Here is a 57671-nt window from a genome sequence, read left to right as displayed (position 1 = left end):
CTGATAAACACCTACAAAGTTGGCAAGAACGTTTCGAAATGGCTGAGGCTATGCAGCCTTTACTTGGGAAATTATACCGTAATCAAGGCGTTGAAGTCTTAATTTTTGGTAAACCACTTTTAAACGCATCAACAATAGAAATTATTAAAGCGCATCGCTTAGTTCGTCGTCACATTGGCGATAAGTTACGTTTACGCGAAAGTTTCCCATTTGTAGAAGCGTTAAGTAAGTTGTCAGTTAAGCATTGTAAAGTCGATATTGGCAAGCTTGCCATTAATTACTGGCGTGAACACTCTGATGCATCACAAATTCAATCTTATATGACTCACGCTTTAGAAGCGGGCATAAATTTTGGTGATGATGTTGCCGCTAAAGATGTCGTGCTATACGGTTTTGGTCGAATAGGGCGGTTATTAGCACGCCTGATGATCGAAAAAACCGGTCAAAGCAACAAATTATGTCTTCGTGCTATTGTACTTCGTGGTGGCAAGAAAGGCGATTTGGAAAAACGCGCCAGCTTATTACGTCGTGATTCGGTGCATGGTTCTTTCAATGGCTCAGTTGAAGTTGATGAAGAGAACAACGCATTAATCGCCAATGGTACTTACATTCAAATAATCTATGCTAATTCACCTGATGAAGTCGATTATACCCAATACGGTATAAATGATGCATTGGTTGTTGATAATACCGGTATTTGGAAAGATGAAGCAGGCCTTGGTTTGCACCTTAAGAGTAAAGGTGCCAGTAAGGTTCTGTTAACGGCACCAGCTAAAGGCGCCATTAAAAATGTTGTTTATGGTGTCAATGAAAATGACATTTTACCAGAAGACATCATTGTTTCTGCTGCTAGTTGTACTACTAATGCTATTACACCGGTTCTAAAAGCGGTTAATGATAAGTACGGTATTGAAAATGGCCATGTAGAAACTATTCACTCTTATACGAACGATCAAAACTTGATTGATAACTATCACAGTGCTGATCGCCGTGGCCGTAGTGCGCCATTAAACATGGTTATTACTGAAACTGGTGCTGCTAAAGCCGTATCTAAAGCGTTACCTGTGCTAGAAGGTAAGCTTACAGGCAATGCGATACGTGTACCTACACCTAATGTGTCAATGGCTATCATTAGTGTTAATTTAAACGGTGAAACAAACCGTGACGAATTAAATGAATACCTCAAAGATGTGGCATTAACTTCAGATCTGCGTAATCAAATTGATTTTACTGAATCTACTGAGATTGTTTCTAGTGATTTAGTGGGCTCGCGTTATGCAGGCGTTGTTGACTCTCAAGCAACAATTGCAGAAGGTAAACGTGCAATTTTGTATGTTTGGTATGACAATGAATTTGGTTATAGCTGTCAGGTAGTGGGCGTTATGCAAAAAATGCTGGGTATTACGACTTTGTCTTTACCGAGCGCATAAACAGAACCTAATTAATGCCTAAGCGCAATTCACCTATTAAAAGCACTTCTTTGAAGTGCTTTTTTATTAGCAAACCATTATCACATTGCAGTTTTTGAATATTCTCAGCTGAAATAGCCCAGTCTTTTCAAATTAAGATTTTTCATACTGAATAGCTTTTAACCAAGTTCAGTTAATATTTATTCGATGCGTTTATTTATGCGACAAACGCACTAAAAACAACGAAAAAACTATAAAACTTCATTGACAGAATTGCTTAAAACAGTAAAAATGCATTCCGAAGTCAACGACAACACCTTGTTATTGATTCTGTAAAGCGACATTAGCTCAGTTGGTAGAGCGATACCTTGCCAAGGTATAGGTCATCGGTTCGAACCCGATATGTCGCTCCAATTCATTAAATGAATTGCGGCGCGATGGCAGAATGGCTATGCTGCGGATTGCAAATCCGTCGACCTCGGTTCGACTCCGGGTCGCGCCTCCACAATTTTGTTTAGTTGTTAAATTAACAATTAAATGACACTTTTGCCCGAGTGGTGGAATCGGTAGACACAAGGGATTTAAAATCCCTCGCTTAATAGGCGTGCCAGTTCAAGTCTGGCCTCGGGTACCATTATTCTTAGTCTTTGCTTAGCAATGATGAGAACTTACATACGTAAGTATGGTGCAAAAAAGCCTCAACATTAGTTGGGGCTTTTTTGTATCTGAAATTTGTTTAAATAAAACTTATTACTCATAATCCCTCGTCGTTTTTAAATAGGCGTGCCAGTTCAAGTCTGGCCTCGGGTACCATTATTCTTAGTCTTTGCTTAGCAATGATGAGAACTTACATACGTAAGTATGGTGCAAAAAAGCCTCAATATTAGTTGGGGCTTTTTTGTATCCAAAATTTATTTTAATAAAACATATTACTCATAATCCCTCGTCGTTTTTAAATAGACAACATCAGTTAAACTTTAGCTGGTCTTTCTTTATTCGATGTACTCAATTAAGACTATCTGAAATAAAAAACACACAATACTGAACCATGAACTAAGTTAGAGTTCTTTTTATCAAGAATATTTGGTTTTATGGGAATATTTTTAATGAATCTTCAAACTGTGATCTAATTATTACCAGAATGTCTTTTGTGACTACTTCCTAAAGTCATACAATGGTATAAATAGAAAAAAGTTGTTCACTTCAATAGTAGGAAAGATGTAATGATATTTTCTCAAATCCCTCAAGCGCCAGCAGATCCTATCTTAGGTTTAACCGATGCCTTTAAAAAAGATACTCGTACAGACAAAGTTAACTTAGGTGTTGGGATCTACAAAGACGAAGCAGGTCAAACTCCTGTACTGACATCGGTAAAAAAAGCTGAAGCCATTTTATTAGAGACTGAGAAAACAAAGAACTATCTTGGAATTGAAGGTGTGGAGCGTTATAACCAAGTGGTTCAAAGCTTATTATTTGGTAAAGACAGTGCCATCATTCGTGACAAAAGAGCATTTACCGCCCAAGCACCTGGCGGAACAGGTTCTTTACGAGTTGCAGCTGAGTTTTTAGTAAACAACACTGACTCAAATATCTTATGGGTGAGTAACCCGACATGGGCAAACCATCAAAATATTTTTCAAACTGCTGGTTTAGAGATAAAAGAATACGGTTATTACAAAGCTGAAACACATGACATGGATTTCGATGCTATGGTCACCGATCTAAATACTGCGCAAGCTGGTGACATGGTGCTTTTACATGGCTGCTGTCATAACCCTACAGGCATTGATTTGACTATTGAGCAGTGGCAAATCATCGGTCAACTATGTAGCGACAAGCAATTGGTTCCTTTATTTGATTTTGCTTATCAAGGCTTCGGCGCCGGCATTGAAGAAGATGCACAAGGGTTACGTGCTGTAGCTGCCAAAGTGCCTGAATTATTAGTCGCTAACTCATTCTCAAAAAACTTCGGTCTTTATAATGAGCGTATCGGTGCAGTAACCGTTGTTGCTGAAACAGAAGTTGTAGCACAAAAAAGTTTTAGCCAAATCAAAAAGACTATCCGTGCGAGTTACTCAAACCCTCCAGCTCATGGTGGCTTAATTGTGAGTACCATTTTATCTGATGATGGCTTACGTAAAGAATGGGAATCAGAGCTTAGTGCTATGCGTCAACGTATCGCAGAAATGAGAACCTTATTTGTAGATACCTTAAAGCAAGAAGGCGTATCACAAGACTTTAGCTTTATATCACGTCAAAACGGTATGTTTAGTTTTTCTGGTTTAAATAAGCAACAAGTAACTCGTTTAAAAGAAGAGTTTGGTGTTTATATTGTAGGCTCAGGTCGTATTAGCGTTGCAGGAATGACAAAACAAAATATCCCTGTGATTTGTAAAGCGATTGCACAGGTGCTTTAACGATAATGGGCCTTAAAGGCCCATTATTTTTACTTAATCAGTTATCTAAACTTGATATAAAAGCGCTTAAGGTAGTCCATTTTTAATCTCTATTATTGAAATATTTCAGTCTGTTAAAATAGCGATTAATCGCTTTAAGTCATACCTTCTATTACGTGCAAATCTCGGTATAATCACTAAAAAAATTACATAAAGGCTTTTAATTGAAAACAGGTAGAATTGGAAAGTTTACCCTTGCTTTAGCGGGGGTCATCATTGTTATGTTTTTTATCAGAGCTTGGCTAGTACCAACGATTGAACAAATCTTGATAACCACTCCTGATATAAAAGAAAACCCACAGCTTTCAAATCAAGTGCCAGATTTTTCGAGCATTTCAGATATCCCAACTAAGAAACAAACGTTTTTTGATTACATGACGCCTGCAGTCAAACATCAAAATGCAATTATTAGTGCAGAAAGAAAATTTTTAATTGTTATTCTCAATAACCTTCGTAATGGGCAACCGCTTACTGATGCTGATATTTTTAAATTGCAAAAGCTAACTCAAAAATATCGATATCAAGTAAAAAAGTTTGATTTAATCACTCTGACACCGTTACTTGAACGCGTCGATACCTTGCCAGTTAAAATGGTACTAATTCAAGCCGCCAATGAAACTGGTTGGGGCAGCTCTCGTTTCGCTACAGAAGGTAATAATTATTTTGGGCAATGGTGCTTTTCTAAAGGCTGTGGTTTAGTGCCGCAATCAAGAACCCCAGGGCTTAATCATGAAGTTGCATCGTTTGATACCCCAGAGGACTCAATAGCTGCATACCTGCTTAATTTGAATACTAATTCGGCTTACCATTTATTACGTTCAATCAGGGCGGATCTAAGAGCCCAAGATATTGAGCCCACTGCAGAAGAATTGGTCTTTGGCCTGTTACATTACTCAGAACGTAAACATGAATATATCGACGAATTACTTCAAATGATGCGTCATAATAAAAATTATTTAGCTGGATTATAGTTAATGAAAATAACAACAAGATTAGCAATGGCTACAGTGGCTTTCTCGGTAAGCTTTTTTTCAATTGCCGATACGGTATCTATTCCTTATGCCGGTTTTTACGAAAGATTAAAGCAGGTCAACAAAGCCAACTATCAGTTAGTTGAAATTGTGTTTAGTGTGCCTAAAACTCAAGCTTGCACTATTTTAAGCGGGGATATCAGTACTGAGAAAAACCAATATCCATTAACTTTTAATGAGCAGCAGCGGCTTTTTTTACCTTATGATGCTCAGTTAAAATCTGATCGCGGTTTAATTAACTTAACCATGAAGGGTGATCCCACAGGATGTGGCATAGCAATGCAGGTGAGGGCGAAGCAACAGCTTAAATCATATAATCAGCAGCAAATACTTGCGGTAAAAGATGATATGGATGCGTTATTGGATGGCCAGCAAGGTTTTCCAATGAAGTATTTTAGAAAGCCAATATCTGGTGTTACATTCAGTTTTAACGATACTGACTATCCGGTAACTGTTAGCATTGATAATAAACAGCAGCTTATTAGTGAGCCGCTACAATTGGCTAACTTTACACTCAATGAATTAAATGAGATTTCTTTTTCTGTTACTCCTGCAGTCATTAGCCCGTTTGTCGAGTAAAACTTTTTAGATAGATTGAAAAAGCCCTCAATAGAGGGCTTTTGTATATCTACAGCACTTATTAAAGTGCTGTATAATCGAACGTTATGTGATTACGGCTTGTAGGTACTCACAACATCAATTCTTGCTGCAGCATCAAGATTAATATGGCCGTTGTTACTCATATCAAGAAAATCAAATGCAGGTAGCTCTGATTCAGCCACAGCGCCAGACATAGGTGCGGCAGCATTTCTTTCAAGTGATAAGAAATCAAATTGGTTACGATCAACACCTTGTGACGGCGAGGTATTTTGCATCGCCGTGAAGATGGATTCGATTCTACCAGGGAAATCCACATCCCACTGTTTTAGCATGTCTTTAACTGCACCACGTTTTAAATTTTCTTGTGATCCGCAAAGGTTACATGGAATAATCGGGAACTGTTTCAATTCTGCGTATTCAGCGATGTCTTTTTCTTTACAGTAAGCTAATGGACGGATCACCATGTTAGCCCCATCATCCGAAAGTAATTTTGGTGGCATTGCTTTCATCTTGCCACCAAAGAACATATTTAAGAATAATGTTTCAATGATGTCATCACGGTGGTGACCTAAGGCAATTTTAGTGGCTCCGATCCGCTGTGCGAAACCATATAGGGTTCCTCTACGAAGGCGAGAACATAAAGAGCAAGTGGTTTTACCTTCAGGGATCTTATCTTTGACTATCGAGTAGGTGTCTTTTTCTAAGATATGGTAGGCCACTTTTAAACTATCTAAATAGGTAGGTAGAATATCTTCTGGAAACCCAGGTTGCTTTTGATCTAAATTTACCGCGACAACTTCAAAAGAAATCGGGGCACGTTTTTGTAAATTTAATAAAATATCAAGCATGGCATAACTGTCTTTGCCGCCTGAAAGGCAACACATAACAATGTCACCTTCTTCAATCATTTGATAATCGCCGATAGCACGACCAACTTCATGGCGGAGCTTTTTTTCGAGCTTATTTTGACGATCCAATTGTAGTTTGTTTTGTTGTTGCATTTGCGACATAAAAAAGCGCCCAGTAACCATTTGTTTCAGGGCGCGTATTATTCCAGCATTCTGCCTTAGGGTAAAGGATTTACTCTTCTAGAGGTGACTTATACCCATCTGGCTTGATAGCGAGTAGATCACAGTTAATGCTATCAATAACATGTTCTGCTGTATTACCAATTAGTGCGGCAGAAAAACCTGTACGACCCACTGTACCTAAAATAACTAACTCAGCGTCTAACTTTGTGGCTAATTCAGGAATAATATCTTCAGGCAGACCTTCTTCAACATGGCAATTTTCTAATGGAATATCAAAGCTATGGGCGATAGATTGGATCCGTTGTTCATGCTGCATTCGGACCGTGTCGTTATAACTTGCGGCATCAAACTCTGGCAATTCTATGGCTAAATTGACAGGGGTACCTGGATAGCCATTAACTAAATGCACTTTAGCTGAAAACTTATCGGCTAAATTTAAGGCGTTTTTAATAACTTTGGTATTAAGAGTCTGATGATCTTCATCTTCAGACGCTACATTTATTGCGCAAACAATATTACCTGCTACTGGCCAATCGTGTTCTTTAACCATAAGAACAGGAATAGGCGCTTTACGTAATAAATGCCAATCAGTAGGGGTGAAAATAATTGATTTGAGTTTATCGTGCTCGTGGGTGCTTTTGACCAACAAATCAAATTGTTCATCGATAGCGTATTTAATAACACTTTCAAATGGGCGATTGTGCCAAACTACTTTCGCATCAATAGACATTCCAGTCTTAGTATAACTTTCGATGGCTTCATTTAACCAAGTTTCACGTTGAGCTATAACGCCTTGACGCATAGCTTCACGCTCATTACTGGATAAAATTGATGTCATCTCGTAGGAGAAGTCAAAAATAGTGAGAAATGCAGTGATAGTTGCGTTGGACTTACTCGCTAGCTCAACAGCTCTAGCTAACGCAGGTTGATGATCTGTCATAGGGTTTATGACAACGAGTATCTTATTATAATCCTTCATAAAACCTCCAAGCTAAAATGTTAAACTCTGTTAATTAACTATCACTGTTATTGCCATAAAATACTTTGAGAGAGATCAAACTTTGAAAAGTTGTTAGGCCTAGGTTGCAATCCGCGAATTACCCGCTAACTGACTCAGTGCTTTATGATCAACAATAGTGATGTATTTGCCTTTAACTTCAATAAAGCCTGACTTTTGAAAACGGCCAAGTAAGCGGCTAATTGTTTCAACTGTTAGCCCAAGGTAATTACCAATATCACCACGGGTCATGGTTAATCTAAATTCATGAGGTGAGAAACCGCGGCTACCAAAACGGTTAGCCAGATTGCTGATAAATGCGGCTAGGCGTTCTTCGGCATTCTTTTTAGATAACAACAAAATCATTTCTTGATCGCTCATGATCTCATTACTCATGAGACGCATTATCTGTTGTCTAAGTTTTGGCATACTGCCCGCTAAGGTATCTAAAGTATCAAACGGTATTTCACATACCATTGCAGTTTCTAATGCTTGGGCAAAACTCTGATGAATTTGAGAATGAATACCATCAAAGCCGATAACGTCACCAGCTAAATGAAAGCCAGTGATTTGTTCATCGCCTTGCTCTGTGATGGTGTAGCTTTTAATTGTGCCAGATCGAATAGCAAATAAAGACTTGAGAGGATCACCAGACTTAAATATTTGGTCACCTTTTTGCACTGGCTTTTTACGCTCAATAATCTCATCGAGTCTATCTAACTCGTTGTTATTAAGCGAGAAGGGGATACATAATGATTCCATACTGCAATCATGACAATGTATCGCACAACCTCCGGTTGATGCTCGAAGTTGTTTAGTTGGGTCTATAGGCATATGTACTCTCAATTAATTACTACTTAGCCATGTTAAACTAATAACAAAGTTACAGCTAGTTTAGCTGCATGATGGCGATATATATAGTTTGTAGCCCAAATACTACAATCAAGATCCCACTTATCATTCGGACCTGCTTTTTTTGTACCCATTGAGCTAACGTTTTCGCCGCTACACCGGCACTGAGTAACGCGGGCAATGTACCTAAACCAAAAGCTAACATGATTAAGGCGCCATCAAGGGCATTACCAGCCGCAACAGCCCAAGTTAAGGTGCTATAGACTAAACCGCATGGTAACCAACCCCATATTATACCAGCCATGACGGCTTGATGTTTATGTTTAATGGGTAACAATTTGTTAGCCAATGGCTTTAAAAAACGCCATAACATTTTGCCCACTTTTTCGATTTGCACGATACCAAACCAAAGCTGGGCGATGTAAAGCCCTGTGGCTATCATCATAATGCCAGCAAAAATACGCAGGCCGATAAGATAGTTATCAAGGTCAAACATATAACCTAAGGCTGCGGTACTGGCTCCAGCTAATGCACCAGCTAGGGTATAACTGAGTATCCTGCCTAGATTGTAGCTTAATAAAAAACTTAACTGATTGGCGAGCTGATTTGATGCTGTATTGGGTAAGTTAGATGCAAATGCGCCAACTAAACCACCACACATGCCAAAGCAATGTGCCGCACCCATTAATCCAACTAAAAAAGCACCCCATACATTGTATTCAATCAATTCTTTTTCTCTGATTCTGTTTCACTTGGTTTATCTTCATCAAATAAAATAGAAACACTTTGACGGTCTAAATCGTCGAATTGTTCACTTTTGACTGCCCAAAAGAAGATGGCAACAGCAATTGCAACAAATAGCATTGCGATAGGAATTAGTACGTAGATGATACTCATATTTTTATCCTGAGTAAGCGTAAGCTGTTAGATACGACAATAATCGAACTAACTGACATTCCAATCGCTGCAATATACGGTACTACATGACCGGTAACCGCTAGCGGTAGAATAATGACATTGTAAGCAAACGCCCAAATTAAGTTTTGTTTTATTATTTTATTTGTTAACTTTGAAACTGTAATTGCTTGATTAAACTTAGATAGTTGATCACCAAGTAAAATCAAATCAGCACTATTTTTAGCGATAGCGCTGCCACTTCCCATCGCGACGGATAAATTGGCTCCGGCTAAAACGGGAGCATCATTAATGCCATCTCCAAACATTGCCACATCTTGTGTTTGTTGTAATTTGTTTATCAAATCTAGTTTATCTTTAGGGTTAAGTCCTGCATAACTATTTTTAACATTAAGCTGCTGCGCGATAGCGTTCACATGGCTGGCACAGTCACCACTAGCAATACTAACATCGATATTTTGATGTTGAAGTTGTTTTATGGTTTCTAGACTATCTACCCTGAGAGCATCCTTTAGGGAAAAACAGGCTGTAATAATGCCATTCACAGACAACCACAACAGTTTGCCGTTGCACTGATTGGCATCGACTCCCACAAATTCAGCATTACCAATTTTAACGACATCAGTATTAATGTTACCTGATATGCCTAAGCCAACGTGATGCTGTATGTCGGTGGCACAAATATCACTGTGAGCATGGGCTTTAAATGCACTGGCAATTGGGTGAAGTGAGCCAGTTTCTAATGCGGCGGCATAGGCTAAAACGGTTTGTTCATTTTGGCTATCGGTTAATACAATACTTTCAAGTGAAATAGTGCCGCAAGTTAAGGTACCGGTTTTATCGAATACGACATGGTTGATACGAGGCAGTTTTTCAAATACCCCAGCTTTTCGGGTGATTATACCCAGTTTGGTAAAAATAGCCGTCGCGCAAGTAATCGCAGTTGGCGTAGCAAGGGCGAGGGCACAAGGACAGGTTGCCACTAATACCGATAATGTCACCCAAAATGCATCTTCTGGTGAAATTTGTAACCACACCACATAGGTTAACGACGCAATTGCTAAAATCGTACCTGAAAAATAACGCGCTAACCTATCAGCCAGTTTCGCAATAGCAGGTTTGGTGTTTGAAGCCACTTCTTGCAAGCGAATAATTTCAGCGACGAGTTGATCTTGTCCTAAAGCGGTGACTTTTACCGTCAGGGCTTGATCAATATTAATTGTGCCAGCAAATACACTGTCATTAATGGTTTTAATGAGAGGCATTTGCTCACCTGTGAGCATTGATTCATTAAGACCCGATTTCCCTTCAATAATATCCCCATCAGCGGCAACGATATCGCCCGGTCTAACAAGGATGATATCGCCTAATTTTAATCGCTTGGCAGGTATTTCTGAAATATCACCATCAAGTTTTAAATGAGCTGTTAATGGCACCAGTTTATGAAGATTACTTGAATTGACGGATGCAGTTTGTTTGGCTTTTTGTTCAAAATAGCGGCCAAGTAATAGGAAGAAAGTAAACATGGAGACAGATTCAAAATACACTTCTCCATTGCCATTAATCGTTGCAAAACAACTGGCAATATAAGCTCCGGCGATTGCAATTGATACCGATAAGTCCATATTGAGTTTACCGCTAAGTAAACTTCTTATGGCGCTGAAATAAAAAGGCTGAGCAGAATAAAATACCACTGGCGCGGCCAAGGTCATACTGACCCAGCGAAAGTAATCGCGCATTTGAGTATCTTGGAGGGTGAAGTAATCAGAGTACAAGGCCAATGCAAACATCATCACTTGCATGGTAGCAAAACCAGCTAAGCCTAAGCGTAATAAAAACTTTCGGCCTTCTGTTTTACTTTGCTTTTCTTGCTCATCCACTTGATAAGGCGCAGCCTGGTAGCCAATACGGCTTATCGCCGCAAGAATTTCACTGAGTTTCAGTGACTCTTCATGCCAACTAACTAAAGCGCGCTGCGTGGTAGAATTTACGCTTATGTTAGTAATACCCGCTAATTGTTTTAGCTTATGTTCAATTAACCATGCGCATGCCGCACAGGTTATACCGTCAATCGAAACTGAAATGGTATTGATACCATCAACTTTGTGGGTAAGGTCTTGTTGAACTTCAGGGATATCATAAGCTGAGTATTGCGCTAATTCAGCTGGGACCAGGGCAGTTTGTTTGCTACCCGGTTCACTTCGATATTGGTAATAACTCGCCAGACCTGAATCAATAATAGCTTGTGAAACCGCCTGACAACCAGGACAGCACATAAGCTGATCTTGGTTGTCGATAAAAGTGGTGAATTCATTGCCAGTTAAAACAGGTTCATTACAGTGATAGCAGTTTTGCATTATATATATTAATTCAACCAGTATTCGACATCATCATGAATTTCAATACGTTGCTGGATTCTCCAGCTTGCATCAAAGCCTTCAAGTCGGACATTCCATGGCCCAGAAATCGCTTCTGATAAACCAATTCGATATGTGCCGTTGCCATCAGCAGTGGCATTAATGTTGAAATCTTTTTCTTCAAGGGTTGGGTGAATAAAACTGACTTTCAATACGGCTTGGTATGCAGGACCGCCATGTTGAGATATTTTAAGTTCGTGATCGTCAACTTCAATTAAGTATTGCATGCCTAAGTTTTTAGCTTGCTTAATTTTACGCAAATCCATATTGATGGCTTTGCCTTCTTTGTAATAATCATCTGAAACCAAGGAGTCAGCATTATCAATGGCGATACTCATCGCAACCATGCTTTTAAGGACAACAACAAAAAGAAGAACAACGATAAACCAAGGCCAAAAGTGCTTATACCAGGGAAGAGGAGCAGACATAAAACGGTCCTAATTATTAACTTTTATTATTAATCTATTTTAACCTGAAAACCATTAATAATCACTTAAAAAAAAGGCCTCGTTTAAACGAGGCCTTTTTTGTTATCAAGCTGTAACTATTTGTTTGATAAGCTATAAACGTATGCAGATACTACATGAACTTTTTCTTCACCTAGGATATCTTTCCACGCTGGCATAACACCTGAACGACCATTTGCAATTGATTGCATAACTTGTAAACGGCTTCCGCCATATAACCAAGCATCATCAGTTAAATTAGGTGCGCCCATAAACTTATTACCAGTGCCATCCATACCATGACAAGCAAAACAGCCTTTCATGAATGAACCTTGACCTTGAGCTGCTAACGTAGCGTCATGATCACGTCCTGATAGTTTAAACACGTATTCAGCTAAGCCACGAATTTCACTATCTTCGATGGGTAATCCGCCTTTAGGAGGCATCATGCCGTTACGACCATTCATCAGCGTTGTCTTAATAGTTGCAGGATCGCCACCATATAACCAATTACCATCGGTTAAATCTGGGAAGCCAACACTACCGCGAGCATCCGAACCATGACATTGAGCACAGTTTTGTAGGAATAAACGCCCACCAACTTTAAGTGCCTCTTCGTCTTTAACTAGCTCTTCAATTGGCGTAGCTAAATAAGCAGCAAAGATAGGGCCGTATTGCTTGTCAGCACTTGCGACTTCACGATCGTACTGAGAAAGGCGTTGCTCTGCAGTAGCTAACTCAACCGCTGCTTTAGACTCTTCGATTGAACGAACACTTTGGTTCGAACTTGTCCAACCAAATAGCCCTTGATAGCTGCCAAGACCGGGGTAAAGTGCTAGATAAATCAAACCAAACACGATACTGATGTAGAACATATAAGACCACCACTTTGGTAGTGGGTTATTGAGTTCTTCAATGCCGTCAAAGCTATGACCCATTGATTCCCCTTCATCAATTCCTGTGTTGTTCTTAGAGCAAGCTCTAAGCAGGAAAAAACAACCGGCGATAACTAATAATGTTGGAAAAATAATCCAAACGTTCCAAAAGATACTCATTACTTATTATCTCCTGAATTATTAGCGCGTGTCGCGATTTCTTCTTCAGAAAAAATCAGATTAGCAGCTTCATCAAATTTGGCTTTGCTTTTTGAGCTATAAGCCCAATAGAAAATACCGGCAAATACCACCATAACAATAATGGTTAGAATGCCTTGTAATGTTCCATAATCCATAACTGCCTCCTTATTTCAGTGCATGACCTAAAGACTGAAGATAAGCAATTAACGCTTCAAGTTCAGTTTTGCCTTTAACAGCAGCTTCAGCACCTGCAATTTCTTCCGCGGTATACAAATTATGATCCGGGTGGAAATTACTTAAGATTTGCATTTTATTGCCCGTTAGTTTTCCATCTAATTTGGTATCTGCTAACCAAGGGTAAGCAGGCATATTAGATTGAGGCACTACACTACGTGGGTCGATTAAATGCACTTCATGCCATTTATCACTGTAACGACCGCCAACACGGGCTAAGTCAGGACCAGTACGTTTAGACCCCCACTGAAATGGGTGGTCCCAAACTGATTCGCCAGCAACAGAGTAGTGACCGTAACGTTCAGTTTCGGCACGTAAAGGACGGATCATTTGGCTGTGACAGTTGTAACAACCTTCACGGACATAAATATCACGACCTTCAATCTGCAAAGCATTGTACGGCTTTAAACCTTCAACTGGTTCAGTAGTATCTTTTTGGAAAAGCAAAGGGGTGATCTGTACTAGACCACCGAAACTAATTGCGATTACAGTAAAAATACCAAGCAGGCCGATGTTTTTTTCGATTATTTCATGATTAAATTTCATCGTTCTGCTCCTTATGCTTTGGCTTCAGCTAATGCTGGAAGGGTGTCTTTAGGGGCATTAACGGTACGCAACACGTTATACGCCATGATAAACATACCCGTTAAGAAGAACACACCACCAATAAAGCGAACAAAGTAGAACGGATAAGATGCTTCTAAGCTTTCAACAAAGCTATAAGTCAAAGTACCGTCAGAGTTAACTGCGCGCCACATTAGACCTTGCATCACACCAGAGATCCACATTGATACTATGTATAAAACTGTACCAATTGTCGCTAACCAGAAATGGACGTTAACTAGGCTAGTACTGTACATACGGCCATGACCAAATAGCACAGGAATTAAATGGTATAAAGAACCAATTGAAACCATCGCAACCCAACCAAGCGCACCAGAGTGAACGTGACCAACAGTCCAGTCAGTGTAATGAGACAGTGCGTTTACGGTTTTAATTGCCATCATTGGTCCTTCGAAGGTAGACATACCATAGAAAGATAATGAAACAACTAAGAAACGTAATACTGGATCTGTACGCAGTTTATGCCAAGCACCAGACAGTGTCATAATACCGTTAATCATACCGCCCCAAGAAGGTGCGAATAAAATTAGCGACATCACCATACCCAATGTTTGTGTCCAATCAGGTAAAGCAGTGTAATGAAGATGATGCGGACCTGCCCAGATATATAACGCAATCAATGCCCAAAAGTGAACAATTGATAAACGGTAAGAATATACCGGACGACCAGCTTGCTTAGGTACAAAGTAGTACATCATACCTAAGAAACCTGCTGTTAATAAGAAACCAACAGCGTTATGGCCATACCACCACTGCACCATGGCATCTACTGCGCCAGAATACATTGAATAGGATTTGAATAAGCTTACTGGTACCGCCATTGAGTTAACAATGTGCAATACTGCAACCGTAATGATGAAAGCACCGAAGAACCAGTTTGCAACGTAAATATGCGATGTTGTTCGTTTGATAATGGTACCAAAGAACACAATTGCATAACTCACCCAGACAATGGTAATGGCGATATCAATTGGCCACTCAAGTTCTGCATATTCTTTACCAGAGGTGAAACCCATTGGTAATGTAATTGCAGCAGAGAGGATAATGGCTTGCCATCCCCAAAACGTGAAAGCAGCTAATTTAGGTGCAAACAGTTTGGTTTGACAAGTGCGTTGTACGATATAGTAGGATGTTGCGAAAAGGGCTGAAGTACCAAACGCGAAAATCACGGCATTCGTATGTAAAGGTCGTAAACGACTATACGTTAACCATGGAGTTTCAAAGTTTAGTTGTGGCCAGATTAACTGGGCCGCAATCAATACACCAACTGCCATACCAACGATTCCCCACAATACTGTGGTTAATGCAAATTGGCGAACAACGGTGTAATTGTAATCAGCGCCTGTAGGCTGGGAATGGTTCATCATAATGCTTCCACGGCTTATTACTTTTACTTTAAAATTAGTAAAGAAAGATCTTTACCTGTTTAGGGTGACAGGTGGTTAAAAAAGTATCTGTTTTAGAGTTGCTTTTTTAATTATTGTCAAGGTGTTACCTCATGTTTTTTATAACTATCACGAGGCAATGCAATGATACTTGAGCTAAGTCAAAAAAGATATATGTGAGCTAAGTGTAAACTTGATCTAGATCAATTTCCTAAAGATAATGTTATCAATATGAATCGAGAGGTTAAAAGTTGTGCAGTTTTTAACAAAATGGATTGTTGGCTCTTTTTTTATAGTGTTTTTAGGTGGATGTAATCCTCAATCAAACACTAAAACAGTAACATCTGATGTAATAGACAGCAGTTTGTGCCAATTTCAACAAGGGGTATGTAAGTTAAATGTTAACAGTGTCGACATTATGCTGATGATTAACCCCGTTTTCACACCAAGTGAAAAACCTTTGAGTATTGATTTACACTTTTCCGTCCCTGTCACTGATGTAAAAATGCGAATCGAAGGAAGAGACATGTTTATGGGGGTAATACCGGTAAATCTTACTGCAGAAAAAAACAGTAATCCTAACCACTATAAAGGTAGTGCTATTTACGGTTCCTGTAGTAGTAATTATATGGTTTGGCGCGCGCTAGTTAACTATTCAATTGACGGAAAGCCGCAATCAACATGGTTTGATTTTTTAGCTGACAATAAATAGTCAAAGATAAAGGCTGAATCTTATTGATAATCATTCTCAATTAGTTATAATAACCAAAAAATCAATTGAGAAAATAGTATGTCCCAATTAAACATTTCAATATCCATCGATAAACTTGCTAAGTTAATTCAATCAGGCCAATTGTGCGTTGCTGACTTTAGAAGTTTAGACACTCAAACAAAGCAACAGTTATGGCAATTATGTCTGCTCAGTTGTAAAGAACGGATACACTGCCAGCATCCTGCCGATAACCCTAACAACTTAATAGAAATGTTTTCTGAGTTAGGGTGATTTAAGCATTATGAAAACTAAAATCACCTTCTTTAAACCAAGTTAGTACTACCGACATAGTGAATGTCAAACTTCATTAGTAGATGACGAGTTGGTACCTCAAAACGTTAACAGTGCTTAACTACAGCTTGCATCAAACTTTCAAATCAAAGCCAATATTATTGATTAAGTCTAGGTTCAGTTACTGACAAGCTTTTAACGGGCCAATTAATTGTTAGTTTAGTTATTTGATGCCGCCATAATCATTTTATTACGAAGCCACTTATTAGCGGGCTCTTTATCGACATTCACATGCCAATATAAATGCACGTCAATGCCCGGCAATTCAACAGGCATCGGATAAATGTTGATATCAAACAATTCACTGTACATCTCAGCTGCTCTTCTAGGCAATGTGAGCAACATATCGTTATTGGTGATAATACGGCATGCCGAAAAAGGATGTTGGCAGCGTAATGATATTTTACGATGTAAGCCTAAGCGTGATAATTCAAAATCTTCAAGTCCTGGCCCTGTTGAGCGCGAAGACACTAAAACATGTTGAAGATGTAAATAAGTATCCAAATCTAAGCTGCTATTAATAGTAGGGTGCTCCTTGCGTGCCACCACCACCACTTGATCTAGTTCTAGTTGGGTATGCAAAATATTATTGCTAACAGGAATAAGTGCATCAATGGCTAAATCGATATCGCCACTGGCTAATTTATTTTCTAAATCACTACGCCTTACGCGTTTATTACTGCGTAGATTTATCGTCGGAGACTCTTTAGATAAACTTTGCTGTAGTGGCGGTAAATAGTAGGGTTCTAATGAACCATGCAATGACAGTGAAAAATTTTCACGGGAGGTTGACGGCTCAAACTGCCTTGATTGCACCAAACAAACCTGTAGCTGATGTAAGGCTTCACGCACATCCGCAATAACATTCTTTGCCACCGGCGTCGGTCTCATTTCATTACCTTGTCGCACAAATAAAGCATCATCAAAGTGAGCACGCAACTTACCTAAGGAATGACTGACTGCGGGTTGAGACAAATTCAGTACAGAAGCCGCCTTTGTTATATTTCCCTCACAATAAATTGCATCAAAAACCACAAACAAATTTAAATCTATTTTCATGCTGACACCATTGCATCCTTGCTAAAAATCTACACTGCTAACTTTAATCAAAAAAATTCAACCTACGCTGGTCAAAATTTATCAGCCTAACTATTTAAAATATAAATAGTAGGGTATAAGAACTATTCATTTGTTTAATCTAGGTTGCAACCTTAGCATAGTCAAGTCGATTTTAAACAGCCCGATTACAAAGGTAACTAAACCACCAGCAGTTGTTAGTCAATAAACGTGCAGGTGGTAATTAAAAGCTATAAACAAATTGAAGCATCAATAAACGTTTTTTGTTTCGCTGCTTAAAACCCAATATCACACTGAGTATTTATATGGCTGCAATATATTTGATAAGACATGGGCAAGCTTCTTTTGGAAGTGCTGATTACGATCAGCTGTCAAAAAAAGGTGAACAACAAGCACAGCTTCTTGGTGAATATTGGCGCGCAAGAGCCCAGCCAAGTAAGTTTTATTGTGGCGATCTGTTACGCCATGGGCAAACATTATCTGGATTTAATAAAGGTTATCAAACCAGCACAGTACCGATGATTATTCACTCGGGCTTTAATGAATTTGACCATGTTGATATTTTAAAAAAACACCACCCTCAATGGCAAAACTTCCCCAAGATGAGTGAAGATATCAATAAATTGCAGCACCCCAATAAAACCTTTCAAAAAGAATTTGCACTGGCGTTAGAACGCTGGATGTTCAGTGATAAACATGACGAATATAAAGAAAGCTGGCCGCAGTTCAAGTTACGCTGCATCCGTGCGCTACAAAATATAATAGATCAAGAGTTGGCCACTAAACGCCAGCTTAGTGCTAATGATGACAATGCAAAAAAATCAAAAGATATATTGGTATTTACTTCCGGCGGAACAATTTCAGTCATCATTCAACATATCCTTAAATTAACCAATAAAGAATTATTGATGATAAATCAGCAGGTTAGAAATACCAGTGTTACTAAATTATTATTTTCAGAACAGATGTTAAGTATCGATTATTTAAATAATTATAGTCATTTAGAGCAAGCAGGAGAAGACTGGGTAACCTTTAGATAACGCCGCATAAAACAACTTAAAAATAGATAGGGATTAAGCATGGCAGAGATCAACTTATTTGATTTAACAGGGAAAGTAGCATTAGTCACTGGCGCGAGTCGTGGTATTGGTGAAAGTATTGCGAAACTTTTAGGCCAGTACGGCGCGCATGTTATCGTTTCAAGTCGAAAACTTGATGCGTGTAATAAAGTGGTCGATGACATTGTTATCGCTGGCGGCAGTGCAGAGGCAATTGCATGTCATATTGGTGAGATGGAACAAATAGACTCGCTGTTTGCCGCTATTACACAAAAGCATGGCAAGTTAGATATTTTAGTGAACAATGCCGCCGCTAATCCATATTTCGGCCACATTATGGATACTGATTTAAGTGCCTTTCAAAAAACTGTCGACGTTAACATTCGTGGCTATTTCTTTATGTCTACCCAAGGCGCTAAATTGATGAAGCAAAGTGGCGGTGGATCTATTGTCAATGTGGCATCCGTTAATGGCGTTATCCCGGGTGATTATCAAGGTATATATTCGATAACCAAAGCTGCGGTAATTTCAATGACGCACGCTTTTGCCAAAGAATGTGCTCAGTTTAATATTCGAGTTAATGCGTTACTACCTGGCGGCACAGATACTAAATTTGCCTCGGCATTAGTCGACAACCCTAAAATCCTCAAACAAATGATGCATCACGTGCCAATGAAACGTGTGGCGCAGCCAGACGAAATGGCCGGCACAGTATTGTATCTCGTCTCTAACGCTTCTAGCTATACCACAGGCACCGCGATTAATGTGGATGGTGGCTATTTAATCGGTTAATTAACGAGATTATGGCAAAAGCCGTTATTAATAGCAGTCAATTCGCATCAAATAACTAAAAACAATAACCAATAAAAACCCGTGTTAGGAAAAAAATTATGAGCAGTCAAAACAGCACTATTTCTAACAACAGCACTCCGAATAACACCAATAATAGTATCGATAAACTATTTGAATCTTTCAGCAGCAAAAGTTTGTCATTAAAAAATAAAACCGTGATGGCACCAATGACACGTGCCTTTTCGCCAAACTATGTGCCTACTGCAGATGTTGCGGCTTACTATCGTCGCCGCGCAGAAGGTGATGTAGGTTTAATTATTACCGAAGGTACCTTTATTTCCCATAAAGCGGCTAACGGTTATGAAAACGTGCCCGCGATTTATGGAGAGAAGGCCCTTGCAGGATGGAAGCATGTGGTAGATGAAGTACACGCCGCTGGCGGAAAAATTGCCCCTCAGCTTTGGCATGTGGGGTCTGTCAGAAAATTAGGCATAGGTCCAGATAAAGAAGCGCCTGCCCATAGTCCGTCTGGTTTATACAAACCTGGCGCAGAAAATGGTGTCGCTATGACTCAGGCCGATATTGATGACGTTGTTGCTTCATTTGCCCAAGCAGCATTGGATGCGAAAAATATTGGATTTGATGCTATCGAAGTGCATGGGGCACATGGTTACTTAGTTGATCAGTTTTTCTGGGAAGGCACCAACCAACGCCATGATAAATATGGTGGCTCACTTGAAAATCGCACTCGTTTCGGTGTTGAGATTGTCAAAGCCATACGTGCAGCTGTAGGTGCAGACTTTACAATTATTTTCCGATTTTCTCAGTGGAAACAACAAGATTATAGCGCCAAGCTTTGCCAAACCCCTGAGGAATTAGAAACTTTCTTATGTTTACTCAGCAATGCCGGTGTCGATATATTCCACGCAAGTACCCGACGCTTTTGGGTTGCTGAGTTTAAAGGTTCAGATCTTAATTTAGCGGGCTGGACTAAAAAGCTTACCAATAAACCCGTTATTACAGTGGGTAATGTTGGTTTAGATGCTGACTTTATCGGTGAAGGTAACGCCGATCTTTCTGGCACATCTAACCCAACGGGTATTGATGAATTACTGATCCGTTTAAATAACGATGAGTTTGACTTAGTGGGTATTGGCCGCGCTTTACTCGTTGATCCGCAGTGGGTAAATAAGATTAAGTCCAATGCGATAGACGAGATTAAACCATTTAACAAAAAATCACTGATGTCGCTTAGTTGATTGTTAACTGACGACATGACCTGCGTACTGCACTGTTTGTAATGCAAAAAATGATGTTCAGATTGAAAGGGGAATAAAATGGATTTTGAATACAGTCCTAAAGTTCAGCAGCTAATGAAACGTGTCAGCAAATTTATGGATTTACATATTTTTCCTAACGAAGCAGCAATGCATAAACAAGTTGAACTTGAACCTTGGTCAACCCCTCCTTTAATGGAAGAGCTCAAGGCAATCGCAAAAGCGGAAGGCTTATGGAATTTATTTTTACCGGTTACCTATGGCAAATATAGTGCAGGGTTAACCAACCTTGAATATGCACCGCTGGCAGAGTTAATGGGCCGAGTCATGTGGGCGCCTGAAGTATTTAACTGCGCTGCACCTGACACTGGCAATATGGAAGTATTAGCTCGTTACGGTAACGAAGCCCAAAAGAAACAATGGTTAGAACCATTACTGGAAGGCAAAATTCGTTCAGCTTTTGCGATGACAGAGCCAGAAGTCGCTTCAAGTGATGCGACCAATATTGAATTACGTATAGAACGTGACGGTAATGAATATGTCATTAATGGCCGTAAATTCTATATCAGTGGCGCATGCCGCAAGCAATGTGAAATTATGATTGTGATGGGTAAAACGGATCCAAGAAATAGCAATCGCTACGTACAGCAGTCACAGGTGCTGGTACCAATGGATACCCCTGGTGTGACTTTAGTCAGGCCGATGAAGGTATTTGGTTTTGATGACTCGCCAGAAGGCCACGCTGAAGTCATGTTTGACAATGTCCGTGTACCTGTTGCAAACATTATTGTTGGTGAGGGCAAAGGTTTTGAAATCGCTCAAGGTCGCTTAGGCCCTGGGCGGATACATCATTGCATGCGCTCAGTTGGCATCGCCCAGCGGGCTTTAGATTTAATGTGTAAACGTGTCAGTGAACGCATTGTGTTTGGTCAGCCGATGATAAAACAACAATCGGTACGTGAAGATATTGCAAAGTCAGCCTGTCAGATTGAACAAGCGCGATTGATGACGTTAAAAGCAGCCCAAAAAATGGACACCGAAGGCAATAAAGCCGCTAAAGATTTAATCGCCATGATTAAAATTGTTGCCCCGAATATGTCCCTTGATGTCATCGACCGTGCAATCCAATGCCATGGGGCTGTGGGTGTTAGCCAAGATACATTTTTAGCTCATGCTTGGGCTGGGCAACGAACCTTACGTTTAGCTGATGGACCCGATCAGGTGCATATGATGCAACTGGGACGTGACTTAGTTAAGAAGGTAGCGAATTAACATCTGGCATCACCTGACTGTAATCAAAAGGGTGAAGTGGTTTTGATTCGCGACACTAAATTAAGTTAACTATTGACCCTAAGTGGTCTAAAAGAGAATTGCCCATGTTAGACGATAATTTAATAGACCTTAAACAATTAACTCAGTATCTAGAGCGCCATATTGCGGGTTTTAAGGGTCCCATTACGCTTGAAAAGTTTGCCGGTGGCCAGTCTAACCCGACGTTTAAATTGCAAGCGGCAACAGGTAACTATGTGCTGCGCAGGCAACCACCTGGCAAGTTGCTAAAGTCAGCCCATGCTGTGGATCGCGAATATAAAGTGATCAAAGCATTGCAAGATACTAAGGTGCCAGTCGCAAAGGTGTATCACTTATGTGAGGACCCAAACATCATCGGCTCGATGTTCTATGTGATGGAGTATTGCGATGGCACTGTGTATTGGAGTGCATCTTTATCTGATATAGCCACGAATGAGCAACGTACAGCAATGTATGATGAAATGAACAAAGTATTGGTAGCGCTGCATAGTGTTGATGTCGAGCAGGTAGGGTTAAGTGATTATGGTAAAGCAGGTAACTATTTTGAGCGTCAATTAGCCCGTTGGACTTCTCAATACCGCCAGACTGAAATTACCCCCATTAAAGCGATGAATGATCTAAGCCAATGGCTAGAAGCGAATTTACCTAATGATGACGGTCGAAGCTGTCTAGTCCATGGCGATTTTCGCCTAGACAATATGATGTTTGCCAAAGACTCAGCCAAGGTCATTGCACTGCTGGATTGGGAATTATCAACGTTAGGCCACCCGTATGCTGATTTAGCTTATCAATGTATGCAACTAAGAATGCCTGCAGGTATGGGTAGCATCGACGGATTGAAAGGTGTCGATCGTACTAGTTTAGGTATCCCTACCGAAGAGGAATATGTAGCCCGATATTGCCAAAGAATGGGTATCGAGCGCATTGAAAATTGGGTGTTTTATCTCGCATTTAGTTTCTTCAGGTTAGCCGCTATTGCTCAAGGCGTTGCTAAACGCGCATCCCAAGGCAATGCATCAAACGAAAATGCTAATAAAGTCGGCGCATTTGTCGAACCGTTAGCAAAAATGGCCCTACAAGTAATCGCCCAAAAATAACTTGCAGCTTTCACTGCTATAACCAAATAAACCACGAATTACAGGAGTTATCTCATGGATCCATTATTAGATTTTAGCGGTAAAGTCGCCATCATAACCGGGGCGGCACAAGGTTTTGGACAACTACTTGCCCAAGAACTAGCAAATCGTGGCGCTAAACTAGTGATCAGCGATATCAATGAAGCAGGTGTTCATAAAGTGGCAGATGATATTGCGGCAACAGGCGCAGAAATTCTAGCCATGAAATGCGATGTTTCAAAAAATGACCAGTGTAAATTAATGGTAGACACTGCCATGGAGGTATTTGGTCGTGTAGATATTGGAGTCAATAACGCCGGGGTTGCCCATGAGTTTATGCCGTTTCATCAGATAGATGAATCTATTATGGATAGCCAATTTGCGGTAAACGTTAAAGGTGTGCAATTTGGCATGCGTCATCAAATACAACAAATGCTGACCCAAGGAGAAGGGGTCATTCTTAATGTCAGTTCTATGGCGGGTATTGGCGGCGCGGCATTAGGCAGTGCTTATTCAATGGCAAAACATGCGGTTATTGGCTTAACCAAAACCGCTGCGGTTGAATATGGCCGCGCCAATATACGGGTTAATGCAATTTGCCCATTCTTTACGCTAACCCCTATGGTCACCAATTTTGCAGATGCTGAGCAGCAACAAAAAATGAGCCGCGGCGCACCTATGAAACGCCTCGGAGAGCCCAAAGAAATAGTCGCGGTGATGTTGATGATGCTATCGCCAGCAAATACCTATATGACAGGCCAATGTATCGCAGTAGATGGCGGAGTATCAGCCCTTTAAAAGGCAACTTTTAGCCAGAGTGAGTTAGTCACGCTTAGGGAATCACTGTTTTACAGGATTTACAGCGAGTTTTTGACCAATAAAGAGAACAAATTATGCCAGCTAGTTTAATGAATCAACGCGATCTTGAATTTATGCTTTATGAACTGTTTGATAGTGAGGCTTTGATTACTCGTGAGCGTTACCAAGATCATGATCGACAAACATTTAATGAAGTCGTTAATACCGCTAAAGCCATTGCAGAGAAGCATTTTCTTCCCATTCGCCAAAAGTTAGATACACATCAACCGACATTTGATGGCACTAAAGTGCATCTCATACCTGAATTAAAACCTGCTATTGATGCCGTCAATGAATCAGGTATTGCTGCAGCCACCGCAGATTACGATGTCGGTGGAATGCAACTGCCGCCAATTGTCGCCAGTGCAGCTGGCGCTTATCTTAGTGTGGCTGGGGGCGTAGGTATGGGTTACCACATGCTAACAACGGCAAACGCCAATTTACTTGAAGCCCACGGCAGTGATGAACTGATTGAAACCTGGGTTAAACCAATGCGTGAAGGTCGCTTCATGGGTACCATGGCGATGACTGAACCGGGAAGTGGCTCTGGTTTAGGGGATTTAACCACCAAAGCGATTAAAGCTGAAGATGGCAGTTATCGCATAACGGGTAATAAAATATTTATTTCGGGCGGTGATCACGATCTCAGTGAAAATATCGTCCATTTGGTGCTTGCCCGTCTCCGTGGCGCACCGCAAGGGGTAAAAGGTATTTCACTTTTTGTCGTCCCTAAATTTTTATTAAATGAAGACGGCACAATCGGTAACGATAATGAAGTGGCATTGGCAGGATTATTTCATAAAATGGGCGGCCGGGCGCAAACCTCAACGGCGCTGAGTTTTGGTGAAAAAAATGGTTCAATAGGTTACTTGGTGGGTGAAGAACATTGCGGTTTGAAATACATGTTTCACATGATGAATGAAGCCCGCATCATGGTCGGCATGAGTGGCGCTGTACTTGCTGTCGCCGGTTATCAGTACTCAGTTGATTATGCCAAAAACCGTCCACAAGGTCGTTTACCTTCTTGTAAAGACCCGTTATCCCCTATGGTCAATATTATTGAGCATGCAGATGTAAAACGTATGCTATTAGCGCAAAAGGCCATTGCAGAAGGTGCTTTATCATTAGTGTTATACGGCACCCAATTAAGTGATGACGAGAAAACAGCGCCAACCATAGAGCAACGACAATATGCTCACACGCTATTAGACTTTTTAACCCCCATCATTAAAACCTGGCCATCTGAATATGGGCCTAAAGCCAACTCGTATGCGATTCAGGTAATGGGAGGCCATGGTTATATTAATGAGCATCCTGTGGAAATGTTCTATCGTGATAACCGTCTTAATCCGATACACGAAGGCACAACAGGCATTCAATCATTAGATTTAATGACCCGCAAAGTGCCTATGAACAAGATGCAGGGTTATATAGCAACATTGGACGAAATAACTAAAACCATTGCTGTAGCAAAAAAACACCCAAATTTAAAAGTGTTTTCGAGTCAGTTAAGTGATGCAGTAAGGTTATTAAAAATTACTACTGACTCAGTATTAACGGCAATGTCGACTGAAAATATAGACTTAGCATTAGCCAACTCAGTTAAATATCTGGAATTGTTTGGCCACATTATTATTGCATGGCTATGGTTAAAACAAGCGATAGTAGCCACAGAAGCACTCAGTAAAAAGCCGCATCAAGCAGATGAAAACTTTTATCAAGGTAAGCTGCAGGCTCAGCAATATTTTTATCGATTTGAACTACCGAAAATTGAGCACTGGTCAACCATTTTGTTAACCTCTGACAGTACAAGTTTTGATATGCAACCTGATTGGTTTTAAAGGTTGTATTGTGTATCTGGTGATTTTGAAGCTTAACTTATAAATTAATTTATAACCCCCTCAAAAGCATGATTGATTTTATCAGTCATGCTTTTTTATTATCAGGGTAAATTTTCATTCAATTTATCTTTTTAACTTCCACATCTACTATTCGCTACGGGAATGTAAAGGTATCAAATCTATTCATTTGTGTAATTTTATTGGCCACATTAGCATGAGTTAATGCTTGATTTTTATTCATTAATTAAATGTGACAAGGGAATGACAACATAATGCCAACAGTAATTAATAGAGAAGACATTGCAAAGTATATTGGCTTTCAAGCTGAGGCTACTGATTGGCATACCATTACTCAAGAGCAAATAAACCAATTTGCAGATTGCACGCTCGATCATCAGTTTATCCATGTTGATGAACAAAAAGCCAAATCGACACAGTTCGGCTGCACCATTGCTCATGGTTTTTTATCTTTGTCTATGCTGTCTCATTTTGCCGAAGACTTCAGCGTCATCATCGATGGTTTTTATATGGGCTTAAATGCAGGTTTCGATAAAGTGCGATTTTTACAACCTGTAACGGTTAACAGTCGTGTTCGTGCTTTTGCAAAAACCTTATCTATTGAACAGAAAAAACCAGGACAATTTAGATTATCTACCGAAGTAACAATAGAAATAGAAGGCTGTGATACACCAGCGCTGGTTGCTCAATGGATTTCAGTACAAATGGTTAAATAAAGACTTTTCTGGAACCACAATAACAAGAAAGAAATATAACAATTAGGAAATCATTATGACGATGAGTTTTGACGGAAAAGTGGCAATAGTTACTGGCGCTGGAAATGGTTTAGGGCGTTCTCACGCATTAGAGTTAGCTAAAAGAGGCGCTAAAGTGGTGGTTAACGATTTAGGCGGTGCTCGAGATGGCAGCGGCTCTTCAAGTGCAGCCTCTCAAGAAGTGGTTAGATTGATTGAGACTATGGGCGGAGAAGCCATAAGTCATGGTGCTAATGTGGCTAATTTTAACGAAGTGGAAGACATGGTGCAGCAGGCCATGGCGAAGTGGGGGCGGGTTGATATTCTTATCAACAATGCTGGTATCTTACGCGATAAATCATTTTCTAAAATGCTCCTAGATGACTTCAAGTTAGTGATGGATGTCCACGTTATGGGATCAGTGAACTGCACTAAAGCGGTTTGGGAAATCATGAAACAGCAAAATTATGGCCGTATTGTGATGACCACATCCTCAAGTGGCATGTACGGTAACTTTGGCCAGTCAAATTATGGCGCGGCGAAAATGGCGGTGTTAGGTTTGATGAATACCTTAGTACTTGAAGGCGCTAAAAATAACATTCGAATTAATGCCTTAGCGCCTACTGCAGGTACACGAATGACGGAAGATTTAATGCCAGAAGAAATTGTAAAAGCATTCGCACCTGAGGCGGTAACTGCTGGGATGCTAACCTTATGTGATGATGAAGCGCCTAATCGATTCATTTTATGTGCCGGAGCTGGCGGGTATTCTAGCGCAAGCATCTTTGAAACGGACGGGTGCTTTTTACCTCAATCTTCACAAACCCCAGAACAAGTCCGTGCTCATTGGGATGAGTTAACGGCGCAAGAAAGCCAAACAGAACTCACTTCAGGCGCCAAGCAAGGTGAGAAATTTGTTATGAAAGCAATGGCGTTTATGCAATCTCAGCACTAATTCTTAAACTAATAATTTTACATACAATCATAATAAATTTAGCGACTCAGTTTTGTTTGCTTTATACCGAACCTAACAATATAAAAACTAAAATAATTAAAATAAGAGAGGGGATTTATGAGAGAAGCCGTCATAGTTTCAGCTGCACGTTCACCGATAGGCAAAGCTTATCGGGGCGCTTTTAACGATCTTTCTGCGCCGACTTTAGCAGCTGCTACGGTCACAGCCGCCATAGAACGAGCTGGAATTGAGCCAAGTGATATTGATGACTGCATCTTTGGCGTGGTGTTAACTCAGGGCAATCAAGGAATGAATTTTGGCCGTCAGGTTGCCATGGCGGCTAATTTACCCGTTTCAGTTCCCGGAATGACAATTGATCGTCAATGTTCTTCAGGCTTAATGTCGATTTCAATCGCGGCCAACCAAATTGTCTGTGATGGTTCGCAAATCGTTGTCGCAGGGGGCTGTGAATCACTGAGTTTAGTGCAAAACGATAAAATAAATAGCTACAGGGTAGTTGATCCAAACGTAAAAGCTTATCGCCCCGCCATTTATATGCCGATGCTTGATACTGCTGAAGTAGTCGCAAAGCGTTATAACATTTCTAGAGAACAACAAGACCACTACGCTTTATTATCACAACAACGTACTGCAGCAGCGCAAGCGGCTGGAAAGTTTGATGATGAGATAGTGCCAGTAACTTGCACTAAATTAGTCATGGATAAAGAAACAGGAGGGGTTACACCGCAACAGGTAACCTTAACTAAAGATGAAGGCAATCGTCCATCAACCAATTTAGCGGGTTTATCGGGTTTAAAAGTCGTTAAAGACAATGGCTCCATAACTGGCGGTAACGCATCACAGTTATCAGATGGCGCTGCTGCAGTGGTTGTTATGGAGCGTGAACTCGCCAAAGAGCGAGGTCTTGAACCATTAGGGGTTTATCGCGGTTCAGTGGTGACAGGCTGTGAACCCGATGAAATGGGTATTGGTCCTATTTATGCCATTCCTAAATTACTCGAGCGTCACGGCTTAACCATGGATGACATCGGTTTGTGGGAAATAAACGAAGCTTTTGCTGTTCAAGTGTTGTATTGCGCAGAATACTTAAATATTCCAGAAGATCGGTTAAACGTTAATGGTGGTGCAATTTCTATCGGCCACCCGTATGGTATGAGTGGCACTCGAATGGTAATGCATGCATTAATTGAAGGTAAGCGTCGTGGGGTTAAATACGTAGTCATAAGTATGTGTATTGGTGGCGGACAAGGTGCAGCGGGCTTGTTTGAAGTGCTTTAAGGTTTAACAATAATAAATAAGAGGCAAGTATTATGGAAAAGATTTGGCTTGAAAAAAGTTATCCACCTGGGGTTGAATTTGAGATTGATCCAGATAAATACAGTTCATTAGCTGAGTTGTTTTTTAAATATACCAAGTTATATAAAGACAACACCGCCTTCGTTAATATGGATGTTGATATTAGCTATGCAGAACTTGAGCAACAGGCTACTGATTTTGCGGCCTATCTACAACAAGAGCTAGGGCTAGTAAAAGGTGATAAATTTGCCATTATGATCCCTAATTTATTGCAATATCCCATAGCCCTGTTTGGTGCGCTGATAGCTGGGCTTACTGTCGTCAATGTTAACCCGCTTTATACTCCTCGGGAACTTGAGCATCAACTCAAGGATTCTGGCGCCAAAGCTATTCTCATTCTCGAAAACTTTGCCAATGTACTACAAGCCGTTATTGATAAGACCGCTGTAGAACAAGTGATTATCACTGCTGTAGGTGACCGCTTAGGAACAATTAAAGGTGCTTTAATTAATACCGCGCTAAGACATGTAAAAAAACAAGTCCCAGAATATAACTTACCTCAAGCAATAAAATTTAATAAAGCCTTAGCTTTAGGCAGTAAATTATCTTTTACTCCAGTTGAAATTGTCGGTGCTGATTTAGCTTTTTTACAATACACCGGCGGCACGACAGGCCCATCAAAAGGGGCTATGTTAACCCACCGTAATATGGTGGCAAATATAGAGCAATCTAAAGCTGTAACTAAGAATGTTTATGAAATAGGTAAAGAAATCATGATTACGGCTTTGCCGCTTTATCATATCTTTGCACTTACATCGAACTGCCTAGCCTTTATGCCTTTTGGTGGTAAAAATATTCTAATCACCAATCCACGTGATATGGACGGCTTTGTTAAAGAGTTAGCTAAATATCCTTTTACTGCTATTACAGGGGTGAATACCTTATTCAATGGCTTATTACATACCCCAGGTTTTGACAAACTAGATTTTAGTTCTCTTAAAATGGGCTTTGGTGGCGGTATGTCAGTCCAACGGCCCGTCGCAGAACTGTGGGAAAAAGTAACTAAGACTCGCTTATTAGAAGGTTATGGATTAACAGAATGCGCCCCATTAGTCACCATGAGCCCATATAACCAACAAAGTTATAACGGTTCCATTGGCGTGCCAGCCTCGTCAACGGATATCCGCTTAGTAGGCCCCGATGGTGAAGACGTTGCCAATGGTGAGCCCGGTGAAATGTGGGTTAAAGGCCCACAAGTGATGAAGGGTTATCATAATCGCCAAGATGCTACTGATGAAATCCTTATCGATGGCTGGTTAGCAACCGGCGATATTGCCACCATGGATGAAAATGGCTTTTTTACCATTGTTGACCGTAAAAAGGACATGATTATTGTCTCCGGCTTTAACGTTTTCCCTAACGAAATTGAAGAAGTACTCGTTAGCCATGAAGGCATATTAGAAGCCGCTGCTGTTGCAGCGCCAAGTGATGCATCTGGAGAAATGGTCAAAGTGTTTGTGGTTAGAAAAGATCCTGATTTAGACGAAGCCGCGGTATATGAGCACTGCACTGAATTACTGACTAATTATAAGCGCCCTAAAGAAGTCACCTTCTTAGATGAATTACCTAAAAGTAATGTCGGTAAAGTACTTAGAAAAGAGCTTCGTTCTTAGTCAATAACCTAATAGTAAGATTGCATTTGAATTTAACGTTCTAAATTTCAATACTTTAATAGCAGATTAGGGGCATAATGACCTGATCTGTTTTTAGGCGCTCTGTATCTAGCACTTAGTATACAAACAGTACTTAGCGAACTCTACTGAACAAGCTGTACTCAACAAACAGTACTCAGCAAAAACGAAACCTAGTCTCTAAGGGTGAGCAATTTTACAAATAACAATTATAGGGACAACACTATGAAATTTAAGCGACTGCACATTAATGCTCTGTCAGCTTCTATCATGCTATTTTTAGCTGGTTCAATGACTTTACAAGCTAACAACTTAGAAGATGCTGCTAATGAATTAAAAACGCATCAAGCTGCTATCAATATTGATGAAAACAGCTTTAGCTGTATCCGCGATATGACACCAGTAAGGCATTTTTATGTCGACAACATACTTGGGGATCTTGACGCAACATTGGCAGTAGCCAATGCCCCTGAGGGAGCAAAATATCCTCCAGGCTCAGTAGTACAGTTGGTTCCAACAGAAGTGATGGTTAAAGGCGAGGCAGGCACTTCACCAGTAACAGGTGATTGGGAGTTTTTTGAGTTAGAAGTCAGTGAAGATGGCTCAAAAATTATCAACCGCGGTTTTGTCGATGTGAATAATCGTTTTGGTGGCAATTGTTTTGCTTGTCATTTACCCGCTCGCGACAAGTGGGACTTTATCTGTGAATCAGATCATGGTTGTGAACCCATTCCAATCGATCACAGCATGACGGGTGCACTGCAACGCTCAGATCCTCGCTGCGGCGAAGAAGCACTCGAATCTGGCGACAGTATGGCGTTATTTAAATTAAAAACCATGGTCGTTATTGGTTCGGTTAAAAAGTGGTTTGAAGACCTTTTTTAACCACACAGCTATTAAAGAGTAAAGTGAATAAGCTTTGCTCTTTTTTATGGAAAAATTTTAAAAGCAAGATTAACCAAGTCAGGGATGAACATGAGTGAAGTCAAAACCCATTACCGAAATTGTAATATTTGTGAAGCTATGTGTGGCTTGGAAATTAAATATAAAGACAAACAAATCTTATCGATAAAGGGCGATCAAAACGATCCTTTTAGTAAAGGTTACAACTGCCCCAAAGCCACCGCGTTAGAAGATTTTTATTACGACGAAGAACGTTTAAAAACCCCCATTAAACGTACTACATCAGGTTGGGTTGATATCTCATGGGAAGAGGCATTTGATGAAATAACCGAAAAATTCAAAGCGATTCAACAGCAACATGGCAAAAACGCACTGGCAGTGTATTTGGGTAACCCCAATGCCCACAGCCTGGGTAATGCCATGATGCTAAAACCCTTCTCCAAGTCATTGGGCACCATAAACCGTTTTAGCTCAGCCTCTGCCGATCAATTACCCCATCATGTGGCGTCAAACTTTATGTTTGGTGCTGGTATGTTAATCCCGGTACCAGATATCGATCGCACCGACTTCATGTTAATTATTGGCGGCAACCCCGTGGTGTCAAACGGCAGTATGATGACCGCGCCCAATGTTATCGGACGCATGAAAGCGATTCAAAAAAGAGGTGGCAAAGTCGTTGTCGTCGATCCTAAATGTTCACGTACCGCTAAAATTGCCAATCAGCATTTTTTTATTCGCCCTGAAAAAGACGCTTTACTGCTATTTGCCTTAATTCATTGTGTGTTTGCCACTAACAAAGTGAATTTACGTCACTTAGCCGTCATGACTGATGGTGTTGAGACACTTGAATCTGTCGTAAAAGGTTATGATCCTGAAGATGTTGCAGATTTTGTCGGTATCGATGCACAGAGTATTCGTCAGCTAGCTGCTGATATGACCGCCGCAGATTCAGCCGTTTGTTATAGCCGTATGGGCGCCTCAACACAAACCTTTGGTGGTTTATGCCAATGGTTAACCAATGTACTGAATATCATCACAGGTAATTTTGATCGTGCTGGTGGCGCTATGTTTCCTCAGCCTGCTTATGATTTACTAAGAAACCACGTAAAAGGGCATAAATCATCATTTGGCCAATATCACTCTCGGGTTAGAAAGCTGCCATTTTTTAACGGGGAATTCCCAGTCTCCACCTTGGCTGAAGAAATACAAACACCAGGTGAAGGTCAAATAAAGAGTTTGATTACTATTGCGGGCAATCCGGTACTGTCTGCGCCCAATGGCAAGCAATTAGCGGATGCATTTACTGAGTTGGATTACATGGTGTCGGTGGATATCTACCTTAATGAAACCACAAAATACGCCGATATTATTCTACCCGGCACCACTGGCGTTGAAAATTCGCATTTTGATATCTTCTTTAACTCTTTTTCAGTAAGGAACACGGTTAAATACTCAGCGCCATTGTTTGAAAAAAATGCTAATCAGCGTAGTGACTGGCAAATTTTAAAAGAAATATCATCACGTATGACCAATACCCCCATGGATCCTTATACCCCTGAGATGATCTTAGATAGGGAATTAACCCAAGGGGCTTATGGCGAAGAAGGTATGAGTTTACAAAAGCTGATTGATAATCCACATGGGATTGATATGGGCCCATTGATGCCGTGTATTGAGCAAAGGATTAAAACGGCTACAGGTAAAATAGACTTAGCGCCGCGAATATACCTCGATGATTTATCACGCTTAAATGCGCTGATGGCCACTGCGCCAAGAGATCAAACATATCCATTTGATTTAATTGGCCGCCGTTTAGTGAAAAGTCACAATACCTGGACGCAAAACTCGGCGCGTTTAGTTAAAGGTAAAAATCCCTGCACCTTAGAGATCCATACCCAAGATGCGCAAACCCTCGGTATTAAACAAGGACAATTGCTTAAGGTGAGTTCTCGGGTGGGTGAAATCCACATAGAAGCCGCAATTACCAATGACATTCTCCAAGGCGTGGTGTGTATGCCTCAAGGTTGGGGGCATAATCAACAAGGTACACGCATGTCAGTTGCAGCAACACAGGCGGGTGTCAGTATGAATGACTTAACGGATGCAAGTAAGGTCGACACGTTAACGGGTAATGCCGTACTTAATGGTATACCCGTTGCTATTGAACTTGCGTAACTGTAGGGGAAACATGACAGATGAAATACTTTACACCGTTATTTGTTTTTATTGCTGGTTGGATACTCTTAATATTTAGTGATACTTTGGCGACAATTGATCTTGTTAATGGTTTGCTGCAATTACTCATGTTCACCTTGGTGGTATGTATACCTACATGGCGTACAGGCCGAATGTCCTAGGTTGATATAGGTTGGCCATGGGGCTCACACTCATTGGTATTATGACTTGGTGTTACAGTGACGGCGATTCAACCCGTGTCGCATTAGTCAGTATGGCTTATATTTTTGCTGGTAGCCGAATGAGGTTTGGGGCGTTAAAACTGTGGACATCAGGTCACCTGCAAAAAGAATTGCCACGTTATGAATACCAAAAACGTTGCTGGCAAAAAGCAGGTAAAACTAACGTGGCGTTAGCGCAGCAAATAGAGGCGATAATACAAGGTTTGGCCAATGCGTCGTATTTGGCATTACCTGCATTTATTATTGCAGCAATACAGGCGCGCAAATTTCTATATTTGAGATTATCGGTATTATTGTGTGGCTGGCTGCATTTGCGATGGAAACTATTGCCGATATACAAAAGTTAGCTTTTTTGAAAGCAATGAAATCGACAGGGATTAACAATCAAGTGTGTAATGTGGGCTTATGGCGATTTAGTCGTCATCCAAATTATTTTGCTGAATGGATGGTGTGGAATGGATTAGTCATTACCGCTATCCCATCATGGCTAGCTTTATAGCAACAAGAATCGGTGGTTATATGTGGATTATTAGGTGTAGGTTTACTGATCACCTCCAAAATAATGCACACCACCTTAGTTGTTTATACTGGCGCAGTGCCTTCTGAGTTCTATTCAGTGTAAAAACGCTCTGAATATAAGGCCTATCAGCAAACAACCAATATCTTTTCCCTGGACCGAATAAGACACGGTAAATAAAACACTAACTAAAAATAGCACTAGAACTAAAACTAACAATATAACTATCACCAATAGGTAAAAGCATGTTTAAAAGTACTGACAACTATATTGCGTCAAGTGATCTCACTATGGCTGTGAATGCCGCAATAGCATTAGAAAAACCGTTATTGATTAAGGGCGAGCCGGGTACCGGTAAAACTCAATTAGCGGAAGAGTTAGCTAAATCTTTAAATTGTAAGTTGTATCAGTGGCACATTAAGTCGACGACTAAAGCGCAGCAAGGATTGTACGAATACGATGCGGTGTCACGCCTTAGAGACAGTCAGTTAGGTGACGCACGTGTGCATGATATTTCAAACTATATCGTTAAAGGTAAGTTATGGCAGGCTTTTGAAGAAGAGCAAAGACCCATCTTACTTATTGATGAAATTGATAAAGCTGACATCGAATTTCCCAACGATTTACTGCAAGAATTAGACAAGATGGAGTTTCATGTTTATGAAACTCAGCAAGTGATCAAAGCCAAACAGCGTCCGATTATCATCATTACCTCAAATAATGAAAAAGAACTGCCAGATGCCTTTTTAAGACGCTGCTTTTTCCATTACATTAAATTCCCCACCAAAGTCGAAATGGAAAAAATTATCGATGTGCATCATCCAGATGTTAAGCAAGAACTACTCAAGCAAAGCTTAGAAGTATTTTTTGACCTACGAGAAGTGAATGGCATTAAGAAAAAGCCGTCTACTTCTGAACTGATTGATTGGATCAAGCTATTAATATCAGATGATATTTCTCAAGCGAGTCTATTGGATAAAAATTCTGACGTTATTCCGTTATTTGGTGCGCTGCTTAAAAATGAACAAGATGTGTCATTGCTTGAAAAACTCGCTTTTATGAGTCGTAGAAACCGCTAATCGCTAAAGAAAGGTAGTGAAATCATGTTTATTGATTTTTTTCTTACGTTGAAAAAACATAACGTACCTTGCAGTTTGCGGGAGTTATTAGATCTTATTGCCTTATTAAAAAAAGGCGTGGTGTTTGCAAGCGTTGAAGATTTTTATAACTTAGCCAAAATCGTGATGGTGAAAGACGAAATTTACTATGACAAATATGACAACGCTTTTGCGGAATACTTTAAAGGCATAGAAAGCATAGATGTGTTTGATCAAATCTTGCCTGAAGATTGGTTACGTAAAGAATTTGAAAAGCATTTAAGTGATGAAGAAAAGCAACAGCTGAAAGCCTTAGGTGGCCTCGAACAGCTAATGAAGGCATTAAAAGAGCGACTTGAAGAACAGAAAAAACGCCATGCTGGTGGCAATAAATGGATCGGTACCGGTGGAACATCACCTTTTGGTGCTTATGGCTATAATCCTGAAGGCATAAGAGTGGGGCAAGAGGGTAACCGTAATAACAGCGCGGTTAAAGTCTGGGATAAACGTGAGTTTAAAAACTTCGACCAAGACCGAGAGCTAGGTACCCGTAATATCAAGTTAGCATTAAAAAAATTACGTAAATTTGCCCGAACTGGTGCCAGTGAAAAGTTAGATATAAACACCACTATTCGCTCCACTGCTCAAAATGGTGGCTTGTTAGATGTACACATGGAGCCTGAGCGTCACAATGCGGTAAAAGTGCTAATGTTTTTTGATGTTGGCGGCTCAATGGATGATTACATTCAAACCTGTGAAGAGCTTTTTTCAGCCGCCCATACTGAATTCAAACAATTAAAATTTTTCTATTTTCATAATTGTTTATATGACAAAGTATGGCAAGACAACAGCAGACGCTATCAACAAACCATTGACCTTGAAGAAGTCATCAGAACATACGGATCAGATTATAAAGTCATATTTGTCGGCGATGCGACAATGGGGCCTTATGAAATTGTCGCCCGCGGTGGCAGTGTTGAACACTGGAACGAGAAACCTGGCAGTGATTATATGAATCGGCTATTAGGCCACTTCAATAAAGTGACCTGGTTAAATCCACAACCCCAGCAGCATTGGTCTTATCATCAGTCGATATCGATAATTCAGCAGTTAATGGATAACAAAATGTACCCGCTAACGGTAGATGGTATTGGTAGGGCGATTAAGGAACTGAGTTAACTCGCGATATAAAATCGACAAACTACAGCTTCATATTGAGCTAAAATAATTCAAGGAAGAAATAAGTGGCTTTTGTGAGGTATCACAAAAACCGTATTTAAAATTATGATTATAAAAGAGATTAATATCACCCAAAAAGCCATTGAGCTGTTTTTAATCGCCATTGTTGTCAGTGTTTTTCTAAATGACATTATCATTAATGAACATACCTTAGCCGCTAACCATCTTTGGTATTTAGCCTTAGCGGTTATCATATTAAGCCTATATCGGCTAGATATCCGCCCCAACAAACAAAATAAAATTCACCATCAAGGTTTAAAAAAAACAGGTATTTATAGTCTACTGTTTATTGCAATTTACCTTTGTGGTCCACTCGCCACAGCAAGATATGGTCATGTTTTACTGACTACGCTAGGTAAATATGAGCATGTTAACCATGAGTTCATTGTTAAATATGTGAGTACAGCCTATAGCAGTCAATATTGTACTGGCGCTGTTTACATTAAAAGTTACCAATTATTCGGCAATGACCGTATATGCGGGGTACCTAAATCGCTTTGGTTTAGGTTAAAAAAAGGTGATACATTAACCGTTAAAGGTAGACAAACTAGCCTAGCGTTTGAATATCAGACCGTACAGTTAATCAACAACACTAGCGGAAGCTAACCGCTGTAACAACAAGGTTTTATGAATAAGGATTAGGTGTGAATAACATACAAAAAATAGCTGGCGTTGCTGCACTTTTTGAAGCTGTTATTTACATATCAGCTTTTATATTTTTTGGTGCGTGTTGGGATTACCCAGTCAGTGCAGGTGATACACAAAAACTCAGTTATCTAATTCATCATCAATCAATTTTATCAATCGTTAATTTTGTTATGTATGTCGCTTTTGGGCTTTTTTTAGCCATATTAGTTATAGCGATCCATCAACGGATGAAAACCAAAGCGCCTCTTTTGTCACAAACGGCTACAGTCTTCGGTATTATTTGGGTTGGCCTTGTCATCGCAAGTGGCATGATTGCAAATGTTGGATTAGCAGCTGTTATCGATTTGTCAGCCCAAAATCCACAGCAAGCAATGACCCTTTTAATGGTTATAAACACAATCGTTGAGGCTTTTGGAGGCGGCAACGAAATTGTCGGCGGCTTATGGGTTCTATTATTGAGTGTTGCAGGGTTAAAAGCGATTGAATTACCGAAATGGTTACACTATTTCGGACTATTAATTGGAACTGTCGGTGTTCTTACAATTTATCCTGCTGAAATCCTCACTGAAATATTTGGCTTAAGCCAAATAGTGTGGTTCTCTTGGCTAGGTATGGCAATGCTTGTAAACCTTAACAGCGAATAGGGCGTTCAAACGGCTGAATGACCATTGCAGTCACTAAGTAAATTACTATGGAGTTAACTTTAAAGATAAATATGCAAAAAGTTTCGCACCTTGTAGTAAATAAAAATAGGCCGCCAGAAGCTATGATTATTGTTAGTTTTACTTTATAAATATAGCTGCCTAATTTAGCTGCTATTAAGTAATAACATTATTAATACCATTAGCGTTGTTACCAGTCTTTGACTATGGCCTTAATCATATTGGCAGTATTTTGTGGTTGCTCTAGGGGGAACATATGACCACCATTGGGCATCATGGAAACTTCAATGTTGTTTAAGTTTGCAAAGCGAGTGAAATACTTAACCGGGAATACGTCAGTTTTTTCGCCATAAATAAGTGCAGCTGGGACCTTAAGTTGGTTTTTATATCTGGCTAAGTTACAAGGTAAATGTCTGAAAATATCGGCTTCAACTTCGGGGGTAAAGCTTAATTCTAAGCGTTTATTGCGCTGGGTTACACCATGGTCAACGTAATCTTTTAAACACCTTGGATCAAAGTTTTTAAATAAATTTTTCTGTGCGAAGTAACCAACTAAGTTAGTGTTTAGCGGCCAATGACGTTGACGGTTTTGTGCCCGGCCTGCAGGAGACCATTTATCAATAAGACGAGTCTTTTTAACAACTTTAAGCACATGACTGAAAGGACCTGTCACCACAGGCGGATCTAACATGATTACACCACGAAACAACTCTGGATGTTGGCATGCTGCAAGAAATGACAGAATGCCACCAAATGAATGACCAATACATATCACTTTTTCATCTTGCTGTTTTAAATAATCAAGCAACTCAGTAACCAAGTGCTGCCAATTAGTGTGTATAGGGTATTTATGATTATGCCCATATTGATCATGAGCAATGGTACTGAACTTTTCATTAAATTCACCGAGAAATGTTTTATAACTTCCTGCAGGAAATCCATTGGCGTGAACGAGGTTAATCAGTGGCTTGGTCATAGTTACTTCATACCATGTTTGATTACTTTTGGTTTAAAATCTTTTTATAAAATCTTGTTATAAAAGCTTTTATAAAAAGGCTATTGTCGATTTAAACACTGTTTGGTTAATTCAATCGAGCAATAGCCCTAGAGCGAGTTAGAATATTTTTGAATTATCAATTGGTGTTAGCTCTTGAAACTCTGGTGCTCGTTTTTGCGCTTTGGCAGTAAAAGTTTCCATCATGTCATTTTGCGGTTGGAACATACCACTTTGCCAAGCTGCCATATAATTTAAGCTGTCTGCTACAGAATGATCGCGGCCATAATTTATCATCTCTTTACAGCCTGCTACCGCCAATGGTGAGCGAGCAGCAATTTCAGCTGCTATTGCCATTACGCCTGTTAACATGCTTTGTTGATCTTCAAATACCTGATTAACCAGACCTGCATCTTTGGCTTCATTGGCTGGCATTCTGCGACCGGTATAGGCTAATTCTTTAACTAAACCCATTGAGATTAATTTAGGTAAACGCTGTAATGTGCCTAAGTCAGCGGTCATGCCTAATTTAGTTTCTTCAATACTGAAAAAAGCATCACTGGTACAATAACGACAATCAGCAGCGCTGACCATATCAACCGCGCCACCAATACAACCACCTTGAACGGCCATTAATACTGGCATTCTGGCACTTTCTAATACGTTGAAGCACTCTTGTAGCCTTAATACTAAGCGGCGTAATTGCTCATGTTTACGGCCTAATTCAATATTCTTATCATTATTACTTTGGGTAAAAACGGCTAGATCCATTCCTGCACAGAAATGTTTACCTGTTGATGAAATAACAATGACACGAGCAGCAGCTTGATCATTTATCTGTTGAATCACTTTTGGGAATTCATCCCAAAAATCAGTATTCATTGAATTAAATTCATCAGGACGATTAAGCTTGATATGAGCAATTTTAGCGTTAACTTCTACAGTCAAACTGTTAAACTTTTCATTGTTATTCATCGTATTAACCTTATAAAATTAACGTGCTTTGGGCATCGATTTCTATCGCGCTATCTAACGCGGCAAGGATTGCGTGACGTTCTTTTAGTTTGGTGCCGTGATGTGATTTCATATCAAGAGATTGCATATGCTTAGCCACTGCATAGGCAGTTGCCATCAGGTGCTCAGGTTCAACAACTTGATCAAGAAAACCTGCTGAAACCGCTGTTTGTGGGGCAAACAGTTCAGCGACTATAACTGAACGAGTAAGATAATTACGTGGGATACGATTTCGCGCAAGCTCAATACCGGCATTGTGCATTGTCATGCCTATAGCGACTTCATTTAAACCAATTTTAAAATCACCCGCACAGCCAATACGGTAGTCACAACTGAGTAATAAAAATGCCCCTTTGGCAATAGCATGACCGGTACATGCCCCAATAATAGGGGTCGGGAACGCCAGCATTCTGCGGGCTAACTTAGAGCCTGCGGTTACCAGTGCTATTGCAGCCTCTGAACTAGACTTCATGGTTTTAAGATCAAAGCCACCTGAAAATATTCCGGCTTGGCCTGTTAAAATAACTACGGCTTGTTGCTGCTCAGCAGCATCTAAAGCGACATTAATTTCTGTAATTATCTCTGGCGAGATAGCATTAACTTTGCCATTGTTTAGCGTAATTACATGTATATTGTTGTCGATTTCGACCTTGATAAGTTCCATTTGCTACCTTTTTAGTTTTAGTTGTCTGTTTTTATTGTCAATCGTTGGTTGTAATATTGTTGCTGTTAATTACTTTATACAGTATTTACTCTAATAAAAAGTCCTATCCGTGTTTTAACACTAATTGATAGGCCGCTCTTTGTTGAACTTTGCAGAGGTAAGCTTTGATATTGTCTTGTCCCTTGAGTAATTTTAAACTCATGGCTATCTCTAACATTATGGTCATCATGATATCGGCGGCGCTAAAGTCATTGCCAGCAAAGTAACTGTGGCTTGCTAAATATTGGTCAATATAAGCAAAGTCGATTGCTAATTCTTTGGCAATATAACCATCTAGTGGGTAACTACCGGCACGGGGTTCCATTTGCAGTAATAAAGTCGTGATAACGGGTAAAGCCAGTGAGCCTTCGGCAAAATGTAACCATTCAAGGTATTGATAATATTGGCTGCTATTTGTGTCTGGTCTTAAATGCGTTGAATAATCTTGGTTTAAGATATATTCCATAATGGCACCAGACTCACATATGGTTATGTCATCATCAACCATGATGGGGGATTTACCCAGAGGGTGTATGGCATATAACGCCTTCGGTGCGAGGTTAGTGTTTGGATCACGCTGATGTATGACTAACTCATAGGGTAACTTCATCTCTTCAAGTAACCATAAAACGCGTTTAGATCTTGATTTAACTAAATGGTGAACTGTAATCATATGAGTATCTTCCGTGTTGTTAATTTTTTAAAGGGCTTCATTTCGCGATATCTAACTGCACTTTCGGTTTATCGGCGCGATTAAACTTTGAATTAAATATTCTGACGAGTACACCTGCAGTAAATAGCATGGTTAACGTATAAATAGCAGGTGTAAATGACATTTTATAATTGGCCAATAAGGTCAGCGCCATGAACATGGATAAAGTACTATTTTGTAAACCTACTTCGATGGTAATTGAAGTGCGCTGAGCAAGGTTTAAACCAAGCCACTTACTTGAATAGTAGCCCAGCGCCATGGTTGAAATATTGAGCAATATTGAAACTGGCCCTGCAGCGATAAGGGCTGAAACCACAATGTCTTTTTGAATGTATGTCAAAAAGATAATTAATAAGGTTAAAAATAAAATACCAAATTTAGACACATGAACTTGTGTACTGTCAGCTAATTTGGGGGCAAATCGCTTTATTAACATCCCGATGCCAATAGGCAATATTGTCAGCTTCATTAAACTTATCATGGTGGTAATAATCGGTAATGAGAACTCAGTACCTTTACCCATAAAGTGCTCAAGCGATAAGTTAAGTATCACTGGAATGGTAAATACCGTTATGATGCTGGCTATGGCTGTCATCGAAACTGACAGCGCGACATCTCCTTTGGCTAAATGGGTAAACATATTCGAAGTCGTACCACCTGGACATAGTACTAACAGCATGACGCCTACGGCATATTCTGGTTCTAAAGGCATGACACTTGCCAATACAAACCCTATAAGCGGCAAAAGTATGAGTTGATTAACCAAACCGATAGATACAGCTTTAGGGTACTTTACCACTCGCTTAAAATCTTTAGGAATAAGAGAAAGCCCCATTCCCATCATGATTAAAAATATACAAATTGGAATCACTTTTGTGTTTACAAATTTGACTAATTCAATACTTTCCATACGAACCTCAGGTTTAACAGACCTTGCTGCTGGCCAATTTAAATTAATTGATATTATTAATTACCAAGAAACAATTTGGCCCACAGATGCATCGGCTTTACCTGCTAATACTTGTTGGTAAATGGCATCTAATTCAGTAACGTTATGAGTTGTGTTGATGGTTATGTTCACACGGCAAAACTCAATGTAACGCAGTAATGCTAAATTCATCTGGTTCATCATTTCGGTGGCACCATATTCTGCAGCACGTTTTTTAAGCTGGTTTGGTGCAAAAAAGAACTCTGGTTTTGCGCCCGGCAAGCTAGCAACGTTAAAACCATCCGAGATATCAATATCTTGGTGATGAGTTGCCCCTATTCGACACGAATAACGCAGTGAGTCTGCAAAGTGGTAATGTATTGCTGAAAGTGTTGATTGACCGCCAGCCATATCAACTAAAATTGATGTGACACCGCTGTCGAGTGACGCTATTTGTTGGTAGCTGACAACTTGATCATAACAAGCTAATGACTCAACAAATTTACGATTAGATTCAGAGGTGATACCAATAGCAGGGCGTTCGCCTCTGTCTTTAATTGAAAAGGCCAGGGCAATGCTGGTTTTACTTGATGCACTGGTGATGAGGTATTGAGCTGCGTCAAAGTAATTATTATCAAACATAAAGTCATCAACTAACCATGAAGTGGTAAATAAACCTCGAAGTAAAATATCAAATTCTTCGTTATTTATCTGATAATAAGGATTAGTATTAACCCGATCAAAGCGACTGTAAACAGGTGAAAGACCTTCTCGGCATGGATTTATATCAGAAAATCCCGTTGTAGCGATATTGCCAGCAATAACGGTTAAATGAGTCGCCATTGGCATAAATCCCCAAAGCCTTTCTCCCACTTTAATATGTTGGCAATTTGAAGCAATAACATCTGCATAGCCCATTACTGGGAGTCGCCCCCATTGGCCTTGCTCAGTGCTATTTGCCGTTGGGAAAAATCGCCAATAACCTAAAGCATCTCCGGTGACGCCGTAACTAATGTTGTTTGCTGTAAGAGCAAATTTATCTACTTTCAGCAGTAATTCATTTTCAGCTAAAGGCTGTTCAATATTAAGTGGTACTACTCGGGTTTGGATTAAATTTGATTTTGAAACTTCAAAAACAAATGCACTGTGGGTTAACGTTTGTGATTGGGTCATAACAAGCCTTTATTTTTGTGATTATGTATTAATAAAATGATTCATGACGTGGTTTATCTCTGCAGGTCTTTCGTGTTGTAACCAGTGACTGCAATTTTTGAAACGCACTATGGTGCAATCCGGAACGTATTGGTTAATATCGGTAAGATTCTCATTAACAAAGGCTTGGTCTCGTTCACCCCATAAAATAAGCGTTGGAAGGTTAATACGTATATTGGGTATTTTTATTGTCGCGATGTCTTTAATTGGACTCAATTGACCCGAGTCTTCACTTTTTGACGAGCAGTTATTTTGTTGTTTTAGCGCTGAATGATTAGTGTTTTCTTTTGCCGCTAATTGCGGCATTGCACGGTAATATTGCAGCATGCCATTAATGCCGCCTTGTTGACTCCAAACCTGACGGTACTCAGCTTTGGTTTTATTACTAAATGTACTTTTATAAGCACTTACCATGATGTTCTCAGCTAGGTATTGATAGTTATTTTGCTGTAATAAATGCTCTGCATTTTGACTAATTAAGTCATGAATATAGGTACTCTTTTGGCGTTGTAGTGGGTTGTTAACCATTTCTCGGGTGAAGGTACTTGGATGCGCGGCATTCAAAATAATCAGTTTACATATTAGTTGTGGATGAAAGGCTGCAAGGGGCCAAGCGATGGCGCCGCCCCAATCATGGGCAACTAAAATCACTGCGCTATTTGGGCTAATGTGTTTAATAAACTTTGAAAAGAAAGCGATTAAATTGGGGACAGAGTAAAAATCAACTTCAGTAGGTTTATCACTTAAGTTGTACCCAGGTAAATCAGGCGCTATAACCCGATAATTTTCAGCGAAATAACTTAATTGCTTACGCCAAACGCCCCAATATTCAGGAAAACCATGAAGGAAAATGATCGTTGGCTTTGCTTCTGTGCCTGATACAAGATTCGATTCAACATAGTGAATGTTGGTCTGATCTATTAACGCAAACTTATGATCCAACTGCATGTTGATTCTCTTTTAATGTCATATATAAAAAGGCATTTATTCGAAAAAACTGACTGCATTATCGATTAACTCTCTGTCTGTTCTGGTTTTATTTACAGGATTAGTGTCATCAGCAAAGCCAAAAGACATGCCAAATAAGATGCCGCGTTCCTCAGGTAGGTTTAATGCTTCTCGCACAGGATCAGGAAATTGACCTAAGGCACCTTGCATACAATTTGATATGCCATGCTGAGCAAGAACTAATGAAAGTGTTTGCGCGTAAATACCTAAATCTACTGCACCCATAATGTCTAAATATTTATCCATGGTAAAAAATACCGCATGGGGAGCATCAAAGAATTGCCAGTTACGCAGCATTGCTATTTGACGCGCTTTCTTATCTTCTCTGGCTATGCCTAATTCGGTGTAAAGCGCATTTGCTGATCCAAACTGACGCTCGCGGTGTACGCCACTGTATTGTGCCGTCCAGTTAAAGTCTGGGTTTGGCTTGGCGCCGCTCATTAATAATTCCATGAATTGATGTTGTAATTTGTGTTTTGTTTTTCCCGACACCACACAGGCTTGCCAAGGTTGAACATTACAATTGGAAGGGGATAATTGCACCGTTTCAAAAATGTGTTTTAAGGTTTCTTGTGGTACAGGCTTATTCAAAAACGCACGTGCTGAATAGCGTTGTTTTAAAATCGTTTCAATAGGCATTTGCTTACTCTTTACTTAGTATAAAAATGTAGAGTGTTATTAATTGCGTTAAAGGTTAAAGCCAACAGCGACAATGTAAGTCATTGTCACTATTGGCTTTCTCTTAACTAAAGCTCATATGAAATGTTAGCACCGAAAGTACGAGGTTGATTTGGGTAGCCATTAAAACTACCTGCTTGAATCGGAGGCGGGAATGCTGACAATAAGTATTCGTCGTTGGTTAAATTACGTACCCAAAGCTGTAGATTGATACCATTGCCAAAGGCTAATCCGGTGCTGGCATTAACGGTATTAACTTCGCGAGTTAATGAATCAGGCACGTTTTCAGCTAATTTAGTGTCACTTTCATATAAGTAATCAACTCTAGCGTAGCCATATATGTCCTCACCGATTTCATAATTATAAGCAAGTCCTGCTGTCAGGCTTAACTCAGAGATACCAGCTGGTTTTTCACCGGATAAATCCACAGGCCCGTCTAAACCTGATGCGCCAACAAAGGAATCATAAACAGGGTCAAGGTAAGTCCCAGCAAAGGTGATTGACCAATCACTGTTTAAATTATATTTGGAGTCAAATTCAATCCCTTGAGTACTTTGCTTACCTGCATTAGCTAGCACAAATCCAGTACCGATAAAGATAGATGATTGAAATCCTTCAATAGTTTGATCAAAAAATGTGGCATTAAAAGCGCCATTTTCAAAACGTGTTTTAATACCAAGCTCGTAAACGGTAGCTTCTTCAGGAGAGGCATAACGTCCGCCATAAGCTTGGTTAGGTTGTGAAATACCGGCAGTTTCTAATGCCTCTTGATCTGATGCAAAAGGGCTACTATAACGGGACAAATTCCATGACGTTGCTTTAAAGCCTGTTGCAGCTGTGGCAAATATATTGACGTTATTGTTGATTTCGTAGGCTAGGCGAAATGACCAGGTGGTTTTGCTGTCATCTGTTTTATGGTTTTCTACCACGTTAGGTAATTCCATCATTGGCGGTAAAAATTGTAAGCCTTTCAATACTGGAACTGCAGGAGCTAGTTGGGGGATCGAACCAATGGGCACACCAAACAAGGTAAGATCATTATCTAAATCAATTGCAGAAAATACATCAGTATTAGTTTGTTCTATGGTGATGTCTTTTTGGTCATTAATATAACTGACACCAAAAATAGCCGTTAGCTGTTCAGTGATATGGTAATCAAAGCTTGCGAACAGAGAATAGGCATCATTTTTTTGTTCAAACTCTGAGTTAACGGCTGAGGTGTTTGAAAAAAATGTTCCTGGTTCAAGACCATATACTCCTTCAACACCTGCTAATAACCCTGGGGCACCGCCTGCAGCGGTTAATACATCAAAGTAGTTTCGAATATCATTACCGTAATATAAAGTATCGCCAGTAATCACTTCTTCATGGAACAGATAGGCACCGACCATCCATTCAAAGTCTCGCTCGCCTGTTGAAGTTAAGCGCAACTCTTGAGTGACGGTTTCTATTTCTGTGTGACCACCTTCAGTGAGAATATCTAAAGACGTGTAATCAACATCATTCTTAAATCCTGAATCATTACTGCGATAAGCACTGATTGACGTTAATGCAAAACCATCAAAATCAACGTCAATTTGTAGTGAGGCACCGCCATCTTCGACATTATTGTCAGGGTTTGAATTAAGTGCAGATTGATAAGAAAATGAATCATTTTCGTCGATAACAATGCCACCTAATGCGCGAACGGCAGCAGTAGTAGGACCATTAATTGAATCTTCAACAGCGCGGCAGGCCTCTTGAATTTCGCTATAGTCGGCTATTAAGCGAAATTTAACATCTTCAGTGGGTTCATATAAAGCTTGCCCTCGAATGTTCCAACGGTCGCGGTCATTAACATCTGACAGACCAACAATACTTTCAGCATAACCATTGCGAGCGTTATAACCGCCCGATAAACTCACGGCAAACGTATCAGAGAGCCCATTAGTTATATAGCCTTTAACTATTTGTTGATTGTAATTGCCATAGCCTAATTCAACCATGCCTTCTAAATCATATGAAGGTTCCATGGTAGTTACGCTGATCACACCAGCAGATGCATTTTTACCAAATAAGGTACTTTGGGGGCCACTGAGCACTTCTATTTGTTGAACTCGCGGTAAGTCACCTATTTGCGCCGCTGCGCGGGAGCGGTAGACACCATCAATGAACACACCAACCGATGGCTCAATCCCGGTATTATTGGTGCCATTACCAAATCCACGAATTAAGAAGTTAGTATTGGTAGAGCGCTGTAATGGCGTAACCCGTAAAGTGGGCACCAATGTTTGTAGATCGTTAATATCAAGCGTATTTGACTGTTTAATTGCAGCGCCGTCGACTACGGTTACCGCCACTGGTGACTCTTGCAGGCTTTTTAGGCGTTTAGAGGCTGTGACATAGATGACTTCGATATCATCTTTTTCTTCTGAGTTGGTGTTTACTTCTTCAGCAATAGCCGATGAATTAAGTACCCCACAAACGGCTAACGCGGTTAAAGAGTGCTTAAAGATTTGTACTGTTTTTACATTCATATTTATCCCCAATAATGACTAATAGTTATTAAGTAACCTTGTCAACAAACTGATTTACTTAAGTTATTTGTGACACTTGAGTGCTCTATTAATAACCAGTAAACATCTAGTTTTTATTTGCGTTATTCAATAACTGCAAGGGAATAAATTAGAAGCTAACCTAAGCTTCTGAATATAACTAACTACCACTTTTATGAACGTTTAAACGCCAAATCATGCTATGTGGAGTTTCTGTATTTATCCAATCAATTGTTTTAATAGATTACTATTCATGTAAGGAATACAGGCAGGGCTCAGTCTATGTATAAGGTATGGGAATTACATTGAGGAACAAATACCCACAGTCTCGATTAACTAAATAGCATAAATCAATACCATATTATTTTTACTAATAGATCGTCATAAGTATTATGCATTTGGATAATAGCTTTAGTTAACTTAGCATCGAATATTCGGAAATGTTATTTGTGTGAATTATCATCCAAATAGTCAGTTACCACCTTAAATAAAATAATTATTTGGAGAATGACAATGCCTGACTACAAAGCGCCCATACGCGATTTTAAATTTGTGATGCAAGAGTTACTTGGCTGTGAAAGCCATTACCAAGGTCTTGGTTATGAAGATGCAAGTATAGATATGATTGATGCCATCATTGCTGAGGCGGCTAAATTAACTGAACAAGTCGTGGCACCATTAAACCAAATTGGCGACCAACAAGGTTGTACTTGGACTGACGGAAACGTCACAACTCCTGATGGCTTTAAAGATGCCTATAAACAGTATGTAGAAGGTGGATGGCCAACGTTATCGCAATCACCTGAATATGGTGGGCAAGGCTTACCGCATTCATTAAATATGAACATTGCCGAGATGTTTTCTAGTGCGAATCATAGTTTTGCCATGTATCCAGGCTTAAGTCATGGCGCTTTGGCAACGATTGAAGCCCACGGCAGTGAAACCCAAAAGCAGCAGTTTATGCCAAAACTTGTTGAAGGAACATGGACTGGCACCATGTGTTTAACTGAACCACATTGTGGCACTGATTTAGGCATGTTGCGCACCAAAGCTGAGCTTAACGAAGATGGCACCTATTCGTTGTCAGGGACAAAAATCTTTATCTCTGCAGGTGAACATGATTTATCAGATAATATTGTTCATATTGTTATTGCGCGTATACCTGGCGCACCAGAAGGTAATAAGGGCATTTCGTTATTTATCGTGCCTAAGTTTAATGTAAACGAAGATGGCAGTATTTCAGATCGTAATGGCGTGAGCTGCGGTTCTATCGAACATAAAATGGGTATCAATGGTAATGCCACCTGCGTGATTAATTTCGATGCTGCTACTGGCCACTTAATTGGCGAACCAAACCGTGGCCTTAAGTGCATGTTTACCTTTATGAATGCAGCCAGAATAGGTGTTGCAAGCGAAGGGGTTGCTGCTGCAGAAGCTTCATTTCAAGGTGCTTTAGCCTATGCCAAAGACCGTCTACAAATGCGATCAATTAGCGGAGTGAAAAATCCACAAGGACCAGCTGATCCTATTATTGTGCATCCAGATGTACGAAGAATGCTATTAACTCAAAAATCAATTGCTGAAGGTGGTCGCGCTTTATTATCTTATTTAGCCCAACTAGTTGATATTGTCCATGCAGAAAAAAATGAAGCAGTAAAAGCTGAAACTGAAACTAAATTGGCTTTATTAACCCCAATTGCAAAAGCATTTTTGTCTGAACTTGGTTTTGAAGCGACCAGTTATGGAGTACAAATATTTGGTGGTCATGGATTTATAAAAGAGTGGGGCATGGAGCAACTCATGCGAGACACTAAAATTAGCAGTTTATATGAAGGTACAACCGGTATTCAAGCACTGGATTTATTGGCGCGAAAAATAATAGGTACCCAAGGTGAAATATTAAAACCATTTTCAAAAGATGTGACGCTATTTTGCCAACAAAATATGGACGATCAAGCTATGGCTGAGTTTATCCAACCCATCATGGCATACGCTAAAGAGTGGCATGAACTTACTGTTACTATTGGTGCTAAAGCAACAAAGAACCCTGATGAAATAGGCGGGGCTTCAGTAGATTACTTGATGTTTGCTGGCTACGTTACATTAGCCTTTTTCTGGGCAAGAATGGCAAAAGTGGCTCAAGAAAAGTTAAAGACTGATACATCTGAAAAAGCATTTTACCAAGCGAAAATAAAAACCGCACAGTTCTTTATCCAACGTATGTTGCCAAGAGCTAAAGGTCATGCCGCCTGTATTCAGAACGGTGTAGATTCGATGATGGCATTAGATAGCAAAGATTTTGTTTTCTAAACTTTGAGACCTTATTCATATAACCCGCAAAGTAGGTTTTGCGGGTTATGTGTTTTACAAGGCTAATCAGCCATTTCCCAATGAGCATCCTCAAAACTAAGTTGCTGCAATAAAGCAATTAAACTGCTTAGTACTGGCCCTGATTGATGTTGCCGAGAAACTAAGCAACCAACAGGCGTTATCCAGCCTTTGTATTCATGTGCTACTGGTAAACAAACAATATCATCTGATTGAATTTGTTTAACTAATAATGCTGGCACATTTGCCCAACCAACGCCTTGCTGCACTAGTTCAATTAATGTTTGGTGTGTATTGGCATACCAAAGCATTGAGCTAATACCATAACTAAACCACAGTTCATTTTGTTTAAAACTACGATGCACACATTGACGATAGCGCTTTAAATCGGCTCCTTGAACAATATCAAGATTAGCCAAGTGGTGATCTTTTGATGAAATGGTAAAAAACCTCGCTTGACCCAACAGGAAAAAATCCATATCAACTTTTAGTTCACCATCAGCATATATGATACCTACTTGCACTTTCCCTATTCGAATCCATTCTTCTATATCAAATGAAGAGGCAGTGATAATTTCGACATTTGTAATAGGGAATTTGTCGGCCAATGAGGCTAAAACGGATAACAGTTTACGGTCAACAAGACTTTCATCTATCGCTATCACTAACTCGTGTTCATCCTTGTTCGTCAAGGACTCCACTTTTTGATCAAAATACTGCTGTTGATGCAATATTGATTGGGCTACAGGTAGTAAAGCTGCACCGTTTGCCGTTAATACAGGGATGTTTTTTTCACGGTTAAACAACTCTTGGTTAACCGATATTTCCAGGTTAGCAATAGCCTGACTTACGCCAGATTGTGCTCTTTTTAATTTTCGCGCGGCCGCGGAAAAGGAACCCGTTTCACACACAGTTACAAAGACTTTTAATTGCTCAAAACTATACATAATCTGACCACGAATAAATTAATTACCACAAGGTATCACGAAAGCTGATGGCTGTTAACTTTGTTTAGCGGTTTTAAAAGTCATAATAGCTACTTGTTTTATTCAGTAATGCTTGTTGGAGCGATAGTTATGGGTACATTAGAAAGGGTTTTTCACTCGGTTTTGTTTGAAGTTTTAGCAGTATCAATGTCAATTGCAGGATTGGCTATATTTACAGATCATGAGGTTAGTTCATTATCAGGAACTATGATAACAATCGCTTCAATTGCCATGGTTTGGAACTATATTTTTAATATGGCATTTGACCGAATAGTTAAGGGTGAAAAAGAAAAAAGAACCTTTTCAACACGTATTATTCATGTTGGTTTGTTTGAAGCTGGGTTATTATTCTTCACGATTCCAGTGATGGCTTATATCCTCAAGATCAGCTTATGGGATGCTTTTATTCTTGATTTAGGGGTTACCATTTTTATTACCATTTATGCATTTGTTTTCAACTTAAGTTACGATCATTTGAGAGCATTTTACTTAAAAAATAAAGCAGCTAAAAAGGCATCGTTAGCTCATTCTATATCTTCATAAAGTATGAAATTTAGTTAAATAATTATGCTTAAGTTACTGTTTAACTGCCATAAGACGGTAAAAAAGCAGATACCCTAATCAGTATCTGCTTTTACTTATCTACAAAATAATCTACTTAAATATTACTGTCTTTGAGGTGTAATTAAGTACTTTTCACCAGTCGCTTGCTTAGCATAACCAGCTATCGATTTTAAATTCAAAACCTCAGCTAATGTCACTTCATGTGTGTAGTGACTTGCAAATGTTGTAGTAATTTCATCAGCGACACGTTTACGCATAGCGACGACAGTTTCTGTGCCGAGCTTACCCAGTGCATTAAATAATAAAAATCCATTAACACCCCAAGCAAAACCGAAGTTACGGTTAAGCGTAATAGGTCCACGGTTTAAAGCACCATAAATGTAAACTTGTTTGAAAATGTCAGAACCATAAACACTATGTTCTGTCATATCACGAGATGCGGCAACTTCCATACTGTTAAGGATGTCACTGGTTAATTGACCGCCACCAATGGGATCAAACGCAATCGTTGCACCAGTTTCAATGATTGCAGCAGTTAAATCAGCAAGGAAAGTGTCACTAGTTGAATTGACAATATATTTTGCCCCCATATCTCGTAAAAGCGTTTCTTGTTCAGCTTTACGGACGATGTTAATTAAATCGACGCCATCGGCAATACAAATACGGTTTAGCATTTGGCCAAGGTTAGATGCCGCAGCCGCATGAATGATGGCTTTATGGCCTTCAGCGCGCATCGTTTCAACCATTGCTAATGCGGTAAGCGGGTTCACAAAAGATGAAGCGCCTTCTTTAGCTGTTGTGCCTTCTTTTAACTCTAAGCAACTTCGTACATTGGCACAGATATATTGACGATAGGTGCCACCGCCAATAACAGCAACGGTCTTGCCCATTAACGCTTGCGCTGCAGGAGAAGATCCCGCTGCTATGACGGTTCCAGCACCTTCATTACCCACAGGTGTGGCTTTACCTACACGTGTTTTAACTGCAGGCATATAGTGAGCGGGGACATTCGCGGTGATAGTAGGGTTCTGTTCAGTGCCAGATTGTGTCGCGGTTGTCATATCAGCTGCGCTGAATAAAACGGCTAAATCAGAAGGATTTAAAGGTGCAGCTTCAATGCGAATAAGGATCTCATCGGCAGAAGGTTGTGGCATTTCGATGTTTGTTAAAGCCAGTGTTAGTTTATTGTCTTCACTGATTGTTGAAGTCAGTTGAATATTGGTATCAGTCATAAGGTTTTGCTCCTGCAAATAATTAAATTTGGTGTACCAATAACGTTATTGTATTGGTTGTATTTTGTTCGTTTTAAAACTCAAGTACTAATTTAAGTTTTAGATATTTTTATGATTTAAGTGACTATGCCGCTTTTTCCGCTTCTGCTGCTTGGATCTGAGCTTGTAGCTTTTGCATAAACTCGGGCATATTTGCCAGTCGGTCAGCCTCTATACTTTGGGCAATGGCTGATTGACTCATGGAATCATTCCACTGTTTCATACCTGGGACCTGTGCAAGTACATCCCAGTTAAGTTGGCTAGACGCAAATGCACTGACAATGGTGTTTACGTGATAAACGTAGATATCAGCCATGGTAAATTTTTCACCAGCAATCCACGGTGAAAACTGACCCAAGCGACTTAACGCGATAACGCCACGATTTAATACTTGGCGTACTTCAATCGCTACCGATTCAGGTATGTCGGTGCCTGAAAATACATATGGTATAAATCGTCTGCTTGGCAGTTCAAAATAGAGTTCTGCTATTTTCATGATTTGACGTACAACTGCACGTTCACCAGCATTTTCAGGGTATAGCTGATGATCATTCGATGTAGGGTAATTCTCTTCGATAAAATCACAAATGACACTCGACTCTGAAATATTAAGACCTTCAGAGGTTGTGATAACGGGGACTTTTCCTGCTGGACTGATTGCGAGTAACGCCTCACTACCACCGTAAATAAGGTTTTCTTGGAATGGCAGTTCTTTGTATAGCAGCACATGTTTCACTAGGTTGTAATAGTTACTAGCAGCAAAACCGTGCAAAATAATCATAAATCAGTTTTCCATCTTTAATGTCTGGATTGTTGTTAATGGCGAATAAACACAGTTAAAGTTCTTGTATTTAACTCGTTGCAACAGAGAGGGTTGCAATGTTTAAGATAAATCCATTATTACTGGTTTTTATGGGGTTATATATAAGGAGATATGTGGAACACTATTGCTTAAAAGACAATAGTAAGACTGGAAGGCCGTAATATTTAAGTTGTTTTATTCTAAATAGGTTAGGGTGATTAAAACGAGTAAAGGGAAATTACATCTTGCTCAATCTATAAAAATCAGCTTTATCATCTCGTTAAATTGACGAACTTGCACACGGTAACTTTGGTGAAATAGCCAAGTAAAACTTAAAAAATTTCAATATAAATTCACAATGTCATAGCGAACAACAAAGCAGACTGCTCTAGTCAAAGTAATAAGTTAGCAGCTCAAATAACATTATTTAAAATAAAACCTTCTAAGTGTTTAGATCTCATCAAACATCAATAAGCGTCTAAAAAACAATCAAATAGATTCAAAAATCTTTACATACAATCAAACTAGTAAACAAAAAAACACCATTAACCAACTTAACTTGAGATTATTTTAATTGTTAATAACATTCAAGTGGTCTACTTTACTATAAGCTTATAGTCAATGAGACTTATAGCTAGCTCGTAGTAAACACAATAAAAAAAGTGATTTTATAAAATGACAAATTAAAAATACAATACTCTTCAGGAAATATAAATGAATATACAAAACGATAGATTTAAATTATCCAGGACAAGCTTACTGGTTTCCCCTTTACTACTATTATTGTCGGCATGTTCAGATGATGACAAAAAAACACCCGTAGTGCCTCCAATACCCGAAGTTCCGCCAGCCGTAGAAGTCGATCCAGATCCAGAGCCGTTAGTGACTAATTTAGTCGAAGCAGCAAACAAAGCAAATAAACGCATTGGTACCGCGTTAAGTCATGGTGTTTTAAGCAATAACGAGACTGACTATATCGACATAGTAAAGAAAGAATTTAACTATGTGACACCTGAAAATATCGGTAAATGGGGATCTATTCAAAATACTAGCTCTGACGTTTGGGATTATGACGCTTTAGATAGCATGATCGATTTTGTCGAAGAAAATGACATAGCGTTTAAAGGCCACGCCTTAGTATGGCATCGCCAAGCACCATCTTTTGTTAATGGTGATGTAACAGCTGAAGATTTAACCATATTAATTAATGCGCATATCGATGCTACGGCAGCGCGTTATAGCGGACAAATATATGCGTGGGATGTGGCAAACGAAGTGATGGGTGATGATGCTAATTATCGTGACTCTGTATTCTTTGAAAAGCTAGATAAAAACTACATTGCAGATGCGTTTACTAGAGCACATGATGCTGCTCCTGAAGCGAAGTTGTTTTATAACGATTACAGTATCGACAACATCAATGCTAAGTCTGATGCTGTATTTACCATGGTAACTGAATTAATCAATGCTGAAGTCCCGATTCACGGGGTGGGTTTTCAAATGCATTTAGACGCATCAAATGCACCATCAACCCAGCAAATGACCGATAATCTGCAACGTTTTGCTGATTTGGACTTAGACGTTAACATCAGTGAAATTGATGTGCGTTTATCTGCTTTACCTTGGGACCAAGTGACTAAACTGGCTATTCAACAACAGGTATACCATCGTGCAGTCAATGCATGTATGAATGTTGACCGTTGTGACGCTGTCACGGTTTGGGGGTTCACAGACAAATACAGTTGGATTGATGGCGAGTTTGGGCCCGATGATCCACTTTTATACACTGCTGATTACCAAAGAAAACCGGCTTATTTTGCGATAGCTGATGCCTTTATGGGTATTGAAGCTAATGCATCAGGTGTGATGCCAAACTTAATTGCCAATGGTAACTTTGAAATAGGCACAGACGGGTGGACAACCTTAGACGAAACAGCCATGAGAACCACTGAATATCAACAGAATGGAATAACATCGCTGTTATCTTCAGCAAGTGAAGATGCTAAAGCGACAGCTAGCATTGATATCACCAGCTTACTTAAGGCAAACAGCGTCTATGACCTTAAAGCTTGGGTGATGTCAGCTAACGAAACAACATTAGCAAGCTCTGTAAATGTAATACTCGAATGTGTCGCTGAAGAAGCGAACACTATCGTTGTTAATTCAGCCGTTGCCAGCAACACTGAGTTTACCCAATTATCAGGTTCATTTTCCGTACCTAATTGTGAGCTTGTCAACGCCACTTTATCAGTTGAAGGCGCTGATGTAAGTGAAGACTTTTACTTAGATGCAGTAAGCCTTCGACCACAAGCTTTAATGCCTAACACTGATGGTTTTGGCGATAACCTTTTAGCTAACAGTGATTTTGAAATTGATGCTTCAGGTTGGGAAGGTTACGACACATCAGCAGTTGCAATCACCACAAGCAAAGTATTTGCCGGAACCCAAAGTCTAGTCGGTACTGCACGTACCCAAGAATATCAAGGGCCATCAACGAATATTTTGAGTCTTGTTGAGTCAGGCCAAACTTACCAATTGTTTGCTCGAACGGCAATTAGTGAAGGTTTAGCTCAAGTTAAAGCAACAATTAGTGCAACCTGTTCAGATGGTGTTAAGTACTTAGGCACTGGCGCTACGGAGGCTAACTCAACTGATTGGTCTCTAATTGCGGGGCAGGTAACGTTACCTACCTGTGCGATGAGCGATGCCATACTTTATTTTGAAGGCCCAGCAGTGGGTATTGATATCTATGTAGATGACGTCACTTTTCATCAAGAAAAGAAAGATCTAGGTCCTAACTTAGTAACAAACAGCGACTTTGAAATAAACACTGATGGTTGGTCAGTTTGGGGCGGCACATTAGCCAGCTCAACAAACTATGCCAACACAGGTAATAGCAGTGCTTTACATAGTGATAGAACAGGGACTTGGCAAGGCCCGTTATTTAATTTACAGCCTTTTGCTGAAACCGGTAAGACTTATGAAATTACCACATATGCCCGCATTGAAAATGCAGATGAAGATCTGTTAAACATTACCTTAAAAACCTTATGTGAAGGTGATGAAGAAGCTGATGCATCTTACACTCAACATGGTGCTATAACGGCTACCAATGGCGAGTGGACAAAGTTAACCGGTAGTTTGGTGTTACCAAATAGTGCGCTTACTAGTGCCGTTGTTTATTTTGATGGCCCCGCAATTGGTGTCGATATTTATATCGATAGCGTGTCTATTACCAGTGACATTACTGTGGACGCTGATAACTTATTGACCAATTCAACCTTTGAATCGGGTATAAATGGCTGGGCAACTTGGGGGGCAAACATTGAAGAAAGTACTGATTTTGCTCACACAGGTGAAAAGTCAGCGTTAGTTAATTCACGTACCAATGATTGGCAAGGGCCTGTCTACGACTTTTTGGGGCGAGGAGTTGCAAATACCGCTTATGATATCAGCGGTTGGATAAGAGTTGCAGGTTCTGACAGTGAAAACGTTAGCATTAACATCAAGCAAACCTGTGAAGGTTCAGAGGCGGTTTACACCGAGGCAGGCCCAGCCGTTACTGTGTCAGACAGTGAATGGACCTTAGTGAGTGGCACATTTACCCCCCCTGATTGTGAATTAACTGAGCTCTCGGTGTATTTTTCAAATGCCGCTGTAGGCGTTGATATCTATTTAGACGACGCGGTAGTTAAGTTGGCCTCGGTAGAATAAAATAGACTGTGTTTATTTACTCAATAAGTAAGCTCGTTTAATAAATAGTACCAAAATAAGCAAAGATTTATATCGGGCAGAGGGAGGGTGTAACAGATTCTGTGTAACTGCAATTTAGTTAATATGCTTCACAATTCTGTCTTCGAACTCAATAATAAAT

The 57671-nt window shown here is 39.9% G+C and carries 52 protein-coding genes and 3 tRNA genes (1 of these 55 running past the window's edge); 31 read left to right on the top strand and 24 right to left on the bottom strand.

Translation table 11 applies throughout. The annotated features are described in order from the left end of the window. From Q4533_RS04565 to Q4533_RS04535, 7 genes are all read left to right on the top strand, one after another. Positions 1 to 1430 carry the 3' portion of a glyceraldehyde-3-phosphate dehydrogenase gene (locus tag Q4533_RS04565; protein WP_303502091.1) on the top strand. Its footprint begins 7 nt before the window's first position, so only the last 1430 of its 1437 coding nucleotides appear in the window; the start codon falls outside the window, past its left edge; the stop codon is at positions 1428 to 1430. A 316-nt stretch (positions 1431 to 1746) separates the two neighbouring features. Then, positions 1747 to 1822 (top strand) — tRNA-Gly (locus tag Q4533_RS04560). An 18-nt stretch (positions 1823 to 1840) separates the two neighbouring features. Then, a tRNA-Cys gene (locus tag Q4533_RS04555) sits at positions 1841 to 1914 on the top strand. Positions 1915 to 1957: 43 nt separating this feature from the next. Beyond that, positions 1958 to 2043: transfer RNA gene (locus Q4533_RS04550), tRNA-Leu, on the top strand. A gap of 589 nt (positions 2044 to 2632) precedes the next feature. Next, positions 2633 to 3826, top strand: coding sequence for an amino acid aminotransferase (locus Q4533_RS04545; protein ID WP_102435403.1), 1194 nt, complete (start codon positions 2633 to 2635; stop codon positions 3824 to 3826). A 203-nt stretch (positions 3827 to 4029) separates the two neighbouring features. Then, positions 4030 to 4836, top strand: coding sequence for a glucosaminidase domain-containing protein (locus Q4533_RS04540; protein WP_102435401.1), 807 nt, complete (start codon positions 4030 to 4032; stop codon positions 4834 to 4836). 3 nt (positions 4837 to 4839) lie between these two features. Beyond that, positions 4840 to 5475 carry a DUF2987 domain-containing protein gene (locus Q4533_RS04535; RefSeq protein ID WP_198589348.1) on the top strand — a complete coding sequence of 212 codons (636 nt, stop codon included), beginning with the start codon at positions 4840 to 4842 and terminating at the stop codon, positions 5473 to 5475. A 92-nt stretch (positions 5476 to 5567) separates the two neighbouring features. Here the strand turns inward: Q4533_RS04535 and ttcA are convergent, their stop codons facing one another. The 11 genes from ttcA to ccoN all read right to left on the bottom strand — a co-directional run bounded on the left by ttcA (position 5568) and on the right by ccoN (position 15455). Continuing rightward, positions 5568 to 6506: a tRNA 2-thiocytidine(32) synthetase TtcA gene (gene ttcA / locus Q4533_RS04530; RefSeq protein WP_303502089.1), complete on the bottom strand. Its 939-nt coding sequence runs from the start codon at positions 6504 to 6506 to the stop codon at positions 5568 to 5570. 70 nt (positions 6507 to 6576) lie between these two features. Next, positions 6577 to 7506, bottom strand: a complete 930-nt coding sequence (gene uspE, locus Q4533_RS04525; protein WP_102435397.1) for a universal stress protein UspE — start codon at positions 7504 to 7506, stop codon at positions 6577 to 6579. 99 nt (positions 7507 to 7605) lie between these two features. After that, positions 7606 to 8358 (bottom strand): electron transport transcriptional regulator EtrA, encoded by a 753-nt coding sequence (gene etrA / locus Q4533_RS04520; RefSeq protein ID WP_102435395.1) that lies wholly within the window; start codon positions 8356 to 8358, stop codon positions 7606 to 7608. A 55-nt stretch (positions 8359 to 8413) separates the two neighbouring features. Further along, the gene (locus tag Q4533_RS04515; protein ID WP_102435393.1) at positions 8414 to 9103 is read right to left on the bottom strand and encodes a sulfite exporter TauE/SafE family protein; all 690 of its coding nucleotides are present in this window, start codon (positions 9101 to 9103) and stop codon (positions 8414 to 8416) included. Further along, positions 9100 to 9273, bottom strand: a complete 174-nt coding sequence (gene ccoS, locus Q4533_RS04510) for a cbb3-type cytochrome oxidase assembly protein CcoS (protein ID WP_102435391.1) — start codon at positions 9271 to 9273, stop codon at positions 9100 to 9102. Before ccoS ends, Q4533_RS04515 begins: the two co-directional genes overlap by 4 nt. Then, complete coding sequence (locus Q4533_RS04505) at positions 9270 to 11648, bottom strand: heavy metal translocating P-type ATPase (protein WP_303460904.1); 2379 nt, start codon at positions 11646 to 11648, stop codon at positions 9270 to 9272. The genes ccoS and Q4533_RS04505 overlap by 4 nt, the downstream gene beginning before the upstream one ends. Positions 11649 to 11656: 8 nt before the next feature. Next, complete coding sequence (locus Q4533_RS04500; RefSeq protein WP_076536711.1) at positions 11657 to 12136, bottom strand: FixH family protein; 480 nt, start codon at positions 12134 to 12136, stop codon at positions 11657 to 11659. Between the two features lie 116 nt (positions 12137 to 12252). Then, complete coding sequence (ccoP, locus tag Q4533_RS04495; RefSeq protein WP_102439471.1) at positions 12253 to 13209, bottom strand: cytochrome-c oxidase, cbb3-type subunit III; 957 nt, start codon at positions 13207 to 13209, stop codon at positions 12253 to 12255. Continuing rightward, positions 13209 to 13385, bottom strand: a complete 177-nt coding sequence (locus Q4533_RS04490) for a cbb3-type cytochrome c oxidase subunit 3 (protein ID WP_102439470.1) — start codon at positions 13383 to 13385, stop codon at positions 13209 to 13211. Before Q4533_RS04490 ends, ccoP begins: the two co-directional genes overlap by 1 nt. 10 nt (positions 13386 to 13395) lie before the next feature. After that, positions 13396 to 14010 carry a cytochrome-c oxidase, cbb3-type subunit II gene (gene ccoO, locus Q4533_RS04485; RefSeq protein ID WP_102439469.1) on the bottom strand — a complete coding sequence of 205 codons (615 nt, stop codon included), beginning with the start codon at positions 14008 to 14010 and terminating at the stop codon, positions 13396 to 13398. 11 nt (positions 14011 to 14021) lie between these two features. Beyond that, positions 14022 to 15455 (bottom strand): cytochrome-c oxidase, cbb3-type subunit I, encoded by a 1434-nt coding sequence (ccoN, locus tag Q4533_RS04480; protein ID WP_102439468.1) that lies wholly within the window; start codon positions 15453 to 15455, stop codon positions 14022 to 14024. A 271-nt stretch (positions 15456 to 15726) separates the two neighbouring features. Here ccoN and Q4533_RS04475 point away from each other — a divergent pair, with 271 nt between their 5' ends. Together Q4533_RS04475 and Q4533_RS04470 are read left to right on the top strand one after the other, a co-directional pair. After that, entirely contained in the window at positions 15727 to 16185 is a 459-nt protein-coding gene (locus Q4533_RS04475; protein ID WP_102476786.1) for a hypothetical protein, read from the top strand. Between the two features lie 78 nt (positions 16186 to 16263). Next, positions 16264 to 16476, top strand: coding sequence for a hypothetical protein (locus Q4533_RS04470; RefSeq protein WP_102439466.1), 213 nt, complete (start codon positions 16264 to 16266; stop codon positions 16474 to 16476). 219 nt (positions 16477 to 16695) lie between these two features. Here Q4533_RS04470 and Q4533_RS04465 read toward each other — a convergent pair whose 3' ends face one another. Further along, complete coding sequence (locus tag Q4533_RS04465; protein WP_102520578.1) at positions 16696 to 17595, bottom strand: LysR family transcriptional regulator; 900 nt, start codon at positions 17593 to 17595, stop codon at positions 16696 to 16698. Between the two features lie 323 nt (positions 17596 to 17918). Between Q4533_RS04465 and Q4533_RS04460 the strand changes: the two genes are divergently transcribed. The 19 genes from Q4533_RS04460 (at position 17919) to Q4533_RS04370 (ending at position 38045) form a co-directional block, all read left to right on the top strand. Then, entirely contained in the window at positions 17919 to 18653 is a 735-nt protein-coding gene (locus Q4533_RS04460) for a histidine phosphatase family protein (RefSeq protein ID WP_102439464.1), read from the top strand. A 39-nt stretch (positions 18654 to 18692) separates the two neighbouring features. Beyond that, positions 18693 to 19463: an SDR family oxidoreductase gene (locus Q4533_RS04455; RefSeq protein ID WP_102439463.1), complete on the top strand. Its 771-nt coding sequence runs from the start codon at positions 18693 to 18695 to the stop codon at positions 19461 to 19463. Between the two features lie 98 nt (positions 19464 to 19561). After that, the gene (locus tag Q4533_RS04450) at positions 19562 to 20722 is read left to right on the top strand and encodes an NADH:flavin oxidoreductase (RefSeq protein ID WP_303502087.1); all 1161 of its coding nucleotides are present in this window, start codon (positions 19562 to 19564) and stop codon (positions 20720 to 20722) included. A gap of 78 nt (positions 20723 to 20800) precedes the next feature. Further along, positions 20801 to 22012: an acyl-CoA dehydrogenase family protein gene (locus Q4533_RS04445; RefSeq protein ID WP_303502085.1), complete on the top strand. Its 1212-nt coding sequence runs from the start codon at positions 20801 to 20803 to the stop codon at positions 22010 to 22012. 104 nt (positions 22013 to 22116) lie between these two features. After that, the gene (locus Q4533_RS04440) at positions 22117 to 23148 is read left to right on the top strand and encodes a phosphotransferase family protein (RefSeq protein ID WP_102439461.1); all 1032 of its coding nucleotides are present in this window, start codon (positions 22117 to 22119) and stop codon (positions 23146 to 23148) included. Positions 23149 to 23202: 54 nt separating this feature from the next. Further along, positions 23203 to 23964, top strand: a complete 762-nt coding sequence (locus Q4533_RS04435) for an SDR family NAD(P)-dependent oxidoreductase (protein ID WP_102476789.1) — start codon at positions 23203 to 23205, stop codon at positions 23962 to 23964. Positions 23965 to 24059: 95 nt separating this feature from the next. Next, positions 24060 to 25865, top strand: coding sequence for an acyl-CoA dehydrogenase (locus Q4533_RS04430; RefSeq protein WP_303502083.1), 1806 nt, complete (start codon positions 24060 to 24062; stop codon positions 25863 to 25865). Positions 25866 to 26137: 272 nt separating this feature from the next. Continuing rightward, positions 26138 to 26599 (top strand): MaoC family dehydratase, encoded by a 462-nt coding sequence (locus Q4533_RS04425; protein WP_303502080.1) that lies wholly within the window; start codon positions 26138 to 26140, stop codon positions 26597 to 26599. A gap of 55 nt (positions 26600 to 26654) precedes the next feature. Beyond that, positions 26655 to 27572 (top strand): SDR family NAD(P)-dependent oxidoreductase, encoded by a 918-nt coding sequence (locus Q4533_RS04420; RefSeq protein ID WP_303502079.1) that lies wholly within the window; start codon positions 26655 to 26657, stop codon positions 27570 to 27572. Positions 27573 to 27689: 117 nt separating this feature from the next. Then, positions 27690 to 28871, top strand: a complete 1182-nt coding sequence (locus Q4533_RS04415) for an acetyl-CoA C-acyltransferase (RefSeq protein ID WP_303414113.1) — start codon at positions 27690 to 27692, stop codon at positions 28869 to 28871. Between the two features lie 32 nt (positions 28872 to 28903). After that, positions 28904 to 30562 carry an AMP-binding protein gene (locus tag Q4533_RS04410; protein ID WP_303502076.1) on the top strand — a complete coding sequence of 553 codons (1659 nt, stop codon included), beginning with the start codon at positions 28904 to 28906 and terminating at the stop codon, positions 30560 to 30562. A 243-nt stretch (positions 30563 to 30805) separates the two neighbouring features. Continuing rightward, positions 30806 to 31465: a hypothetical protein gene (locus Q4533_RS04405; protein ID WP_303502075.1), complete on the top strand. Its 660-nt coding sequence runs from the start codon at positions 30806 to 30808 to the stop codon at positions 31463 to 31465. A gap of 90 nt (positions 31466 to 31555) precedes the next feature. After that, complete coding sequence (locus tag Q4533_RS04400) at positions 31556 to 33658, top strand: molybdopterin-dependent oxidoreductase (protein WP_303502072.1); 2103 nt, start codon at positions 31556 to 31558, stop codon at positions 33656 to 33658. Positions 33659 to 33857: 199 nt separating this feature from the next. Beyond that, on the top strand, positions 33858 to 34247 hold the full coding sequence (locus Q4533_RS04395) for a hypothetical protein (protein WP_241901097.1): 390 nt from the start codon (positions 33858 to 33860) through the stop codon (positions 34245 to 34247). Further along, entirely contained in the window at positions 34196 to 34399 is a 204-nt protein-coding gene (locus Q4533_RS04390) for a DUF1295 domain-containing protein (protein WP_241903545.1), read from the top strand. The genes Q4533_RS04395 and Q4533_RS04390 overlap by 52 nt, the downstream gene beginning before the upstream one ends. Positions 34400 to 34662: 263 nt before the next feature. Further along, complete coding sequence (locus tag Q4533_RS04385; protein ID WP_102476795.1) at positions 34663 to 35496, top strand: MoxR family ATPase; 834 nt, start codon at positions 34663 to 34665, stop codon at positions 35494 to 35496. 24 nt (positions 35497 to 35520) lie between these two features. After that, positions 35521 to 36693: a VWA domain-containing protein gene (locus Q4533_RS04380; RefSeq protein WP_303502066.1), complete on the top strand. Its 1173-nt coding sequence runs from the start codon at positions 35521 to 35523 to the stop codon at positions 36691 to 36693. A 105-nt stretch (positions 36694 to 36798) separates the two neighbouring features. Then, entirely contained in the window at positions 36799 to 37359 is a 561-nt protein-coding gene (locus Q4533_RS04375; RefSeq protein WP_102476797.1) for a hypothetical protein, read from the top strand. A 38-nt stretch (positions 37360 to 37397) separates the two neighbouring features. Continuing rightward, positions 37398 to 38045, top strand: a complete 648-nt coding sequence (locus Q4533_RS04370) for a DUF4386 family protein (RefSeq protein WP_102476798.1) — start codon at positions 37398 to 37400, stop codon at positions 38043 to 38045. Between the two features lie 208 nt (positions 38046 to 38253). Here the strand turns inward: Q4533_RS04370 and Q4533_RS04365 are convergent, their stop codons facing one another. The 9 genes from Q4533_RS04365 to Q4533_RS04325 all read right to left on the bottom strand — a co-directional run bounded on the left by Q4533_RS04365 (position 38254) and on the right by Q4533_RS04325 (position 47828). Beyond that, on the bottom strand, positions 38254 to 39039 hold the full coding sequence (locus Q4533_RS04365; protein WP_102520564.1) for an alpha/beta fold hydrolase: 786 nt from the start codon (positions 39037 to 39039) through the stop codon (positions 38254 to 38256). Positions 39040 to 39177: 138 nt separating this feature from the next. Further along, complete coding sequence (locus Q4533_RS04360) at positions 39178 to 40032, bottom strand: crotonase/enoyl-CoA hydratase family protein (protein WP_303502063.1); 855 nt, start codon at positions 40030 to 40032, stop codon at positions 39178 to 39180. A gap of 10 nt (positions 40033 to 40042) precedes the next feature. Next, positions 40043 to 40735, bottom strand: a complete 693-nt coding sequence (locus tag Q4533_RS04355; RefSeq protein ID WP_102476800.1) for a crotonase/enoyl-CoA hydratase family protein — start codon at positions 40733 to 40735, stop codon at positions 40043 to 40045. Positions 40736 to 40838: 103 nt separating this feature from the next. Beyond that, positions 40839 to 41447 carry a glutathione S-transferase family protein gene (locus Q4533_RS04350; protein WP_102476801.1) on the bottom strand — a complete coding sequence of 203 codons (609 nt, stop codon included), beginning with the start codon at positions 41445 to 41447 and terminating at the stop codon, positions 40839 to 40841. Between the two features lie 37 nt (positions 41448 to 41484). Further along, positions 41485 to 42396, bottom strand: a complete 912-nt coding sequence (locus tag Q4533_RS04345; RefSeq protein ID WP_102439300.1) for a bile acid:sodium symporter family protein — start codon at positions 42394 to 42396, stop codon at positions 41485 to 41487. A 60-nt stretch (positions 42397 to 42456) separates the two neighbouring features. Next, positions 42457 to 43587, bottom strand: a complete 1131-nt coding sequence (locus Q4533_RS04340; RefSeq protein ID WP_303502059.1) for a DUF2855 family protein — start codon at positions 43585 to 43587, stop codon at positions 42457 to 42459. A gap of 21 nt (positions 43588 to 43608) precedes the next feature. Next, positions 43609 to 44574, bottom strand: a complete 966-nt coding sequence (locus Q4533_RS04335; RefSeq protein WP_303502057.1) for an alpha/beta fold hydrolase — start codon at positions 44572 to 44574, stop codon at positions 43609 to 43611. Between the two features lie 36 nt (positions 44575 to 44610). After that, positions 44611 to 45273, bottom strand: a complete 663-nt coding sequence (locus Q4533_RS04330; RefSeq protein WP_303502054.1) for a nitroreductase — start codon at positions 45271 to 45273, stop codon at positions 44611 to 44613. Positions 45274 to 45380: 107 nt separating this feature from the next. After that, complete coding sequence (locus tag Q4533_RS04325; protein WP_303502051.1) at positions 45381 to 47828, bottom strand: TonB-dependent receptor; 2448 nt, start codon at positions 47826 to 47828, stop codon at positions 45381 to 45383. A 531-nt stretch (positions 47829 to 48359) separates the two neighbouring features. Between Q4533_RS04325 and Q4533_RS04320 the strand changes: the two genes are divergently transcribed. After that, positions 48360 to 50156 carry an acyl-CoA dehydrogenase C-terminal domain-containing protein gene (locus tag Q4533_RS04320; protein ID WP_303502048.1) on the top strand — a complete coding sequence of 599 codons (1797 nt, stop codon included), beginning with the start codon at positions 48360 to 48362 and terminating at the stop codon, positions 50154 to 50156. A 62-nt stretch (positions 50157 to 50218) separates the two neighbouring features. Here Q4533_RS04320 and Q4533_RS04315 read toward each other — a convergent pair whose 3' ends face one another. Beyond that, on the bottom strand, positions 50219 to 51121 hold the full coding sequence (locus Q4533_RS04315) for a LysR family transcriptional regulator (RefSeq protein ID WP_102532147.1): 903 nt from the start codon (positions 51119 to 51121) through the stop codon (positions 50219 to 50221). Positions 51122 to 51250: 129 nt separating this feature from the next. On the opposite strand from Q4533_RS04315, the gene Q4533_RS04310 reads away from it, so the two are divergent. Next, positions 51251 to 51703: a PACE efflux transporter gene (locus Q4533_RS04310; protein WP_303502043.1), complete on the top strand. Its 453-nt coding sequence runs from the start codon at positions 51251 to 51253 to the stop codon at positions 51701 to 51703. A 122-nt stretch (positions 51704 to 51825) separates the two neighbouring features. Here the strand turns inward: Q4533_RS04310 and Q4533_RS04305 are convergent, their stop codons facing one another. Next, on the bottom strand, positions 51826 to 52956 hold the full coding sequence (locus Q4533_RS04305) for a zinc-binding dehydrogenase (RefSeq protein ID WP_303502041.1): 1131 nt from the start codon (positions 52954 to 52956) through the stop codon (positions 51826 to 51828). A gap of 124 nt (positions 52957 to 53080) precedes the next feature. Further along, positions 53081 to 53776, bottom strand: a complete 696-nt coding sequence (locus tag Q4533_RS04300) for a glutathione S-transferase family protein (RefSeq protein WP_102436561.1) — start codon at positions 53774 to 53776, stop codon at positions 53081 to 53083. 735 nt (positions 53777 to 54511) lie between these two features. Between Q4533_RS04300 and Q4533_RS04295 the strand changes: the two genes are divergently transcribed. Beyond that, positions 54512 to 57511 carry an endo-1,4-beta-xylanase gene (locus tag Q4533_RS04295; RefSeq protein WP_303502038.1) on the top strand — a complete coding sequence of 1000 codons (3000 nt, stop codon included), beginning with the start codon at positions 54512 to 54514 and terminating at the stop codon, positions 57509 to 57511. Positions 57512 to 57671 lie beyond the last annotated feature (160 nt).

The organism is Shewanella sp. 6_MG-2023, assembly GCF_030547195.1.
GTDB lineage: Bacteria > Pseudomonadota > Gammaproteobacteria > Enterobacterales > Shewanellaceae > Shewanella.
Note: the sequence above shows the minus strand (reverse complement) of the source record. Positions and strands in the feature narration are given on the sequence as shown.

What these genes read in the sequence shown, in the direction of transcription:
- Q4533_RS04325 (WP_303502051.1), bottom strand. Translation starts at nt 47,828, where the DNA reads ATGAATGTAAAAACAGTACAAATCTTTAAGCACTCTTTAACCGCGTTA.
- Q4533_RS04315 (WP_102532147.1), bottom strand. Translation starts at nt 51,121, where the DNA reads ATGTATAGTTTTGAGCAATTAAAAGTCTTTGTAACTGTGTGTGAAACG.
- Q4533_RS04355 (WP_102476800.1), bottom strand. Translation starts at nt 40,735, where the DNA reads ATGGAACTTATCAAGGTCGAAATCGACAACAATATACATGTAATTACG.
- Q4533_RS04405 (WP_303502075.1), top strand. Translation starts at nt 30,806, where the DNA reads ATGAAATTTAAGCGACTGCACATTAATGCTCTGTCAGCTTCTATCATG.
- Q4533_RS04310 (WP_303502043.1), top strand. Translation starts at nt 51,251, where the DNA reads ATGGGTACATTAGAAAGGGTTTTTCACTCGGTTTTGTTTGAAGTTTTA.
- ccoP (WP_102439471.1), bottom strand. Translation starts at nt 13,209, where the DNA reads ATGAGTATCTTTTGGAACGTTTGGATTATTTTTCCAACATTATTAGTT.
- Q4533_RS04465 (WP_102520578.1), bottom strand. Translation starts at nt 17,595, where the DNA reads ATGAAAATAGATTTAAATTTGTTTGTGGTTTTTGATGCAATTTATTGT.
- Q4533_RS04400 (WP_303502072.1), top strand. Translation starts at nt 31,556, where the DNA reads ATGAGTGAAGTCAAAACCCATTACCGAAATTGTAATATTTGTGAAGCT.
- ttcA (WP_303502089.1), bottom strand. Translation starts at nt 6,506, where the DNA reads ATGTCGCAAATGCAACAACAAAACAAACTACAATTGGATCGTCAAAAT.
- Q4533_RS04320 (WP_303502048.1), top strand. Translation starts at nt 48,360, where the DNA reads ATGCCTGACTACAAAGCGCCCATACGCGATTTTAAATTTGTGATGCAA.
- Q4533_RS04470 (WP_102439466.1), top strand. Translation starts at nt 16,264, where the DNA reads ATGTCCCAATTAAACATTTCAATATCCATCGATAAACTTGCTAAGTTA.
- Q4533_RS04415 (WP_303414113.1), top strand. Translation starts at nt 27,690, where the DNA reads ATGAGAGAAGCCGTCATAGTTTCAGCTGCACGTTCACCGATAGGCAAA.
- Q4533_RS04360 (WP_303502063.1), bottom strand. Translation starts at nt 40,032, where the DNA reads ATGAATAACAATGAAAAGTTTAACAGTTTGACTGTAGAAGTTAACGCT.
- Q4533_RS04535 (WP_198589348.1), top strand. Translation starts at nt 4,840, where the DNA reads ATGAAAATAACAACAAGATTAGCAATGGCTACAGTGGCTTTCTCGGTA.
- Q4533_RS04340 (WP_303502059.1), bottom strand. Translation starts at nt 43,587, where the DNA reads ATGACCCAATCACAAACGTTAACCCACAGTGCATTTGTTTTTGAAGTT.
- uspE (WP_102435397.1), bottom strand. Translation starts at nt 7,506, where the DNA reads ATGAAGGATTATAATAAGATACTCGTTGTCATAAACCCTATGACAGAT.
- Q4533_RS04335 (WP_303502057.1), bottom strand. Translation starts at nt 44,574, where the DNA reads ATGCAGTTGGATCATAAGTTTGCGTTAATAGATCAGACCAACATTCAC.
- Q4533_RS04435 (WP_102476789.1), top strand. Translation starts at nt 23,203, where the DNA reads ATGGATCCATTATTAGATTTTAGCGGTAAAGTCGCCATCATAACCGGG.
- Q4533_RS04350 (WP_102476801.1), bottom strand. Translation starts at nt 41,447, where the DNA reads ATGATTACAGTTCACCATTTAGTTAAATCAAGATCTAAACGCGTTTTA.
- ccoN (WP_102439468.1), bottom strand. Translation starts at nt 15,455, where the DNA reads ATGATGAACCATTCCCAGCCTACAGGCGCTGATTACAATTACACCGTT.
- ccoO (WP_102439469.1), bottom strand. Translation starts at nt 14,010, where the DNA reads ATGAAATTTAATCATGAAATAATCGAAAAAAACATCGGCCTGCTTGGT.
- etrA (WP_102435395.1), bottom strand. Translation starts at nt 8,358, where the DNA reads ATGCCTATAGACCCAACTAAACAACTTCGAGCATCAACCGGAGGTTGT.
- Q4533_RS04420 (WP_303502079.1), top strand. Translation starts at nt 26,655, where the DNA reads ATGACGATGAGTTTTGACGGAAAAGTGGCAATAGTTACTGGCGCTGGA.
- Q4533_RS04300 (WP_102436561.1), bottom strand. Translation starts at nt 53,776, where the DNA reads ATGATTATTTTGCACGGTTTTGCTGCTAGTAACTATTACAACCTAGTG.
- Q4533_RS04430 (WP_303502083.1), top strand. Translation starts at nt 24,060, where the DNA reads ATGCCAGCTAGTTTAATGAATCAACGCGATCTTGAATTTATGCTTTAT.
- Q4533_RS04410 (WP_303502076.1), top strand. Translation starts at nt 28,904, where the DNA reads ATGGAAAAGATTTGGCTTGAAAAAAGTTATCCACCTGGGGTTGAATTT.
- Q4533_RS04445 (WP_303502085.1), top strand. Translation starts at nt 20,801, where the DNA reads ATGGATTTTGAATACAGTCCTAAAGTTCAGCAGCTAATGAAACGTGTC.
- Q4533_RS04460 (WP_102439464.1), top strand. Translation starts at nt 17,919, where the DNA reads ATGGCTGCAATATATTTGATAAGACATGGGCAAGCTTCTTTTGGAAGT.
- Q4533_RS04305 (WP_303502041.1), bottom strand. Translation starts at nt 52,956, where the DNA reads ATGACTGATACCAATATTCAACTGACTTCAACAATCAGTGAAGACAAT.
- Q4533_RS04365 (WP_102520564.1), bottom strand. Translation starts at nt 39,039, where the DNA reads ATGACCAAGCCACTGATTAACCTCGTTCACGCCAATGGATTTCCTGCA.
- Q4533_RS04295 (WP_303502038.1), top strand. Translation starts at nt 54,512, where the DNA reads ATGAATATACAAAACGATAGATTTAAATTATCCAGGACAAGCTTACTG.
- ccoS (WP_102435391.1), bottom strand. Translation starts at nt 9,273, where the DNA reads ATGAGTATCATCTACGTACTAATTCCTATCGCAATGCTATTTGTTGCA.
- Q4533_RS04440 (WP_102439461.1), top strand. Translation starts at nt 22,117, where the DNA reads ATGTTAGACGATAATTTAATAGACCTTAAACAATTAACTCAGTATCTA.
- Q4533_RS04395 (WP_241901097.1), top strand. Translation starts at nt 33,858, where the DNA reads ATGGGGCTCACACTCATTGGTATTATGACTTGGTGTTACAGTGACGGC.
- Q4533_RS04490 (WP_102439470.1), bottom strand. Translation starts at nt 13,385, where the DNA reads ATGGATTATGGAACATTACAAGGCATTCTAACCATTATTGTTATGGTG.
- Q4533_RS04425 (WP_303502080.1), top strand. Translation starts at nt 26,138, where the DNA reads ATGCCAACAGTAATTAATAGAGAAGACATTGCAAAGTATATTGGCTTT.
- Q4533_RS04450 (WP_303502087.1), top strand. Translation starts at nt 19,562, where the DNA reads ATGAGCAGTCAAAACAGCACTATTTCTAACAACAGCACTCCGAATAAC.
- Q4533_RS04455 (WP_102439463.1), top strand. Translation starts at nt 18,693, where the DNA reads ATGGCAGAGATCAACTTATTTGATTTAACAGGGAAAGTAGCATTAGTC.
- Q4533_RS04345 (WP_102439300.1), bottom strand. Translation starts at nt 42,396, where the DNA reads ATGGAAAGTATTGAATTAGTCAAATTTGTAAACACAAAAGTGATTCCA.
- Q4533_RS04375 (WP_102476797.1), top strand. Translation starts at nt 36,799, where the DNA reads ATGATTATAAAAGAGATTAATATCACCCAAAAAGCCATTGAGCTGTTT.
- Q4533_RS04380 (WP_303502066.1), top strand. Translation starts at nt 35,521, where the DNA reads ATGTTTATTGATTTTTTTCTTACGTTGAAAAAACATAACGTACCTTGC.
- Q4533_RS04545 (WP_102435403.1), top strand. Translation starts at nt 2,633, where the DNA reads ATGATATTTTCTCAAATCCCTCAAGCGCCAGCAGATCCTATCTTAGGT.
- Q4533_RS04505 (WP_303460904.1), bottom strand. Translation starts at nt 11,648, where the DNA reads ATGCAAAACTGCTATCACTGTAATGAACCTGTTTTAACTGGCAATGAA.
- Q4533_RS04385 (WP_102476795.1), top strand. Translation starts at nt 34,663, where the DNA reads ATGTTTAAAAGTACTGACAACTATATTGCGTCAAGTGATCTCACTATG.
- Q4533_RS04330 (WP_303502054.1), bottom strand. Translation starts at nt 45,273, where the DNA reads ATGCCTATTGAAACGATTTTAAAACAACGCTATTCAGCACGTGCGTTT.
- Q4533_RS04500 (WP_076536711.1), bottom strand. Translation starts at nt 12,136, where the DNA reads ATGTCTGCTCCTCTTCCCTGGTATAAGCACTTTTGGCCTTGGTTTATC.